This is a genomic window from Gemmiger formicilis (assembly GCF_900167555.1).
Lineage (GTDB): Bacteria > Bacillota > Clostridia > Oscillospirales > Ruminococcaceae > Gemmiger > Gemmiger formicilis.
The window spans coordinates 113,219-170,320 of record NZ_FUYF01000003.1 but is presented as its reverse complement, the minus strand read 5'-3'; the positions used below and the strand labels follow the sequence as shown (position 1 = coordinate 170,320).

54 protein-coding genes and 2 other RNA genes (2 of these 56 only partly in view) are annotated in these 57,102 nt (G+C 60.4%); 6 read left to right on the top strand and 50 right to left on the bottom strand.

The window, feature by feature from the left end:
• Positions 1-683, bottom strand: partial view of a spore germination protein gene (locus B5D32_RS03965; RefSeq protein WP_159446975.1) — the 5' end (the start) only. Its footprint begins 763 nt before the window's first position; only the first 683 of its 1,446 coding nucleotides appear in the window; it begins with the start codon at positions 681-683; the stop codon falls past the left edge of the window.
• A 65-nt stretch (positions 684-748) separates the two neighbouring features.
• On the opposite strand from B5D32_RS03965, the gene B5D32_RS03960 reads away from it, so the two are divergent.
• Together B5D32_RS03960 and B5D32_RS03955 are read left to right on the top strand one after the other, a co-directional pair.
• Positions 749-1,399 (top strand): DUF421 domain-containing protein, encoded by a 651-nt coding sequence (locus B5D32_RS03960; protein WP_078783794.1) that lies wholly within the window; start codon positions 749-751, stop codon positions 1,397-1,399.
• A gap of 12 nt (positions 1,400-1,411) precedes the next feature.
• Complete coding sequence (locus B5D32_RS03955; RefSeq protein WP_078783793.1) at positions 1,412-1,780, top strand: DUF4363 family protein; 369 nt, start codon at positions 1,412-1,414, stop codon at positions 1,778-1,780.
• On the opposite strand, the gene nrdR is transcribed toward B5D32_RS03955, so the two are convergent.
• The 29 genes from nrdR to B5D32_RS03810 all read right to left on the bottom strand — a co-directional run bounded on the left by nrdR (position 1,760) and on the right by B5D32_RS03810 (position 29,769).
• Positions 1,760-2,233 (bottom strand): transcriptional regulator NrdR, encoded by a 474-nt coding sequence (gene nrdR / locus B5D32_RS03950; protein WP_078783792.1) that lies wholly within the window; start codon positions 2,231-2,233, stop codon positions 1,760-1,762. The two genes, B5D32_RS03955 and nrdR, sit on opposite strands and share 21 nt — an antisense overlap.
• A 26-nt stretch (positions 2,234-2,259) precedes the next feature.
• Positions 2,260-4,572, bottom strand: coding sequence for a protein translocase subunit SecF (gene secF, locus B5D32_RS03945; protein ID WP_078783791.1), 2,313 nt, complete (start codon positions 4,570-4,572; stop codon positions 2,260-2,262).
• Positions 4,573-4,618: 46 nt separating this feature from the next.
• Entirely contained in the window at positions 4,619-5,899 is a 1,281-nt protein-coding gene (locus B5D32_RS03940; RefSeq protein WP_078783790.1) for an aspartate aminotransferase type Ic, read from the bottom strand.
• Positions 5,900-6,117: 218 nt separating this feature from the next.
• Positions 6,118-6,456, bottom strand: an RNA gene (gene rnpB, locus B5D32_RS03935) — RNase P RNA component class A.
• 46 nt (positions 6,457-6,502) lie between these two features.
• Entirely contained in the window at positions 6,503-6,757 is a 255-nt protein-coding gene (locus B5D32_RS03930) for a pro-sigmaK processing inhibitor BofA family protein (protein ID WP_078783789.1), read from the bottom strand.
• On the bottom strand, positions 6,754-6,966 hold the full coding sequence (locus tag B5D32_RS03925; RefSeq protein ID WP_078783788.1) for a hypothetical protein: 213 nt from the start codon (positions 6,964-6,966) through the stop codon (positions 6,754-6,756). Before B5D32_RS03925 ends, B5D32_RS03930 begins: the two co-directional genes overlap by 4 nt.
• Before the next feature lie 10 nt (positions 6,967-6,976).
• The gene (spoIVA, locus tag B5D32_RS03920) at positions 6,977-8,452 is read right to left on the bottom strand and encodes a stage IV sporulation protein A (RefSeq protein ID WP_078783787.1); all 1,476 of its coding nucleotides are present in this window, start codon (positions 8,450-8,452) and stop codon (positions 6,977-6,979) included.
• A gap of 15 nt (positions 8,453-8,467) precedes the next feature.
• On the bottom strand, positions 8,468-10,015 hold the full coding sequence (locus B5D32_RS03915) for a DUF3794 domain-containing protein (RefSeq protein ID WP_078783786.1): 1,548 nt from the start codon (positions 10,013-10,015) through the stop codon (positions 8,468-8,470).
• Between the two features lie 224 nt (positions 10,016-10,239).
• The gene (locus B5D32_RS03910; RefSeq protein WP_078783785.1) at positions 10,240-10,872 is read right to left on the bottom strand and encodes a thiamine diphosphokinase; all 633 of its coding nucleotides are present in this window, start codon (positions 10,870-10,872) and stop codon (positions 10,240-10,242) included.
• A complete protein-coding gene (rsgA, locus tag B5D32_RS03905) occupies positions 10,869-11,729 on the bottom strand; it encodes a ribosome small subunit-dependent GTPase A (protein ID WP_078783784.1) in 861 nt (286 codons plus the stop codon). Before rsgA ends, B5D32_RS03910 begins: the two co-directional genes overlap by 4 nt.
• Before the next feature lie 13 nt (positions 11,730-11,742).
• On the bottom strand, positions 11,743-13,662 hold the full coding sequence (gene pknB, locus B5D32_RS03900; protein ID WP_078783783.1) for a Stk1 family PASTA domain-containing Ser/Thr kinase: 1,920 nt from the start codon (positions 13,660-13,662) through the stop codon (positions 11,743-11,745).
• On the bottom strand, positions 13,655-14,404 hold the full coding sequence (locus B5D32_RS03895; RefSeq protein WP_078783781.1) for a Stp1/IreP family PP2C-type Ser/Thr phosphatase: 750 nt from the start codon (positions 14,402-14,404) through the stop codon (positions 13,655-13,657). Before B5D32_RS03895 ends, pknB begins: the two co-directional genes overlap by 8 nt.
• Before the next feature lie 41 nt (positions 14,405-14,445).
• Positions 14,446-15,483, bottom strand: a complete 1,038-nt coding sequence (gene rlmN, locus B5D32_RS03890) for a dual-specificity RNA methyltransferase RlmN (RefSeq protein ID WP_078783780.1) — start codon at positions 15,481-15,483, stop codon at positions 14,446-14,448.
• A 36-nt stretch (positions 15,484-15,519) separates the two neighbouring features.
• Positions 15,520-16,827 (bottom strand): 16S rRNA (cytosine(967)-C(5))-methyltransferase RsmB, encoded by a 1,308-nt coding sequence (gene rsmB / locus B5D32_RS03885; RefSeq protein WP_078783778.1) that lies wholly within the window; start codon positions 16,825-16,827, stop codon positions 15,520-15,522.
• Complete coding sequence (gene fmt / locus B5D32_RS03880; protein ID WP_078783777.1) at positions 16,824-17,744, bottom strand: methionyl-tRNA formyltransferase; 921 nt, start codon at positions 17,742-17,744, stop codon at positions 16,824-16,826. Before fmt ends, rsmB begins: the two co-directional genes overlap by 4 nt.
• A 5-nt stretch (positions 17,745-17,749) precedes the next feature.
• Positions 17,750-18,265, bottom strand: coding sequence for a peptide deformylase (def, locus tag B5D32_RS03875; protein WP_078783776.1), 516 nt, complete (start codon positions 18,263-18,265; stop codon positions 17,750-17,752).
• Positions 18,266-18,283: 18 nt separating this feature from the next.
• Complete coding sequence (priA, locus tag B5D32_RS03870; RefSeq protein ID WP_078783775.1) at positions 18,284-20,551, bottom strand: replication restart helicase PriA; 2,268 nt, start codon at positions 20,549-20,551, stop codon at positions 18,284-18,286.
• Positions 20,548-21,126 carry a guanylate kinase gene (gene gmk / locus B5D32_RS03865; protein WP_078783774.1) on the bottom strand — a complete coding sequence of 193 codons (579 nt, stop codon included), beginning with the start codon at positions 21,124-21,126 and terminating at the stop codon, positions 20,548-20,550. The genes priA and gmk overlap by 4 nt, the downstream gene beginning before the upstream one ends.
• A gap of 2 nt (positions 21,127-21,128) precedes the next feature.
• Positions 21,129-21,383 carry a DUF370 domain-containing protein gene (locus B5D32_RS03860; RefSeq protein WP_078783773.1) on the bottom strand — a complete coding sequence of 85 codons (255 nt, stop codon included), beginning with the start codon at positions 21,381-21,383 and terminating at the stop codon, positions 21,129-21,131.
• A 12-nt stretch (positions 21,384-21,395) separates the two neighbouring features.
• Positions 21,396-22,274: a YicC/YloC family endoribonuclease gene (locus tag B5D32_RS03855; RefSeq protein ID WP_078783772.1), complete on the bottom strand. Its 879-nt coding sequence runs from the start codon at positions 22,272-22,274 to the stop codon at positions 21,396-21,398.
• Between the two features lie 156 nt (positions 22,275-22,430).
• A complete protein-coding gene (locus B5D32_RS03850) occupies positions 22,431-23,834 on the bottom strand; it encodes an oxaloacetate decarboxylase subunit alpha (protein WP_078783770.1) in 1,404 nt (467 codons plus the stop codon).
• Between the two features lie 22 nt (positions 23,835-23,856).
• On the bottom strand, positions 23,857-24,234 hold the full coding sequence (locus tag B5D32_RS03845) for a biotin/lipoyl-containing protein (RefSeq protein ID WP_078783769.1): 378 nt from the start codon (positions 24,232-24,234) through the stop codon (positions 23,857-23,859).
• A gap of 31 nt (positions 24,235-24,265) precedes the next feature.
• Positions 24,266-25,588, bottom strand: a complete 1,323-nt coding sequence (locus tag B5D32_RS03840; protein WP_078783767.1) for a carboxyl transferase domain-containing protein — start codon at positions 25,586-25,588, stop codon at positions 24,266-24,268.
• Between the two features lie 138 nt (positions 25,589-25,726).
• Positions 25,727-26,536, bottom strand: a complete 810-nt coding sequence (locus B5D32_RS03835; RefSeq protein WP_078783766.1) for a pseudouridine synthase — start codon at positions 26,534-26,536, stop codon at positions 25,727-25,729.
• A 15-nt stretch (positions 26,537-26,551) separates the two neighbouring features.
• Positions 26,552-26,941, bottom strand: coding sequence for a GerW family sporulation protein (gene ytfJ, locus B5D32_RS03830; RefSeq protein WP_078783765.1), 390 nt, complete (start codon positions 26,939-26,941; stop codon positions 26,552-26,554).
• A 35-nt stretch (positions 26,942-26,976) separates the two neighbouring features.
• Positions 26,977-27,804 (bottom strand): hypothetical protein, encoded by an 828-nt coding sequence (locus tag B5D32_RS03825; protein ID WP_078783764.1) that lies wholly within the window; start codon positions 27,802-27,804, stop codon positions 26,977-26,979.
• A gap of 6 nt (positions 27,805-27,810) precedes the next feature.
• The gene (gene scpB, locus B5D32_RS03820) at positions 27,811-28,386 is read right to left on the bottom strand and encodes an SMC-Scp complex subunit ScpB (RefSeq protein WP_078783763.1); all 576 of its coding nucleotides are present in this window, start codon (positions 28,384-28,386) and stop codon (positions 27,811-27,813) included.
• Positions 28,383-29,108, bottom strand: a complete 726-nt coding sequence (locus B5D32_RS03815) for a segregation and condensation protein A (protein ID WP_078783762.1) — start codon at positions 29,106-29,108, stop codon at positions 28,383-28,385. The genes scpB and B5D32_RS03815 overlap by 4 nt, the downstream gene beginning before the upstream one ends.
• 4 nt (positions 29,109-29,112) lie before the next feature.
• Positions 29,113-29,769, bottom strand: coding sequence for a site-2 protease family protein (locus B5D32_RS03810; RefSeq protein ID WP_242943393.1), 657 nt, complete (start codon positions 29,767-29,769; stop codon positions 29,113-29,115).
• Between the two features lie 216 nt (positions 29,770-29,985).
• On the opposite strand from B5D32_RS03810, the gene rpmB reads away from it, so the two are divergent.
• From rpmB to B5D32_RS03795, 3 genes are all read left to right on the top strand, one after another.
• Positions 29,986-30,174, top strand: coding sequence for a 50S ribosomal protein L28 (gene rpmB, locus B5D32_RS03805; RefSeq protein ID WP_040917667.1), 189 nt, complete (start codon positions 29,986-29,988; stop codon positions 30,172-30,174).
• Positions 30,175-30,250: 76 nt separating this feature from the next.
• On the top strand, positions 30,251-30,424 hold the full coding sequence (locus tag B5D32_RS03800) for a DUF4250 domain-containing protein (protein ID WP_078783760.1): 174 nt from the start codon (positions 30,251-30,253) through the stop codon (positions 30,422-30,424).
• Between the two features lie 43 nt (positions 30,425-30,467).
• Positions 30,468-31,661 (top strand): ATP-grasp domain-containing protein, encoded by a 1,194-nt coding sequence (locus B5D32_RS03795; protein WP_078783759.1) that lies wholly within the window; start codon positions 30,468-30,470, stop codon positions 31,659-31,661.
• An 80-nt stretch (positions 31,662-31,741) separates the two neighbouring features.
• On the opposite strand, the gene B5D32_RS03790 is transcribed toward B5D32_RS03795, so the two are convergent.
• A complete protein-coding gene (locus tag B5D32_RS03790) occupies positions 31,742-33,073 on the bottom strand; it encodes an MATE family efflux transporter (RefSeq protein WP_078783758.1) in 1,332 nt (443 codons plus the stop codon).
• 211 nt (positions 33,074-33,284) lie between these two features.
• Between B5D32_RS03790 and B5D32_RS03785 the strand changes: the two genes are divergently transcribed.
• On the top strand, positions 33,285-34,127 hold the full coding sequence (locus B5D32_RS03785; protein WP_078783757.1) for an SDR family oxidoreductase: 843 nt from the start codon (positions 33,285-33,287) through the stop codon (positions 34,125-34,127).
• 47 nt (positions 34,128-34,174) lie between these two features.
• Here B5D32_RS03785 and recR read toward each other — a convergent pair whose 3' ends face one another.
• The 19 genes from recR to B5D32_RS03690 form a co-directional block, all read right to left on the bottom strand.
• The gene (gene recR / locus B5D32_RS03780; protein WP_078783756.1) at positions 34,175-34,774 is read right to left on the bottom strand and encodes a recombination mediator RecR; all 600 of its coding nucleotides are present in this window, start codon (positions 34,772-34,774) and stop codon (positions 34,175-34,177) included.
• Positions 34,775-34,784: 10 nt separating this feature from the next.
• Positions 34,785-35,126, bottom strand: a complete 342-nt coding sequence (locus B5D32_RS03775; protein ID WP_078783755.1) for a YbaB/EbfC family nucleoid-associated protein — start codon at positions 35,124-35,126, stop codon at positions 34,785-34,787.
• A gap of 21 nt (positions 35,127-35,147) precedes the next feature.
• The gene (dnaX, locus tag B5D32_RS03770) at positions 35,148-36,869 is read right to left on the bottom strand and encodes a DNA polymerase III subunit gamma/tau (protein ID WP_078783754.1); all 1,722 of its coding nucleotides are present in this window, start codon (positions 36,867-36,869) and stop codon (positions 35,148-35,150) included.
• Positions 36,870-36,934: 65 nt separating this feature from the next.
• An RNA gene (gene ffs, locus B5D32_RS03765) (signal recognition particle sRNA small type) lies at positions 36,935-37,034 on the bottom strand.
• 102 nt (positions 37,035-37,136) lie between these two features.
• Entirely contained in the window at positions 37,137-37,364 is a 228-nt protein-coding gene (locus tag B5D32_RS03760) for an acyl carrier protein (protein ID WP_078783753.1), read from the bottom strand.
• A 25-nt stretch (positions 37,365-37,389) separates the two neighbouring features.
• The gene (locus B5D32_RS03755; protein WP_078783752.1) at positions 37,390-38,559 is read right to left on the bottom strand and encodes a diaminopimelate decarboxylase family protein; all 1,170 of its coding nucleotides are present in this window, start codon (positions 38,557-38,559) and stop codon (positions 37,390-37,392) included.
• Positions 38,556-40,082: an amino acid adenylation domain-containing protein gene (locus B5D32_RS03750; RefSeq protein ID WP_078783751.1), complete on the bottom strand. Its 1,527-nt coding sequence runs from the start codon at positions 40,080-40,082 to the stop codon at positions 38,556-38,558. Before B5D32_RS03750 ends, B5D32_RS03755 begins: the two co-directional genes overlap by 4 nt.
• A 14-nt stretch (positions 40,083-40,096) precedes the next feature.
• Positions 40,097-41,674 carry an MBOAT family O-acyltransferase gene (locus tag B5D32_RS03745; protein WP_078783750.1) on the bottom strand — a complete coding sequence of 526 codons (1,578 nt, stop codon included), beginning with the start codon at positions 41,672-41,674 and terminating at the stop codon, positions 40,097-40,099.
• Positions 41,675-41,692: 18 nt separating this feature from the next.
• Positions 41,693-42,997 (bottom strand): SGNH/GDSL hydrolase family protein, encoded by a 1,305-nt coding sequence (locus B5D32_RS03740; RefSeq protein WP_078783749.1) that lies wholly within the window; start codon positions 42,995-42,997, stop codon positions 41,693-41,695.
• Between the two features lie 166 nt (positions 42,998-43,163).
• Complete coding sequence (locus tag B5D32_RS03735; protein ID WP_078783748.1) at positions 43,164-45,569, bottom strand: homocysteine S-methyltransferase family protein; 2,406 nt, start codon at positions 45,567-45,569, stop codon at positions 43,164-43,166.
• Between the two features lie 14 nt (positions 45,570-45,583).
• Entirely contained in the window at positions 45,584-46,249 is a 666-nt protein-coding gene (locus tag B5D32_RS03730; RefSeq protein ID WP_078783747.1) for a hypothetical protein, read from the bottom strand.
• On the bottom strand, positions 46,249-47,109 hold the full coding sequence (locus B5D32_RS03725; RefSeq protein ID WP_078783746.1) for a methylenetetrahydrofolate reductase: 861 nt from the start codon (positions 47,107-47,109) through the stop codon (positions 46,249-46,251). Before B5D32_RS03725 ends, B5D32_RS03730 begins: the two co-directional genes overlap by 1 nt.
• Positions 47,110-47,125: 16 nt before the next feature.
• Positions 47,126-48,094 (bottom strand): ComEC/Rec2 family competence protein, encoded by a 969-nt coding sequence (locus B5D32_RS03720; protein ID WP_078783745.1) that lies wholly within the window; start codon positions 48,092-48,094, stop codon positions 47,126-47,128.
• Positions 48,084-51,533 carry an FtsK/SpoIIIE family DNA translocase gene (locus B5D32_RS03715; protein ID WP_242943392.1) on the bottom strand — a complete coding sequence of 1,150 codons (3,450 nt, stop codon included), beginning with the start codon at positions 51,531-51,533 and terminating at the stop codon, positions 48,084-48,086. Before B5D32_RS03715 ends, B5D32_RS03720 begins: the two co-directional genes overlap by 11 nt.
• Before the next feature lie 487 nt (positions 51,534-52,020).
• Entirely contained in the window at positions 52,021-53,385 is a 1,365-nt protein-coding gene (locus tag B5D32_RS15170) for a sensor histidine kinase (protein ID WP_159446974.1), read from the bottom strand.
• A complete protein-coding gene (locus B5D32_RS03705) occupies positions 53,367-54,038 on the bottom strand; it encodes a response regulator transcription factor (RefSeq protein WP_078783744.1) in 672 nt (223 codons plus the stop codon). Before B5D32_RS03705 ends, B5D32_RS15170 begins: the two co-directional genes overlap by 19 nt.
• Positions 54,039-54,049: 11 nt before the next feature.
• Positions 54,050-54,910: a TraX family protein gene (locus B5D32_RS03700; protein ID WP_078783743.1), complete on the bottom strand. Its 861-nt coding sequence runs from the start codon at positions 54,908-54,910 to the stop codon at positions 54,050-54,052.
• Between the two features lie 56 nt (positions 54,911-54,966).
• Positions 54,967-55,710, bottom strand: a complete 744-nt coding sequence (locus B5D32_RS03695; RefSeq protein ID WP_078783742.1) for an acyl-[acyl-carrier-protein] thioesterase — start codon at positions 55,708-55,710, stop codon at positions 54,967-54,969.
• A gap of 260 nt (positions 55,711-55,970) precedes the next feature.
• A protein-coding gene (locus B5D32_RS03690) for an ABC transporter substrate-binding protein (RefSeq protein WP_078783741.1) crosses the window boundary here: on the bottom strand, positions 55,971-57,102 show its 3' portion. It continues 110 nt past the right edge of the window; the window shows 1,132 of its 1,242 coding nt (coding positions 111-1,242); its start codon lies beyond the right edge, outside the window — the gene reads right to left on this strand; it ends in the stop codon at positions 55,971-55,973.

The following is a 57,102-nucleotide window of genomic DNA, read 5'->3' as shown; positions in this document are numbered from 1 at the left end:
GGGAAAAGATTCAGCTTGTCCTGCTTGAGGAACGACGCAAAGTAGGCACTGTCCAGCAGAACGGGAATCTCCACCCGTTTCAGCCGCTCCCGCAGAGCGTCGATGGTTTCCTTTGGTGCCAGGGTACTGTCGTAGCACAGACAGTATTCGGTCTTGGCACGGGTCCTGGCGGTGGAGATTTCTGCCACAAGCGTTCCGGTGCGGAACTGCCGCCGCAGCAGCGAAATGTTATTGCGCAGCAGCTCGGTGAATGCCTCCTGCGGGCCGCGCAGGTTGCCCTCGCTCATCGGCGTCGAGATCGAGCGCTGGGGCATCTCCTGCGTCGAAAACGCGACGCCGCGCCGCACGCCGTCGATGAGCAAAACGGACAGTCCGTTGGAGAGCAGCTCCACCAGCGCGGTGTGATCCTCCACCGCGTCAGGCTCGGCGGGGACGCGGCTCTGGGTCAGCAGATAGTCGCACAGCCCCTCCCCGCCGCCCAGCATGGCGGGGTCGCGGTCCAGCATATCCAACGCCATGCGGCAGAGCTTTTCCGGCGAGGACAGCCCTGTGAACATGACGATAGCGCACGGGATACCGGCAAGCATCAGGCGCTTGGTATAAAAATCGTCGGAACGGCCAAACATTTCCTCCAGAAGCGCAAGGTTGGCATCCAGCGAGCGGTACAGCGGTTTCTGCGTCATGGTTCTCCCCCTCTCACGCAGGATAGTGTGGCCGCCTTTGCGGGAATTTATGAGGAGGTGCCGGGATGATTTCTTCGGTTGTGCGCACGGTGCTGGTGTATCTGGCTGTGGTGGTGGCCATGCGGCTGATGGGCAAGCGCCAGCTGGGAGAACTGCAGCCCGCCGAGCTGGTGACGACGCTGCTGATTTCCAACGTCGCATCCATCTGCATCGACGAGCCGGATCTACCGCTCTCGGCCAGCCTGGTGCCGATTTTCTTAATCACGGCTCTTGAAATTCTGAATTCCACGCTGGTTTGGTTTTGCCCGAAATATGCCCAGCTGCTTTTGGGAAAGCCGGTGACGATCATCCGCAACGGGGAAATTTTGCAGGACGAGCTGGCACAGCTGCGCATCACGGCATCCGACCTGGCCGAGGCCCTGCGCGGCAAGGACATCTTTTCACCCAAGGATGTTTACTGGGGCGTGATCGAGCCGAACGGCAGCATCACAGCGGCCCCAATGCCGCAGGACGGCGGCGAGCCGCCTATGCTGCCGCTGCTCATCGATAAGGCAGTTTACAAGGAAAATCTTGCGTTCTTCGGCATGGATACGGCAGCGCTGGATGCACTGCTGCGCCGTGAGCAGACGACCCGCGAGGCGGTTCTGCTGCTGCTCTACAACGGCAAAAAATCCATCCTGATACAGAAAAAGGCCGCCCCGAAAGGGGCGGCCTGAAAAGGTGTGCGTATGAAGCGAAATTGGTATGCCGCAATCATTCTGCTGGCTCTGTGCGTGCTGCTGTTCCGGGCGGGGCAGTATGTGGACCGCACCACAGCCGGAATGCAGCGGCAGCTTGAAGCAGCCTACGCTCTGGCGGAGCAAGGCGACTACCCTGCCGCACGCCGCGCGTACAGCCGTGCGGCCAACCGGGCACTGCGCAGCACTCAGATTCTGGGCCTGCTTGTGCGCCGCAATATTCTGGATCAGCTCAACCAGACGCTGGCCGTGCTGCCGCCCTGTGCCGAGGCCGACAGCCTGGCAGACCTCGAGATGGAGACGCAGCGCGCCTGCACCCAGATCGAGCAGGTGCGGCAATCATTTTTCAGCGGTTTTTGAGCGGCTGTCCAGCATATCCTTCAGTTCTTCCATAAAGGTGTTGACATCGCTGAACTGACGGTAGACGGAGGCAAAGCGCACGTAGGCGACATCGTCCATCTGCTTGAGCTCCTGCATGGCCAGATCGCCGATATGGATGGAGGAAACCTCGCGGTCATAGGAGTTGAGCAGCTGCTGCTCAATGCGGTCCACGGCGGCATCCAGCTGGGTGTAGCTGACGGGGCGCTTCTCGCAGGCGCGCAGCATGCCGTTCAGCAGCTTCTGGCGGTCAAAGACCTCGCGGGAGCGATCCTTCTTCACGACCATCAGCGGGACCGTCTCAACGATCTCGTAGGTGGTAAAGCGCTTTTTGCAGTTCAGGCACTCGCGGCGGCGGCGGATCTTTTCACCGTCCTCCGTCGGGCGGGAGTCGATGACTTTAGAGTCAACTTCACCGCAATAGGGGCATTTCATATCGGGTTCCCTCCTTTTCTACAAGCTCAGGCCTTCTTGGCAGCCTTCTTCTTGTTCTTCCAGTCGACCCACAGCGGCGTGGCGATGCAGATCGTGCTGTAGACGCCGCTGACCATGCCGAACAGCAGCGGGAACGCGAAGGAATAGATGCTGTCCAGACGGTAGATGACCGAGACCACGCAGACAACGCCCAGGGCGAGGCAGGTCGTGATGGAGGTCATCAGAGAACGGGCAAAGCTCTGGTTGACGGACAGGTTGACCAGCTCGGCCAGGCTCATCTGCTTCTTGCCGTACAGGGCGCTGTTCTCGCGGATACGGTCATAGATAACGACGGTATCGTTGATGGAGTAGCCCAGGATGGTCAGCAGGGCAGCAATAAAGTTGCCGTTCAGGGGAATGCGCAGGAGGACAAAGACGCCGAAGACGACGAACATGTCGTGCAGCAAAGCCACAATGGCGGTAGAACCGGCCTTGAGGCCGCCGATCTTGCGGAAGCGGTAGGCCACGTAGAGCAGGATCAGCACGCAGGCCGCAACCAGCGCGACGACGCTCTTGAGCAGGAACTCCTTACCGATGGTGGCATCGACGTTGCTGACCTCATTCTGGACGAACTTGTTGTCGGGGTACTGCTCATTCAGGGCAGCCAGCAGGTTGTCGAGCTGCTCGGTGGTCAGCGTGTCACTGCCGGGCAGGGTGACAGTCAGGGTCTGGTTGCCGGAAATATCAGAGCCGGTCTGCAGGGTCAGATTGGACTTGCCCAGCTCGGTGCCGATGGTGGACTTCAGGTCGTTCAGGTCAGCGTCGCCCTCATAGGCCAGCGTGATCATGGAACCGCCCTTGAACTCGACGTCCATCTTGACGCCGAAGATGCCGCAGAACACAAGCACGACAGCGATCAGCGCACAGGAGAAGGTATAGAACTTCTTGCGGTTGCCGATGAAGTTGATGGACGGGGTCTTGAAGTCGGCACCGCCCTCCTTCTTGCCGCCGAACAGCCATGCCTTGCGCAGAGGCTTGAAGTGGACAGCGCCGCGAATCATAACGCGGGTCGCCCAGACGCCAAAGACAAAGTTCAGCAGAACGCTGGTCAGCAGGGTGAAGCCAAAGGAATAGATCGTACCGGCAGTGGAAGGTCCGAACCAGTAGAAGATCGGGTTAAAGACCTTGGCCCAGAAACCGTCCGTCGGGCCAAAGGCGCCCATCAGGATGGCGGCGACGATGACGATGGTCACGTTGCCGTCGATGATGGGGGTCAGGCCCATCTTGAAGCCGCTGTTGACAGCGCCCTCGAGGGTCTTGTTCTTGGACAGCTCCTCCTTGATGCGCTCGGCGGTGATAACGTTGGCGTCAACACCCATGCCGATGCCGAGGATAATACCGGCAATGCCGGGCAGCGTCAGCGTGGAGCCGGGGAAAACCGTGAAATAGCCGGACACAACAGCCAGCGTGGCGGCGGCCTGGCCCATCAGGGAGATGACCGCGATGGTGCCGGGCAGACGGTAGCGCACGATCATCAGGATCGCAACCAGAATGAAGGCAATGATACCGGCCTGCACCATGACGTTCAGGCTCTTGGCACCCAGAGACGGGCTGATGGTGGAGTAGCTCTCAGCGGACAGGGCAAACGGCAGAGAGCCGGAGTTGATCTGGTTCGCCAGCGTGGAGGCGCTGTCCTGATCAAAGTTGCCCTTGATGATGGCCTCACCGCCGGTGATGGCCTCGTTGACCGTGGCGGTGGAGATGTTATTGTCATCCAGCCAGATGGAGATCGTGCCGTTGCTGGCTGCCAGCTCGGTGGTGGCCGTGGCAAAGGCAGATGCGCCCGCAGAGTTGAACTTCAGCTGGACGACCCAGCCTTCGGTCTCGTTGTAGGCAGCGCTTGCGGAAGCCACGTCGTCACCGCTCAGGATCTCCTCACCCGTGGCGGACGAGCCCTTGCGGAACACCATCTTGGCGGTGGTGCCGATCTCGTCGATTGCGGTCTGCGGGTTGAAGTCCGCCTCGTCATTCTTCCACGGGAAACGCACGATGATACGATTCTTGTTGTTGTCAACGTAGCTCTCGTAGTCGGTGATGCCGAGGCCGACAAGGCGGTCCTCGATAACCGTTTTGGCTGCGGTCATCTGGGCATCGGTGGCCTCCACATCGTCGGCAGGCATGAACGTAACGTCCACGCCGCCGCGGATGTCGATGCCGAAGCGGATGTCAGATGCGCCCTTGACGTAGACATTCTTGGTGTCGCCGTAGGTATAGCTCACACCAAAGATGGCCGTCAGGGAGAACAGCACGATCAAAATTGCCACGACGAACAACGGCCATGACTTCCCTTTTCTGTTCATAGAAACCTCCAAAAAACTTGCCCGCACCGGCGGGCGGGATTATATTTTACTGCTGGTCGGCCAGCAGCTTTTCAACAACTGCCAGGCGCACACAGACGCAGAGCAGTGCAGAAGCAGTTTCGACCTCGGTCAGGCTCGGGTAGGTCGGCGCAATGCGCAGATGCGAGTCATCGGGATCCTTGTGGTAGGGGTAGGCAGAGCCGGCACCCGTCAGGGTCAGGCCGCAGTCCTTGCACAGCTGGGCTACGCGCTTGGCGCAGCCGGGCATGACGTACAGGCTGATGAAGTAACCGCCCTTCGGGTTCGTCCAGTGGGCGATGTTGCCGCAGGGGGTCAGCTCCTCGGCAAAGGTGGTTTTGACGGCGTCAAAGCAGGGCACCAGGCGGCGGCGATGCTTGGCCATGTGGGCCAGGACACCGGCCTTATTCTTGAGAAAACGGACATGGCGCAGCTGGTTCATCTTGTCGTAGCTGATGATCATCGTCGAGAAGCGCTTGCACATGTACTTCATCGAGTTCTCGCTGCAGGCGATGGCGGAGATGCCCGCGCCCGGGAAGGTGATCTTGCTCGTGGAGGTGAACATAAAGACACGGTCCTCATTGCCGTACTTCTTGGCCTCGTTCAGCAAAACCGGCGTCTCGATGATCTCATCGGTCAGGTGGTGGACGATGTACGCCTCATCCCAGAAGATCTTGAAATCGGGGGCGGCGGTCTTGAGCGCGGCAAAGCGGCGGATCGTCTCGTCGCTGTAGGTGTAGCCGTCGGGGTTGGAGTACTGCGGCACGCACCAGATTCCCTTGATGGTGTCATCCTCGGCGACGAGCTTTTCAATCATGTCCATGTCAGGGCCGTCGGGGCTCATGGGCACGGAGATCAGCTCAAAGCCCATCTCCTCGGTGATGCCAAAGTGGCGGTCATAGCCGGGCACGGGGCAGAGGAACTTGCGGTGCTCGACCTGGCCCCAGGGCTTCGGGGAATCCTGGAAACCGAACATCATGCCGATGGCGACCAGGTTGTACATCAGCTGCAGGCTGGAGTTGCCGCCCACGAAAACCTCGCCGGGCTGCACGCCGAACACATCGGCAAACAGTGCGCGGGCCTCGGGCAGACCCTCCAGCTCACCGTAGTTGCGGGCGTCAAAGCCGTTGTCGGTGATGTAGTTGTCCATCTTGAGCAGGTCCATGGCCAGATCCATCTGGTGAGGGCCGGGCTTGCCGCGGGCCATATTCAGCTTCAGGTTCATGCCCTGAAACTTCTTGTACTGGGCCTCCAGCGCGGTCTTTTCAGCGGTGAGTTCGTCGTGATCCATTGCAAAGTAATCAGCCATAAGTACGATCCCCCTAAATAAAATATATACGTTTCCCTTCATAATCCTGTGCGCGCCACCCTCTATCTTGGCACAACCACAGGCGTACACTACATTATATACGATTTATCTGAAATAAACAAGCACTTTTTGCCAGATAGTGCGCTTTTTTATGCAGAAAAATACAAAAAAGCACATCTGCACAAAAAAACAGATGTGCTTTTGCAAAAAACAAAGAAAAAACGACTGGACCGTAAGCCGGGTTCTGTATCAAACGACGATCTATCTTGTCCTTGCGTCGCCGCAAGGCTCACGCCATCACCGGGACGCGCGAGACTCCGCATAATGTCCCATACGGATGTTGCTTCGAGCAGGGTTTACATAGCCGCAAAGTCGCCAGTGCGCTGGTGAGCTCTTACCTCGCCTTTCCATCCTTACCGCTTTCGCGGCGGTTTCTTTCTGTTGCACTATCCCTGGGGTCACCCCCGGCTGCCGTTAGCAGTTACTCTGTCTCTGTGAAGCCCGGACTTTCCTCAGGCAGCCCTTGCGGGCTGTCCCGCCGCCGTATGTTCCACTCGTTTTCTAAAAGAGTATAGCATACTTCCGCCCTGTTGGCAAGGCATTTTATAAAAGCAGCCGCAAAATCAGCAGGGCCGTCACGCCGGGCAATCCCAAAACGCCCGCGCAGAACGCCGTAAAGCGATTCAGCGGCAGCGCAATGCCGGTCACCGGCTCCAACAGGCCCAGCAGGGCCAGCGCGCCCAGACCGCAGACGGCCCCTGCCAGCAGACTGCGCATTCCGTGCCGCTGGCGGGCGGCACAGCGCAGTACGGCGATGGCGCACACAGCTGCGAGCAGACAGGGCCAATATTCGGTCATGGCTCCTCCCCTTCCGCCCGCAGTGTGCGAAGCAGCGCCCGGCAGCGGCACATCAGCGCGGCGTGCTGGTAGGTCAGCTGGTCAATATAAAATGGGTCCTGCGCCTCCGTGAAGGCGCGCTCGTTCGAGCGCAGTGCCTGCAAGGTCGTTTCCAGCTCGGCCCTAGCGGCGCGGCGCTCACGCTCCTGCCTGGAAATGCGTCTGAACATAACTCCTCCGTCACAGCAGAATGCAGATCAGCCCGTCGCAGCCCTCGTTGATGATGCGCTCAAGTGTCTGCTGCAGGCGGCTGCGTGCCTCCTGCGGCATGTGCAGCAGCTTTGCCTGCACGCCCTCGCTGACCAGCTCGTTCAGGCTCTTGCCGAAAATATTTGTGCTCCACAGCTTGCCGGGGTCGGTCTCAAAGTCTGCCAGCAGGCTTTTGATGAGCTCCTCCCCCTGCTGCTCACTGCCGACGGTAGGCGAAAGCTCGGTGTGGATGTTGGCGCGCATGATGTGCAGGCTGGGGGCGCTGGCCGACAGCCGCACGCCGTACTGCCCGCCCTGCCTGACGATTTCGGGTTCTTCCAATGTCAATTCATCAATGCCCGGCATGACGATGCCGTAGCCCGTGGCCTCGACCTGGTCAAGGGCGGATTTGATCTTGTCATAGGCGCGCTTGGCCCGGGCCAGGCTGACGACGCAGGGCAAAAGGCTTGCCTCGTCCACGATGTCCAGCCCGGTCTGTTCACCGAGGATCTTATAGAAAATATCCGGGGCGACGGCAGCGGTGATGCTGACACTGCCGCTGGCCAAATCCATGCCGGTCAGGCTGGCGGCGGTGATGTATTCACACCCCAGCTGAGGGCGCTTGCCTGCAAGGTCGGCCATCCGGTGCACCGAGGCAGCAAAATCCAGCATGGACGTGTAGACCGCGCTTTGCAGCCAGTGCCCGCTTTCGAGCATCGTGACCCAGGCGGGCATCTGCACGGCGATCTCGCGAATCGGGAACTCGTACAAAAGCGTTTGCAGCAGCTTGTCGAGGGTCTCGACGGTCATCGTCGTGCAGTTCAGCGGAAGGACCGCGTGGCCGTAGGTCTCGGCCAGCTCGGCGGCAAGGCGCTGTGCATCGTCGCTGTCCGGCTCGGCGCAGTTCAGCAGGATGATATACGGCTTGCCGATACCATCCAGCTCTGCGATGATACGGCGCTCGGCGTCGAGATACGCCTCCCGCGGCAGGTCGGCAACGGAGCCGTCCGTCGTTACGACGAGGCCCACCGTGGCGTGTTCCCGGATGACGCAGCGGGTGCCGGTCTCGGCGGCCAGGTCAAACGGGACCTCGTGGTCGAACCAGGGACTCTTGACCAGGCGCGGAGCCTCGTTTTCCTCATGGCCGAGCGCGCCGTCCACCATGTAGCCGACGCAGTCGATGAGCCGCGCCTTGAAGCTGCCGCCGCCCGAAAGCTCGAGCTTTACGGCTTTCTCGGGGATGAACTTCGGCTCCGTTGTCATGATGGTGCGCCCGGCGGCGGATTGGGGCAGCTCGTCATGGGCGCGGGCACGACGGGCTTCGTTCTTGATGCGCGGCAGCAGCATCAGCTCGGCAAACCGCTTGATAAAGGTGCTTTTGCCGCTGCGCACCGGGCCGACGACGCCGAGATAGATGTCCCCGCCGGTGCGCTGTGCAATGTTTTGGTAGATTTGATCCTGTGTCACGGATGTGTCCCTCCTTTACAGCGCTGCGGGGATCAGCAGACAGGCAGTGTCCGTCGTAAGCTCCTGCGGCGGGTCACCGTTGGTGTCCAGATGGTTGGCGGCGGCCAGGTCACGGGCGCGGGCATGGTAGCGCCTGGCAATGTCAAAGATACGCTCCCCCTGCCGGGCGTAGTAAATATAGAGGGCCGGGCCGTCGCTGTCGTCGTATTCCTCGCCCAGCTCCACGCCGCAAAGCGCGTCAAAGCTCTGCGCCTGGAACAGGGCGCCGCTGATCTCAATCTCTAAATCGACCCGCAGCCGTGCACCGTTTTTGCTGCTGGCGACCCGCGCGACGGAGGCCCCGACACTTGGCCACGCACCGTCAGTGCTGCCGGGCCAGAGGCCGTCAGGCTGCCAGGTAAACGCCTTGTCGTAGCAGGTCAGCTCACCGCGGGCATCGCTGATGAACACATGCGCAGTCCCCTTGCCCAGTAGTTTTAAATGTGTTTCAGCCTTGTTGCCGTCAGCCTGTGCGGCGCACAGGGCGCCCAGCGTTACAAAGCAGCCGAGAACAGTGCCCTCGGCGTCTGGCAGGTCGTCGTCAAGCGTGACCGGGATACGCCCGGTCAAATCCGCGGTTTTCTGCAAAAGGCGGCAGACCGTCTGCACGGTCTGGGTCTTACAGAGCGTGGAGTAGGCGTCGGCCACGACGGTGTGCTGCACGCTGCGCCAGACCTCGACGCGCAGTTTCCAGGTCACCGAGAGGGACGCTTCCCCTGCGCCGTCGACTGCGCTCAGTGTGCAGGCCAGCACCTCGCCGCGCACAAGGGCTGTGTCGTCCTCGGTCACGCCGGGCAGCTCCAGCGTCTGCTGCACGGCAAGATCCTTGCTGCGCACGGTCAGCTCGCCGGTGCCGGTGTTCTGGCTGCATATTTGAATTTGCAGCGTCCCCTGCACACTGACCTGCCCGGTGGCCGGCGCTGCGCTGCCGACGGCAAAGCTGCCGGTGATGTCCAGCACGCTTTCCCCGGTGCCGGGCAGCGCCGCAGCGGTCTCGGCAGTCAACGTTTTTTCCTCGGTCACGGCGCATTGCAGGCCCTGCATCGTGCGGGTGTACTGCTCAATGCCGCAGTCGGCCAGTGCGGTCAGCAGCTCGGACTCCCGCCGCACGGCCACTGCGGCGCAGAGGATGTACGCGCCGCGCAGGTCGATGCGGTGCTCACTGACGGCGCGGCAGTTGCAGTATTCCGGCTCGCCCCAGACCTGGGCCGGGCCGTCGGCGTACTGCCCGGCGGGCAGCTCGACCAGTTTTTCAAAGGCAAATTTCTGCTCGGTGCGCAAAAGGCGCGTGCCGGGCTCCTCGCTCTGGTAATAGACGGTGCAGCGCAGATAGCCCTCGCTCTGCCAGCGCCCGCCGGATACACGGTTCTGCAGCACGACGGGCGTGATCAGGCACTTGACGATTTTGAATACGGCGGGCAGGTAGTCGGGAATCAGAATCTCCGTTTCCACGGGAAGCTCCAGCCGTGTTTCCCAGCGTCCGCCGTAGGATGCGATGGTGTCTTTGAACACCTTGAGTTCCATATTGCTTGCCCCTTTCCGGTTATGTTCTGGGGCATTATATGCGGCAAGGCAAAAAAATAGCCCCTGCCCGGAACAGGCAGGGGAAAAATTTGGATTCAGACCTTGAAGGCTGCGCGTAAGATCCAACGGAAGGCGCGCGGGCAGCGAACTACGACCACATGCATGGCATACACCTCACTTTCCGTGTTTGTGTACGCCATACTATGCCGGGCAGTGCTGCGGTGTTACGCATCGTCGCGGGTCAGCACAACGAGACCGCAGCCGCCGGAGCATTGCAGCTGTGCGGTGTCCGCGGTAAACTCATTGCTGACGCCGAGCGGATAGTCCGCGGTCAGCACGGCGTTTTCCAGCGGGTAGAACGCGCCGCGGATGCAGACGCCGGTCAGCCGGCCCTCCATCGGGAAAAGGGAGAGATACTTCCAGTCCCTGCGCTGCAAAATAAGCTCGCGGTCCGGCACAAGATACCGCAGCTCGCTGCGCTCGTTGGCCAGCAGGACGTTCACGCCGTTTTTGGCAAGATACAGCCCGGTGGCAAGGTTGGCCAGCGTGTGCTCCAGCCGTGCCCCGCCCAGAGCGCCTAGCAGGGCGATCTCGTCATAGCCGTGCTCCAGCAGCCAATGGGCGGCGTACTGGGTATCGGTATCGTCCTTCACATGGGGCAGCACAATGGTCTCGTGCTCGGTTTTGGGCTGCGGGGCGGAGTCAAAGTCACCGACGATGAGGTCGGGGCGCAGGTCAAGCCGTTCGGCATTGCGGTAGCCCGCATCGCAGGCCACAACAAAATCACCGGGCTGCACATAGCGGCACAGTGCGGTGGAAACCGGCACGGCGGAAAGAATCACGGCACGCCTGCTCATTTCTCCCACTCCTTCCGTGCGCTGGCTTCCTCATACATGGCAAGGTAGCTTGCATAGCGCGTTTTGCTGATGGTCCCGGCCTCGACAGCCTCACGCACAGCACAACCGGTCTCACTGCGGTGGGAGCAGCCCGTAAAGCGGCACTGCCCGAAATAGGGTCCGAACTCCGGGAAGGTGTGCTGCAGATCATCCTTCGGGATGCGGCAGAGCTTCTGCGCCTCCAGGCTGGCAAAGCCCGGCGTATCAGCCAGACGCCCTCCGCAAATCTCAAAAATTTCAACCTCGCGAGTCGTGTGCCGCCCGCGGCCCAGCTTTTGGCTGATCTGCCCGGTCTCGCGGTGCAGCGCGGGGGCCAGCGTGTTGAGCAGCGTCGATTTACCGACGCCGGAGTTGCCGCAGAAGGCGCAGAGATGCCCTTCAATATAGCCCTTGACCTCGTCAAGGCCCTCGCCGGTCTCGTAATTTAGCTGCACCAGCGGGATGCCGCTGCCCGCGTAGGCGGTGCGCAGCATATCGGCAGCGGCCAAATCAGATTTTGTCACAACAAGCACGGGCTGCACATCCTTGTAGATGGCAGCGGCGGCCAGCTGGTCCAGCACCAACGTGCTGGGTACAGGCTGGGTCGTGCTGGTAACGATGAACAGAATATCCAGATTGGCAATCGGTGGACGAATAAAGACGTTTTTGCGCGGTAAAATCTCATCGATCATTGTGCCGTCGTCGGACAGGGTGACGTTGTCTCCCGCCACCGGCGTGATGCCGCGCTTGCGGAAGATGCCGCGCGCCTTGCACTCGACGATGCCGTCCGGCGTCTTTACATAGTAGAAGCCGCCGATGCCCTTTGTAATATACGCCATGACTTCCCCCACATCAGGCAATGGGGTTGCCCTGTGCGTCGCACCGCTGGCCGTTCTCGTTCCACATGGTACCGTCGGTCAGCTGATGGATCTGGTGACTGCCGTCAGCACTCGGCCACCAGCTCTCCTGCACGGTGATGGTACCGTCCTCGTTCACAGTGGGTTCGACTGGCTCGGGGGTGGCGACGACCTCGGGCACGCCGGTGGACACCACGAGTGTGATGACGCTCGACTTACGGACCGTGGAACCGGCATCGGGGCTCTGGCTCAGTACCGTGCCCGCGGGCTGTTCGCTGGCCTGCTCGATTGTGCGGATGGACAGGTTCAGCCCCTTGACCTCATTGCGGGCTTCCTCGATGGTCTTGCCGGTCAGGCTCGGGACCTGGCTCTCCTTGCTGACCTCGGAGCGGCTGACGTACAGGATGACCGTGGAGTCACCCTCGACGGTCTCCCCGGCGGCGGGCTGGGTGTAGACAACAGCGCCGTTGGCCACGGAGTTGTCGGACATGGGCTTCTTGGTCACGCGCAGACCCATATCCTTCAGGGTCTGCTCGGCATCCTCGGCCACCATGTTCTTCGTCTCGGGGATCGTGACGTATTGGGTGCCCAGGCTGACGGTCAGCACGATGCGCTGCTTTTCCTTGACGGTACGCCCGGCCTTGGGGGTCTGGCGGATGATCGTGCCCGCGGGTTCACTGGAATACTCCTCCGGGAATTCGGCGCGCAGCAGGTTGTTGTAGTCGGTGGCGAGAAACTCGTCCTTTGTCATGCCCACAAAGCTGATGACCTGCACATCGGCACGGTTAGAGAACAGCAGGTTGCTGGAATTGGTGAAGATCAGATAGATCAGGATGGCAGCGCCGATGACAAACGCCACGGCCATGCCGAAGAAGATCGGCAGCAGGGAAAAGCCCTTGGATGCCTTTTTCTTCTTCTTTTGGGCAGATTTGCTGCGGCCCGGGTTCGAGGTGCCGACACGACGGGCGTCACCTGTGTGGATGCTGGTGGATTTCGGGCTGGGCTTTGTGTTGCTTACCACGCGGTTGATGTTCCTTTCCGGGTTGTCCTCGGCACTGCGGTACTCATACGCAAACTGGATGGACGGGTTGCGCTTGAATTCCTCGATAGCGGCCAGCATCTCCTGGGCGCTCTGGTAGCGCTTGTCGGGGTCCTTTTCCATGGCTTTCTCGGTAATCTGGCGCAGTCCTGCCGGGGTCTGGGGTGCGATTTCGGCCAGCGGCTTCGGCTTCTCCGAAATCTGCATGATGGCGATGGACACTGCACCGTCGCCGTCAAACGGCAGGCGACCCGACAGCATCTCGTACAGCATAACGCCGACAGAGTAGATGTCGGTGCGGGCGTCGGTGCGCTCACCCTTGGCCTGCTCGGGGCTGATGTAGTGCACTGAGCCGATGGCCTTGTCGCTGACGGTCTGGCTCTGTGCGCGGGAGAAGCGTGCGATGCCGAAGTCCATCATCTTGATGGAGCCATCTGCCAGCAGCATGATGTTCTGCGGCTTGACGTCGCGGTGAATGATGCCCTTGGAGTGGGCGTGCTGCAGAGCACTCAAAATCTGGGTGGCAAAGTGCACGGTCTCCTTCCAGGTCAGGGCACCGCCGCGCTGCTTGAGATATTCCTTTAAAGTGATGCCGTCCACATATTCCATGACGATGTATTGCAATTTGTCGGTGACAGAGACGTCATAGACCTTGACGATGTTGGGATGGCTCAGAATGGAGATCGCCTTCGATTCGTTCTTGAAGCGGCGGACCAGTTCCTCATTGTCCAGAAATTCGTCTTTTAATACCTTGACGGCGATCTGGTTGCCCGTTTTTAAATCAGTGCCGCGGTAGACATTGGCCATGCCGCCGACACCCACGAGACTTTCAATTGAGTAGCGGCCATCCAGCCGTTTGCCAATCAGATTATCCATTGTTGACCTCCGTAGCTTCCACGCCCATGAGCAGGACCGTAATGTTATCCTGACCGCCCGCCTGCAGGGCGCGGTCTACCAAAATGCTGGTTGCATCAAAAAAAGGAACCTCGCGCAGTACCTGCGCAATGTCATCGTCCGCGACCATGTTCGTCAGGCCGTCGGTGCACAGCAGCAGGATGTCCCCCTCCTCGATTTCGCAGCGGTTGTACTCCGGCACAATGTTGGCCGAGACGCCGAGCGCGCGGGTGATGAGGTTCTTCTGCGGGTGGACGGCAGCCTGCTCCCGCGTGATCTGGCCGCTGTCAACGAGCTGCTGCACCATCGAGTGGTCGCGGGTGATCTGCCGCAGCCCGCCCGCGTGGAACAGGTAGGCGCGGGAATCCCCGGCGTGCACCACATGGGCCATGCCGCGGCTGGCGTAGGCGCAGACGCCGGTGGTACCCATGCCCTGCATCTCGGGGTCAGAGGTGGACTTTTCATACACGGCGCGGTTCGTGATGTCGAACCCGCGCATGATGAAAGTCTTTTCCATGCCAGGCTGCAGGGCCTTCATGTGGCGGGCAAAATACTGCTGCATGGTGTCGGTGGCAATGCGTGCAGCAATGCGCCCGCCGTTGACACCGCCCATGCCGTCGCAGACGATGCCCCAGGCGGTGCCGCCTGCCAGCTGCTGCGCACAGTAATTGTCCTGGTTTTCCTGTCGGCAGCTGCCGATGTCCGTGATCGCGGCAATCTTCATTCGGGTTGGTTCCTTTCCGCTGCTCCGTTGCGGAGCAAGACTCATTTTCCCTGCGCGTCCTCGCGGCGCAGCTGGCCGCAGGCGGCGCTGATGTCGGTACCCAGACGGCGGCGCACCGTGGCGTTGACGCCCAGTGCCTCCAGCTCCTTCTGGAAGCGGTGCACATTGGCATCGTCGGTGGCAGAATAGGGGCTGCCGTCCACGGGGTTGATGGGAATCAGGTTGACGTGCGCGCCCATGCCCTTGATGAGGTTGGCGAGCTTCTGCGCCATCTCACTGCTGTCATTGACACCGCGCACCATCGAATACTCAAAGCTGATGCGGCGGCCCGTCTCCTTCTGGTAGCGGCGGCAGGCCGGGATCAGCTGCTCCAGCGGGAACGCATCGTTGACCGGCATCATGCCGGAACGGGTCTTATTGTCCGGCGCATGGAGCGAGACAGACAGTGTCAGCTGCAGATGGCGCTTCGCCAGCTCGTCGATCTTAGGCACAAGGCCGCAGGTCGACAGGCTGATGTTGCGCATACCGATGTTGACGCCCTCCGGGCAGGAGATGATCTCCAGAAAGTCCATCACATTATTAAAATTGTGCAGCGGCTCACCGATGCCCATCAAAACAATGTGGGAGACGCGCTCGCCGGTGTCCTTCTGTGCGGTGTAAATTTCCGCCGCGATCTCCCCTGCCGTCAGGTCGCGCACGCGGCCCGCCTGGGTGGAAGCGCAGAACCGGCAGCCCATCGCGCAGCCCACCTGGGTGGACACACAGACAGTATTGCCGTATTTGTAGCGCATGAGCACGGTCTCGATGCAGTTGCCGTCGGCCAGCTGCAAAAGATACTTGACCGTACCGTCCCTGGACTGCTGGCGGCGGCGGATGACGGGGGCTGCAATCGTGCACTGCTCCTCCAGCTGGGCCAACAGCGCCTTGGGCTGGTCGGTCATCTGGGAGAACTCCGTCACAAGCTTCTGGTGCAGCCATTTAAAAATCTGCTTGGCGCGGAATTTTGGCTGACCCAGTCCCACGATGTAGGCCGTCAGCGCGTCCAGCGTCAGGTCGGAAATACAGATTTTTTCGCCCATGCGGGGTCACCTCCTTTTATAAGAACGAGTTTACAGTCAGTTTCGTTCCAGGATGGCGGCAAAAAAACCGTCCGTCCCGGTTCTGTGGGGCAAAAACAGCGTGCCCAGCGGCGTGATGTCCGCCCCCGGCAGCGCCGTCTTTGGCAGTACAACGTGAAAATCAGGATTGGCGGAGAGAAATTTCTCCACCTGGGCCTGATTCTCCTTATCGTTCACTGTACAGGTAGAATACACCAAACGGCCATTTTCGGCAAGTGAATCTGCGCCGTTTTGCAGGATTTTTTGCTGGGCAGCGAGCAGATTCTCTATCCCGTCCAAATCCTTGTAACGAATGTCCGGCTTTTTGGCGATAACGCCCAAACCCGAGCAGGGCACATCGCAGAGCACACGGTCAAATGTTGGCCAGTCGGAATTGTGCTGTGTGGCGTCATTTTCAACCGCTACGGCACAGGTGATGCCGCAGCGGTCAAACGCCTGCTGCAAAAGCGGCACGCGGCTGGGCACGAACTCGCCGCTGACAAGCTGGCCTTTGTCCTGCATGGCCTCAGCCAACGTCAGGCTTTTGCCGCCCGGCGCGGCGCAGAAATCGAGCACCTGCTGCCCCGGCAGTGCGTCAACGCAGAGCGCGGCAAACTGGCTGGCAAGCCCCTGCACATGGAAAAGCCCTTTTTTGAATGCCGCGCTCGCGGCGGGCGAACCGGCAAACTCCACGACCAGCGCCCCCGGCCAGGGGCCGGGCGTCACGGTATGGCCCTCCTGCTGCAAAAGCGCGGTCAGGGCGGTATCGTTCGTGCGCAGTGTGTTGACGCGGATCGTCGTCTTAGGCTTTTCATAAAATGCAGCGGCCAGGGGGAACGCCTCCGCCCCGAACTGCGCATAGAAAAGCTCGGCCACCGGGCGGGACAGGCAGTAGTAGATCGAGAGCCGGTCCAGAGGGTCGGCAAAATCGGCTTCGGAGACATCGGCGGCAGCGGCGCGGCGCAGCACGGCGTTGACCATGCCTGCGGCGCTGGATTTTCCCAGTGCCCGCGTCAGCTTGACCGATTCATTCACAGCGGCGGGCAGCGGGACATTCATGTACAGTGCCTGTGCCAGTCCCGCCCGCAGCACGGCGCGCACCGGCGCGTCCAGCTTGGCGATGGGCTTTTTCGTAAACTGATTTATACGATAGTCCAGCAGCGGCAGACGCTCGAGCGTTGTGTAAAAAATGCGCGCGGCAAAGGCGGCGTCGCGGCTGTCCAGCGGCGGCGTGCACTTTTTCAGCTCGGCGTCCAGCACAAGGTTGGCGTAGCCTGCCTGCTCCTGATGAATCAGGGCCTTGACGGCGAGACGGCGCGGCGTCACAGGCTGTCCCCCACTTTCAGGCGGCGGCCCGCGGCCCAGGCTGTGCCCGCCATCGGCTTGCCGCCCTCGGGCGTGACAGTCAGCAGCGCGACAGCGCCGTTTTCAGCGGCAATCGTCAGCGGCTTCAGGGCCAGCACGGTGCCGGGGGCTGCGTGCTGCGGGTTTTCGGCCAGGCGGCTTTCCAACACCTTGATGCGCTTGCCGTCCTGCGCGAACCACGCCACGGGCCACGGGTTCATGCCACGCACCCAGTTGTGGATGTGGGCGGCATCCTGCGTAAAGACGAACTGTGCCATGTCCTTCGTCAGCGGCGGGGCCATGGTGGCGGCAGCGTTATCCTGCTTGCGCGGGGTCAACTCCCCTGCCTCGATTTTTTCCAGCGCGGTGACCAGCGTTCCGGCACCCACGGCGCTGACGCGGTCAAACAATTCACCGCTTGTCTCCTCGGGGCCAATGGTGACCGGCTCCACCATCAGGATGTCGCCGGTGTCCAGCCCTTCGTCCAGCTGCATGATGGTCACACCGGTGCCCTCGTCACCGTTGAGCACGGCCCACTGGATGGGCGCGGAGCCGCGGTATTTGGGCAGCAGCGAAACATGCAGATTGATGCAGCCGTACTTCGCCGCATGCAGAAGCTGCGGCGGGATGATGCAACCGTAGGCCACAACGACGATGATGTCGGGCGCCAACTCTTTGATAAGCTCATCGGACGAGCCGTCCCGCAGCGTGCGGGGCTGGTAGACCGAAAGACCGTGCTCAACAGCCAGCTGCTTGACCGGCGGCGCGGTCAGGATCTGCTTGCGGCCCACGGGCTTGTCGCGGCGGGTAAAGACACCGCAGACCTCGTGCCCGGCGTCCAGCAGGGCGGCCAGGCTTTCGGCGGCGATGTCAGGAGTTCCCATAAACAGGATGCGCATAAATTTTAGTCCTCGTTTTCCTCGGGGTAGTCGTCCTCATAGAAATGCTCGGCCAGGTCCATGATGGTGATGCCGTCCAGATGGTTGTTCTCATGCTGGATGCAACGGGCGAGCATGTCATCAGCCTCCAGTTCAAACCACTCGCCGTGGCGGTCCTGTGCTTTGACCTTGACGTGCTTCGAGCGCTTGATCGCACCGTTATGTCCCGGGAAGGACAGGCAGCCTTCGTACAGTTCGACCTGCTCGTCGCTCAGCTCGAGGATCTCGGGGTTGATGAACTCAATGAACTTGTACTCGTAGTTCGCGGGAACCTCCTCGGGCAGGTCGCGGTCATCCAGGCAGATGAACAGGCGGCGCATCATGCCCACCTGCGGGCCGGCCAGACCCAGGCCGTTCGCGGCCAGCAGGGTCTCCTTCATATCGTCGAGCAGAGTGCCCAGACGATCATCAAACTTGGTAACGGGGCGGCAGACTTTCTTCAGGATCGGGTCGCCGTCCTGCACAATGGTACGCAGTGCCATAAAAATAACCTCCAAATGTTATAAATCGCCATCAGAATTGAAATCGAGGATCACGGATGCCTTCTGCGGCAGCTTTTCGGCATCGTAGGCGTCCAGTGTCTCGTGCAAAAGCGCGCGGAACGCCGCGTCATTGCGGCATTTCAGCGTCAGCTTGTAGCGAAATTTGTTGTTGAGCATCGTAATGTTCATCGGCGCGGGGCCTAAAATGCGCAGCGGGATATTGGGCTTTTGTGCGGCGTGCTGACCCAGCAGTGCGCCAAACCGCTGGGCTGCGATGAACACGGCCCCCTCCTGGTCACCGATGAAGCCGACGACCACGAACGAGCAGAACGGCGGGTACAGACTGAACCGGCGGAAGGTGATTTCTTCCCGGTAGAAGCCCTTGTAGTCCTGCGCGGCGGCCAGCTGCAAAACGGGGTGGTCAGGCACGGATGTCTGGATCAGCGCCCGCCCGGGCAGTGCGGCGCGCCCGCCGCGGCCCACGACCTGGGTGATAAGGCTGAACACGCTCTCGTATGCGCGGAAGCCCTGCCCGAACAGCAGCGAGTCAATGCCTAAAACGCCGACGAGCGTGACCTTTTCAAAGTCAAGGCCCTTGGCGACCATCTGGGTTCCCAGCAGAATATCATATTCGTGCCGCGCAAACTGTGCAAGCATCGTCTCATGCGCGTCCTTGCGGGAGGTGGAATCCTGATCCATACGCAGGATGCGCGCACCGGGCAGCAGCTCGGCCAGCTCCTCCTCCACCCGCTGGGTGCCGAAGCCGCTGTAGCTGATTTTGCCGCCGCACTCGGGGCAGGTCTGCGGCAGCGGGTGTACCGTGTGGCCGCAATGGTGGCACAACAGTGCCTGCTGCGGCTTGTGGTAGACGAGCGGCACGCTGCAATTCGGACATTTCAGCACATGGCCGCAGGTGGTGCACATGCCGATGGTGCGGTAGCCGCGGCGGTTGAGCAGCAGAATGCTCTGCTCGCCGTTGTCGAGGTTTTCCTGCAGTTCCCGCGCCAGCCGCACGCTGACCTCGCGCGGGTTGCCTGCGGCCAGTTCGGCGCGCATGTCGATGAAATCGACGCTGGGCAGAGGCCGCCCGCCGTAGCGGTGGGTCAGCTGCACCAGCTGCAGCTTGCCGCTCTCGGCGGCGTGGTAGGTCTCGGTCAGTGGTGTGGCCGAGGCAAACAGCAGCAGGGCGTTTTCCATGACCGCACGCTTTTTGGCAACATCGTGGGCGTCAAAGCGCGGGGCGGACTCGCTCTGGTAGGTGTGCTCCTGTTCCTCATCCATGATGATAAGGCCAAGGTTTTGCAGCGGCGCAAACACTGCACTGCGCGTACCTACGACAATATCGGCGTTTCCCTGCTGGATCATCCGCCACTGCAAAAGGCGCTCGGTATTGTTGAGCGCCGAATGCTGCACGGCCAGACGACTGCCGAAGGTGGACTTGAGCCGTCGTATCATCTGTGGTGTCAGGCTGATCTCCGGCACCAGGACCAGTGCGCGGCGGCCCAGCTCCAGCGTGCGCTGGATAAGCCGCAGAAACACAATGGTCTTGCCGCTGCCGGTTACGCCGTGCAGCAGTGCCGCGTGGGGTCTGGCATCCTCCAGATTCGGCAGCAGATCGTTAAAAACCTGCTGCTGTTCAGGGGACAGCTCCAGCGGCTGCGGGTCAAACGGGATGGCCGCAAACAGGTCGATGGCCTTGTCCTGCTCGGCGGCGGTCAGCACGCCCTTTTTGACAAGGCCGTCCAGCGTTGCCCGGGAAATACCGACCTCGTCGAGCTGCCGCGCGGTCAGCGGGCCGTTTTGCAGGGCGGCGACAGCGGCCAGTTGGCGCGGGCCGGGCTTTGGCTTTTCCGGCAGCGCCCCCGCCAGCGTGTACAGGCGCTCTGTAGAGCGGGTCAGGCGGCCTTGCATGACGTGCCTGCCGTCCACGACAGCGGGCCGGTACTGTGCGCCATACGGGATGACTGCCTTGACGGCCTCGAACCAGGTGCAGAAGGTGCGCTCTTTTAGAAAGCGCACAAGCTCCAGAAGGTCCGGCGTCAGGCGGGCATCCTCGGGGGCGGCGTCGTAGAGCGTTTTCAGCCCCTTGGGGGCGTCGCTCTCGTCCACCTCCCCGACAGCCAGCACAACAGCCATCCGGGCCTTGCTGCCCCGGCCAAACGGCACCAGCACCATACTGCCGGGAAAGACCCTCCCGGCCAGCTCCGCGGGGATGCGGTAGGAGTACAGCTTGTCAAAGTGGATGTTCGCGTCGTTGACGGCAGCCTGGGCCAGCAGCAGGCTCATTCGTCGCTGCCGTGCTGCAGCTTGAACTGGATGATGGAATAAATGCTCTCGGCGCAGGAGTCGACCTCAATGTTGACGACATGCTCGTCGTAGTTGACGGAGTTTGCAATCTCTGCCTCGGCACGCTTCAGGCGGCGCTGGATGGTCTCCTCATCCTCGGTGCCGCGGCAGCGCAGACGGCGCTCGAGCTCCTGCATATCCGGGGGCAGCACAAAGATGGTCGTTGCACCGGGGTACATCTTCTTGATGTTGCCTGCGCCCTCGACCTCGATGACGAGGATGACCGGGATGCCCAGCTTCATGCGGCCCTCGATCTCGCTGCGCAGCGTGCCGTAGTAGTTCTCGCAGTATTTTGTGTGCTCGACGATCTGGTCATGGGCCAGATTATCCTCAAAATCGGCTACAGACATGAAGTGGTAGTTGATGCCGTCCTTTTCACCCTCACGCGGGGTGCGGGTCGTGGCGGAGACGGTGTGCTGAATTTCAGGGTGCTTTTTCAGCAGAGCGGCAACAACGGTATCCTTGCCGGTGCCGGAAGGGCCGGAGACAACAAACAGATATTTTTCACCTTTCATCGTTACTTCCTCTTTTCTTCAGTTTCTTCGTTGGCACGCCCGGTCAGGCTTTCCAGCGGGATGCCGGACAAAATCACATGGTCAGAGTCCATGATGAGCACGGCCTGGGTGCGCCGCCCGTAGCTGGCATCGATCAGTGCGCCCTTCTCGCGGGCATCCTGCACCAGACGCTTGATAGGCGCAGAATCCGGGCTGACGATGCCGATGATGCGGTCAGCATTGACCATGTTGCCAAAGCCAATGTTCAGCAGCTTCATGGCGGACCTCCGTTACTCGATGTTCTGAATCTGCTCGCGAATTTTTTCGATTTCGGATTTCAACTCGACGACCAGCCGCGTGATGGCTACGTCCTGGCACTTGGAGCCAATCGTGTTGGACTCGCGGTTCAACTCCTGCGTCAAAAAGTCGAGCTTGCGGCCAATCGGCTCGTCCAGCTCGAGGATCTCGCGGTACTGCGCCACATGGCTGTGCAGACGGACGGTTTCCTCGTCGATGGCGGTCTTGTCCGCAAAAATCGCGGCCTCGGTCACAAGGCGTCCCTCGTCGATGCTGCGATCCCCCAGCAGCTCCTGCAGGCGGGCGTAGAGCTTATCGCTGTAGGCCTGCACGCGGCCCGCGCTGTTCTCCTCGATTTTGGCGACGAGCGTTTCAATCGTGGTCAGGCGGCCTGCAACATCGGCCTTCATCTTCTCGCCTTCGACGGCGCGCATTGCGACAAAGGCGTCCACGGCCTGCTCGGCCACTGTCCTGACATCCTCCCACAGCTCGTCCTCATTCGTCGGGGCGGCAGTCTGGGTCAGCACGTCCGGGAAGCGGGACAGCATCCCGACGGAGACGTCGTTTTTCAGATCCATCCGCTCGGCCATCGCATTCAGTGCGGCGCGGTAGCCCTCGGCCAGCTGCCAGTTGACGGTGACGACGGTATCCGCCGCCGTGACGGTCTGGATGGAAAGGCTCAGTTCTACCTTGCCGCGGCTGACCTTGGAGGCGACGAGCTTTTTCAGCTTGTCCTCCAGAAATGCGCAGGAGCGCGGCAGGCGCGAGGAGTATTCAAAAAAGCGCGCGTTGACGCTGCGAAGTTCAACCTTGATGTCACGGCCATGCAGCAGCGCACCGGCACGGCCATATCCTGTCATGCTCAAAACCATAACCTACACCTCATAAACACATATATTTTATATTTTACTATTTTTGGGCGCAAGATGCAAGGCTGACGCCGGGATTTTGCAATATTTCACGCAGTTTTTGTGGCGCGGTAAACAAAAACCGCCCCCGCGGCAGAGCGGGAGCGGCAATTTTTTTACTTAGACGGGGTGAGACTTGTTTTCGTAGTCGGCGTGCAGAGCATCGACACCCTGCAGACGGGCGTTGCGCTTCTCAAAGAACTTGGGCGCGACCTGCGGGAACATGGCGTAGGTCAGAACGTCCTCCTCCTGGATGGCGTACTTGGAGGCCTCGGCCTTCAGCTTCTCCATCTCGGGCTCAAGGGTGTCGGCAAAGCGGCAGGTGATCGGCTGCTCGCCCTTCAGGATGAAATCACTGAACTCCTTCTTAATGGGCGCGGGGGTCTTGCCGTAATCGCCGTGGACCAGGCCCTTGAACTCCTTGGTGACCATCTTGTAGCGCTCACCCATGATGACGTTAAAGACGGCCTGGGTACCAACGATCTGGCTGGTCGGGGTGACCAGCGGCGGATAACCGGCATCCTCACGGACGCGGGGAATCTCCTCCAGAACGTCCTGGAGCTTGTCCTCCTTACCGGCGTCCTTCAGCTGCTTGAGCATATTGGAGAACATGCCGCCCGGAACCTGATACAGCAGGGTGTTGGCATCAACGCCCAAAGACTTCTGGTTGATCTGGCCGTTGGCGATGTACTTCTCGCGCAGCTTGTTGAAGTAAGCACGGACGACATTCAGCTGGTTCAGATCCAGACCGGTGTCGTAGTCGGTGCCCTGCAGGGCGGCGACCAGGCTTTCGGTGGGCATGTGAGAAGTGCCCAGAGCCAGAGGGCTCATAGCGGTATCGACGATGTCGGCACCAGCCTCGATGCCCTTCAGGATGGACATGGAAGCCAGACCTGCGGTGTAGTGGCTGTGGATGTCCACGGGGATCTTGACGGTCTTTTTCAGCTCGGAGACCAGCTCATAGCAGGTGTAGGGCTTGAGCAGGCCGGCCATATCCTTGATGCAGATGGAGTCAGCGCCCATCTCCTCGAGAGTCTTGGCATAGTTGGCGAAGTACTCGTTGTTATGTACCGGGCTCAGGGTGTAGCTGATGCAGGCCTGAACATGGGCACCCTCCTTGTTGGCTGCCTTGATGGCAGTCTGCAGGTTGCGGGGGTCGTTCAGCGCGTCAAAGATACGGATGACGTCGATGCCGTTGGCAACGGACTTCTGGACGAAGTACTCGACGGCGTCATCAGCGTAGGGACGGTAGCCCAGCATGTTCTGGCCGCGGAACAGCATCTGCAGCTTCTGGTGGGGCAACTCCTTGCGCAGAATGCGCAGACGCTCCCAGGGGTCCTCGTCCAGGAAGCGGATGCAGGAGTCGAACGTAGCGCCGCCCCAGCACTCAACGGAGAAATACGGGATCTTGTCCATTTCGGGCAGGATGGGGCGCATCTCGTCCATGGTCATACGGGTGGCCAGCAGAGACTGATGGGCGTCACGCAGGACGACCTCAGTAATCTTAATGGGTTTCTTAGCCAATGTGATTCACCCGGCCTTTCTATTAGTTCATGGTGATGAGCAGGTCGCCGGAGTTGACAACGTCGCCCTTGCGCACATTGACGCTGGCAATGGTGCCGTCCTGCGGAGCGCTGATCTCGTTCTCCATCTTCATGGCCTCGAGGATCAGCAGGGTGTCGCCAGCCTTGACGGAGTCACCGGCCTTGACCTTGACATCCAGGATATTGCCGGGCATGGGAGCGGTGACGGAGACAGCACCGGCGGCACCGGCAGGAGCGGCAGCAGGTGCAGGAGCAGCGGCGGGAGCCGGAGCGGCTGCGGGGGCAGCAACAGGAGCAGCAGCGGCAACGGGAGCGCCGGTGCCTTCCTCAACGGTGACATTATAAGCAACGCCGTTAACGGTAACGATCAGGTTTTTCATGGAAAAGTCCTCCCTATTTCAAGGTTGATGATTACAGCGTGATATTGCCGTGCTTCTTAGCCAGGCGCACAGTACGCTTGCTGGCCAGCATATCCAGAGCCTGAGCGACAGCGCCGCGGGCGGTGGCAGCATCGGCAATGGCGTCAGCAGCACCGTTGGCCACAGCGGCATTGGCGCTGCAGACCTCCTTGGCGTAGGCGGCAGCCTTGGCCTTGGTGGCGTTGACGATGTTATCGGAAGCAAAGATCTCGTCCTTGTACAGAACGGTGACAGCGGCCTCGGGAGCCAGCGGGGCTACGGTGCAGCCCTGCACAGCGACACGCCAGTCGGCGCAGGCGGCAAAGACCGTGTAGGCAGGGCCGACGGCCTCACCGGCCAGTACGGCGACCTTGACGGTGGTAGCCTCGGCGTAGACACCGGCCATACGGGCAGCCTGACGGATGCCGCCAGCCTGATCGTCGCCCTCGCTCTTGCCGAAGCCCTCGGTGTTGACGACGGTCACAACGGGGATGCTATAGGCATCGCACAGACGAACGAAGCGGGCAGCCTTGGCGGTGCACTTGTGGCACAGGGCGGCCTTCTCGGTGGCCAGGATACCAACGGCGCTGCCGTTGATGGTAGCCAGCGCGGTGACGATGTTCTTGCCGTAGCCTGCGTACAGCTCCACAGTGCTGCCCTCATCGGCCAGAGCAGAGATCGCGTCAGCCGCGGAGTACTTGACGAGGTCAAGAGCCTTGGAGGGAGCGGCAAAGTCGAACAGCGCAGGACCGGCCAGATTGTTGGCGGGCAGCAGGGCGACGATGGAGGCAGCCTGCTTGGCGGCGGCAACGGCGTCCGCAGCGGTAACGGCGGCGACACCGGCCTTGGCGGCAAACGCGGCAGAGCCGGCGTTTGCAACCTTGTCCTCAGCGTTGAACGGAGCGTTCAGGAACAGCTCGGCATCCTCTGCCATGACACAGACGTCCGCGGCAGCGGCGTTGATGGCGTTGGTGCCGGCGCAGGTACCGGTGACAACGGCGACCTGAGGCACAACGCCGGAAACGCGCGCAATCTCTGCGGTCAGGCGGGCGTTGGCGTTGAGCAGATCAAGACCGCCCTCAAGCTTGGCACCCGTGGAATCATAGAACGTAACAACCGGTGCGCCGGTCTCGGCGGCCATCTCCAGCACGCGGATATTCTTTTCAATATCCTGCACGCCGACGGGAGAACCGTCCTCAAACACGACGTAGGCGTTCTGGCCGTTTGCACAGCCGTAAGCAGCACTCACTGCGCCGTCGGTAAACAGCGGCGAGTAGGTGCCGTCATCAAAAAATGCTGCAAGGATCTCTGCCTTGCCGGGCTTATTTGCTGCCATACAGTTTCCTCCTATGGTAAAGCTGACTGTTTTTTATAAAAATACTTTACAAAAAATCCGCCATTTAATTGAATTATACTACGTTCGCGACGTTTCCACAAGTGGAATATTGCACATTTTTCAGAATTTTCTGCAATTTTAGTCAGAATTTGTGCGCTTTTTAAGGGGACCGGGACGGCGGGCCGGGCTGGCAGCACGGCTCTCCCCTTTGCCGGCAGATTTCATGGCTGCGTTGCGCAGGGCATTGATCTCACTCTTTTTCAGCTCACGGTACTCGCCGGGCTGCAGCATACCGAGCTTGACGGGACCCTCGGCGCTGCGGCGCAGGCGCACGACCTGCAGGCCGACAGCGGAGCACATGCGGCGGATCTGGCGGTTGCGGCCCTCGTGCAGGGTGATCTCCAGCACACTGCGGCCCGGCTCATCGACCACGACGTGGATGACGCAGGGCTTGGTCTTGACGCCGTCATCCAGCACAACGCCGGACGACATCTCGATGATCTGCTGCTCAGTGGCGCGGGGATTGACCGTGACGCGGTACAGCTTGCCGACACCGCCGGACGGGTGGGTCAGCATATTGATGAACGCGCCGTCATCGGTCATGAGCAGCAGACCCTCGCTGTCCTTGTCCAGGCGGCCCACCGGGCGCAGCATGGCGGGCACATCGGAAACAAGATCCATGACGGTCTTGCGGCCACGGTCGTCAGAGCGGGTCGTCAGATAGCCGCGGGGCTTGTGCAGCATGATATAGGTGTACTGGCGCTTGCGCACGATGCGCTGTGTCTGCCCGTCGATCATGACCTTGTCATAGTCGGGGTCCATCTTGTCGCCCAGGGTGACCGGGTGGCCGTTGACCTTGACTTTGCCCGCAGCGATCAGGCGCTCGGCCTCGCGGCGGGAGCAGATGCCCTGGTCGGCCAGTACCTTTTGAATACGTTGTTCTGCCATTAAAATTTATACTCCTTATTCGGCGGGTGCGTCAGCACCCGGCTTTTCTTTCTTGATGAGCGCAGCGACCTTGTCCACCAGCTCCGGCAGCGAGGCTATAACATTGTCAACGGCGGAGACCTTCTCCACCAGCTGGACGGTGCGCACATTGCCGTTGGAAACTACGAGAAATGCCACCGGCGTGACCGAGACGCCTGCGCCGCTGCCGCCGCCGAACATCTGCTTGTTGGAGCTGGGGCCGACGTCGGAGCCGCCGGACACAAACCCGAAGGTGACGCGGGAGACCGGGATGATGGTGGTGTCATCCACATGGATCGGGTCGCCGATGATGGTCTCGGCGTTGACCATGTCGCGGATTTTCTCGATGGTGACGCCCATCAGACCTTGAATAGGATGTTCAGCCATTGTAAGTTCCTCCTTTTATCGAAAAAAGAAATCGTTTATGCCTTTGCGGCGGGCTGCAGCTGCGGGTCCTTCCACAGACGGTGCAGCAGCCGGATGACGAGCCAGAGCAGCACGGCGGCGCAGGACGTCAGACGGAACGAGACGATACGCTCCCCTGCGCGCTCGCCGGTGAAATCCGGCTCGAGCCAGAGGCGGTCACTCTGTACGCGGATGTACTGCTGGACCAGAGCCAGCAGATTGTTGGCAAGCGCCATTTCGGCGCCGAACAGCTCGGCGGTGGCGCTGGCCTCGTCGGCGGTCACGGTCCAGAAGATGTCCAGCCCGGACATCCGCACCGAACGCAGCAGATGACGCCCCAGCCAGCCTGTGTGGCCCAGCATGCACCGGGCAAATGCCATCGGGTCATTGGACAGCAGCTGCATAGCGGCGTCGATGCGCGCCGAGATGCCGAACGGCAGACCGATCTTTTTCGCGCTGCCCTCAGCATCGGCGTCTTCAGCGGGGACACTGTCAGCAGGGTTCGGCGCTTCGGGCTTCCCCTGCGCCGCGGGCTGCCGGGCGACGGTCTGTGCGGGCTTGTCCGGCTTGACCGCCACGGTGACGGAAGCCTGTTCGCCGTCCGCCGTCTTGCGCACGGTCTGCCCGGGCGGTGCGGCGGAGGCGGGCTTGTTCAGTGCTTCCGGCTGGCCCTTGCGCGGCCAGAGCGTGAAGTGCAGCGGTCCGTAGCAGGCCGTGGCCCGCACGCTGCCCGGACGGTACGCAAACCGAACGCCCAGCGGTATCAGCAGGGCGACGAGCAGCAGCAAGAGCACCGCCAGCAGCACCCAGCCGATCAGTCGGAGAAGGAACAACAGAATGGCCATAAGCAATCACTTCCATTCCAGCTGACCGTCGTCGCCTTCCGTCTCCTCCGGCTCGGCGCTCTCGGCAGCCTCGCCGTGAAGCGGTGGCAGGTCGGCCAGACTGCCGAGGCCAAAGACGCGTAGAAATGTGTCCGTGACCTGGAAAGCTACCGGCTTGCCGGGCAGGTCCAGGCGGCCCGCCTCCTCGATCAGTCCCTTGTCCAACAGCTTGGTGACGGTGGACGACGAGTCAACGCCGCGTACCTGCTCGATAAAGCTGCGGGAGACGGGCTGATTGTAGGCGATGACGGCCAGTACCTCCAGTGCGGCAGGCGAAAGCGGCGCGTTGCGGCGGGTGTCCAGAATGCGCTTGACCATCTCGCCGTAGTACGGGCGGGTCGTCATCTGCCAGCGGTCAGGCTCGAAGTACAGGATGACCATGCCGCTCTCCTGCTCATCGTAGTGTTTTTGCAGCTTTTGCAAAAGCGTGGTGACCTCGTCGGCGTCCAGCCGCAGGGCGTCGGCCAGGCGGGCGGTCTCCACAGGCTCGGCGTGGGCAAACAGCATGGCTTCAAGAGAGCCGAGCTCCTGTCGTTCTGTCATGGCGTTTTGTCCTTTCTTCTGCGGTGTGTGCGGTCCAGCTGCAAGGTGCCGCTGTCGTCGACCTTGACGCGTCCCGCGCGGATGAGCTCGAGCAGCGCCAGGAAGGTCGCTACGTTTGTGCTGCGGCTTTCCTCATGGCTGAACAGCTGGCCTATTTTTTGCAGGCTGCCCTTGAGCAAGCCGCGCAGCATGTGGGAGACGCGGCTGGCGACGGAGACAAACGGCGCGGTGACGAGCGGCTCAAACTTTTCCTGCGTGGGCTTTTTCTTGCGGGTGCTGCGGCCCATCAGATTAAACCACGCCTGCACGAGCCAGTTCGGGTCATGGCGGCGGGTGTATTCGGCAGCGCCGACCAGCGGCATCGGCTCACGGGCTACGGTGTACAGGTCACGGGCACGGCTGCCCAGCTGGGCGGCCACCTCCTTGCAGGCGCTGTACTCGATCAAACGCCCCGTCAGCTCGGCCTTCATGCGCTCAGCCTCGGGGCTGCGCGGCAGCAGCAGGGCGCTTTTCATCTGCACCAGATGCGCCGCCATGTCGATGAACTCGCTGGAAATCTCCATCCGGTCCTGCTGCATCTCCCGGATGGCAGCGGTGTACTGCTCGATCAGCTCCATGATGTTGACATCATAGAGGTTCATTTTATTTTTGCCCACCAGGTACAGCAGCAAATCCAGTGGGCCCTCAAAATCTTCTATTTTAAATGTCAGAACTTCCGGCAAAAACTCAATACCCCCAAAGCAGCTCCACAAAGCCTGTCAGGTGCAGCATCAGCCGCCACATACCGTTGACAAGCCAAGACAGCGGCGCGTCCAGCAGACCCAAAAACACCAGTGCCAGCACGGCCAGCATAATATATCGCTCATATTTCATCGCTCTGAAATAGAGCCGCTGCGGCAAAAACAAAAGCGCAATGCGGCTGCCGTCAAACGGCGGCACCGGCAGCAGATTGAAAACCGCCAGGCTCAGATTCATGGCTACCATATAATATAGGAACATCGTCAGCACGGGCACGGCGTCCCCCAGCCCGCTGTACCAGCACAGCTTGTACAGGATCATCGACACCCACGCCAGCAGCAGATTGCTGGCAGGGCCCGCGGCGGCGGACAGCGCCATGCCGACCTTGGGGTTCTTATAGTTGTACGGGTTGATCGAGACGGGCTTGGCCCAGCCGACGCCTCCCACCAGCATGCACAGGGCACCCAGCGGGTCGAAGTGGCGCAGCGGATTCATCGAGAGACGCCCGGCGCGCACGGCAGTGTCATCACCCAGCAGATGGCTGGCCAGCGCGTGGGCCGACTCGTGAAACGGGATGGTGATGAGCACGACAACAGCGCGCAGCAGATACTGCACGATCACCGCGGGAGACAACAATCCGTTCAAAAGATAACACCACCCCATTAAAAGCTTAGTCTATTATATCGTAGAAATGGCGGCAAGACAAGCCCTGTGGGCACCGAAAACACAATATTTAGCGCCTGAATCAAACAAAAACGCAAAATTATGAAAAAAATCAAAATTTTTTCTGTCAAAACACTTGCATTTTCGCGCAGTATACGCTATACTATTAAAGCTATTGAAAAGGAGGTGCAAGCAATTATGGCCAAATGTTCTTGCTGTGGCAAGGGTGTCACGTTCGGTATCAAGGTTTCTCACTCTCATCGTCGGAGCAACCGTACCTGGAACCCCAATGTCAAGCGCGTGAAGGCGATCGTGGACGGTTCCCCGAAGTATATCTACGCCTGCACCCGCTGCCTGCGCTCTGGTAAAGTTACCCGCGCGGTCTGATTGGAAGGAAAAAATGCCGGTCACATCGTGTGACCGGCTTTTTCTCTTTTACGCTTGCTTTTTAGGAGGTGGGTCTATGCTCCCCCGTGACCCTGTAATGCTGTTGAGCTATGTAAACACCCAACTGCGGGACCGCGACGCCAGTTTGGACGCGCTGTGTGACCGTGAGGAGACTGACCGTGACGCGCTGTGTGCGGCCCTGCGCGAGATCGGCTATGAGTATGACGCTGCACAGAATCGCTTTGTGTGACGCCGGTTTGTGTGAAGTTTGAGAGAGGAAGTTGAAGTACCCGATGAATTTTATCTTTGTCAGCCCGCATTTTCCCAAGACCTACTGGAATTTCTGTGACCGTCTGCACCGCAACGGCGTCAATGTGCTGGGCATCGGTGATGCTCCGTTTGACGAGATTCCCTGGGAATTGAAGCAGTGCCTGACTGAGTATTACCGCGTGAATGATCTTGGCAATTACGACGAGATGCTCCGCGCTGTCGCGTACTTTACCTTCCACTATGGCAAGATCGACTGGATCGAGTCCAACAACGAGTATTGGCTGGAGATGGACGCCCAGCTGCGCACGGATTTCAACATCAATACCGGTGCGAAGAATGACTTCATCGAGCGCATCAAGTACAAGAGCAAAATGAAGGAAAGCTACATCGCTGCGGGTGTACCGGTGGCGCGCTACCATATTGTCAGCACACTGGCCGAGGCCCGCGCCTTCATCAAAGAGGTCGGCTATCCGGTCATCGTCAAGCCGGACAACGGCTGCGGTGCCGAGGCAACCTACAAGCTACGCAATTTTACCGAGCTGAAAGAATTCTACGCCGAGCCGCATAACGTCCGGTACATTATGGAGGAGTACATCAACGGCACCATCGTCAGCTTTGACGGTGTGGCCGACAGCCATTGCGTGCCGCTGTTCTACACCTCCAACGTGTTCCCCACCCCGCTGCTGGACATCGTCAGTCAGAACGGCGATCTCTCCTACTGGACGCAGAAGTCCGTGCCCGCTGCGCTGAAGGACGTGGGCTTCCGCACCATCAAGGCGTTCGGCGCAAAGAGCCGCTTCTTCCACTGTGAGTTCTTCCAGTTGAATGAGGACAAGCCGGGTCTTGGCAAAAAGGGCGACTACGTCGCGCTGGAGGTCAACATGCGCCCCGCAGGCGGCTACACGCCCGACATGATCAACTATGCGAACTCGGTGGACTGCTACCAGATCTGGGCGGACATGGTCTGCTACGACGAGGTACGCAACGCCGAACTGGACGGCCCGAAGTATTTCTGCGTCTACGTAGGCCGCCGCGACTGCCATGAGTACAAGCACACCCATGCGCAGATCATGGCCAAGTACGGCTCCCGTATGCGGATGTGTGAGCGCATTCCCCAGGCGCTGCGCCTGGACATGGGCGACTGGATGTACACGGCCGTTGTGCGCTCCACCGCGGAGCGCGATGCGTTTATTCGGTACGTGCAGGAGCAGGCGTAACGAAAAGGCTTCCCCCCCGGGGAAGCCTTTTACTTATATAAAACAGGAGCCTGACCGGCTGTGGTCAGGCTCCTGTTGGTTTATTTCAGCTTCACGCTCTTGTGGTATACGACCATTGAAATGCCCGCCGTGATGACCTCGGTCACCCAGAAGGCGTTCCAGATGCCGTCGGCACCCAGCAGGCGGCAGAACAGCCAGGCCAGCGGCATGATGACAACGATGTAACGGCACAGCGAGATGACCAGTGACTGCACGCCCATGCCGAGACCCTCCAGCGAGCCGGAGGCGACGACTGAAATCGTCGAGACGATGAAACCTACGCAGATGATGCGCAGGGCCGACGTGCCGATGGCGATGGTCTCGGCGTTCGAGCTGAAAAGCCCGATCAGCTGGCCGGACAGCGCCAGACAGAGCACCGTGCCCGCGGCCATGATGGCGGCACACATGCCCATGGACGTGCGGTAGAGCTTTTTGACGCGGTCATACTCCCCCGCGCCGTAGTTGTAGCCGATGATGGGGCGCAGACCCTGCACAATGCCGTTGGCGGGCAGGTACAGGAAGGTCTGCAATTTATAGTAGATACCCAGCACGACGACATAGCTTTGAGAGTAGACGGCCAGCAGCGAGTTCAGGAAGGTGATGAGCACCGAGGGCAGCGCCAGATTCAGGATGGCCGGTACGCCGATGGAATAGAGCTGCAGGGCCATTTTGGCGTCCGGCTTTAGGCAGCCGGAGCGCAGTCTGACCGGGATAGGGCTGACGAAGTAGACGATCAGATAGAAGATGACAGGGACCATCTGGCCGATGCCGGTAGCCAGCGCCGCACCGGCAATGCCCATTTTGGGGAACGGGCCGATGCCGAAAATCAACAGCGGGTCCAGAATGATGTTGCAGACCGAGCCGCCCATCAGGCCGATCATCGTAATGTTCATCCGGCCCACCGCCTGAAAGATCTTCTCAAACGCCATAGCGGCCATGATGACGACGGCGAACATAAAGGCAACGCGGGAGTAGGTCACGCCCATGGCAATGACGGTCTCGTCGCTGGTGAAGGAGCGCAGGAACCGCGGCATGATGGCGGTGCAGACGATGGAAATCACGACGCCGTGGATCAGCGAAAGCACCATGCCGTGGGTGGCGGCCATGTCAGCCTTTTCTTTGTTGCCTGCACCGAGATGCAGCGAGATCAGCGCGGCAATGCCGATGCTGAAGCCGATGGCAATCGCGTTGATGAGGTTCTGCACCGGGTAGACGAGGGAAAGCGCAGTCATGGCTTCCTCACTGATGCGGGCGACAAAGAGGCTGTCCACGATGTTGTACAGTGCATTGACCAGCATCGAGACGACCATGGGCAGGGCCATTGAGGTCAGCAGTGGAAAAATCGGCTTTTCTTTCATGAAGGTATCGTTCATGGGCTTCTCCTTTTGACACAACAAAAACCACACAACGCTTTCCCGGAAAGAAAGCGCTGTGTGGCGAAAAGTAGTATCAGAACTGTAAAAATCCACACCTTATTTTAGGTGTTTCTATTATACAAACCAGCGCGGAATTTGTCAAGCCGCTTGCAACAGCTGCGCAAAAACGGTACAATAAAGACAAAAATCGTATTGCGAGGGAAAAGACATGAAAAAGCTATTGGTCTCCGGCGCGGGCGGCTTTGTGGGGGCACGCATCATGACCCAGCTGGCGGGGCGGTACGAGCTGTGCGCCTTCCCCAAAGGAATGCTGGCCGCAGCGGATGAGCAGACCGTGGCCGACTGGGTGCGGCGCGAGCAGCCAGATGTGATCGTACACACGGCGGCGCTCTCTGACACGGGCTACAGCGAAAAGCACCCGGACGAGTCCTACCGCGCCAACGTTCTGCTGCCGTGCTGGATGGCGGCTGCAGCGCAAAAAAGCGGCGCAAGGCTGGTTGCGTTCAGCTCTGACCAGGTCTACACGGGCCTTACTGAGCACGGGCCGTTTGACGAGGATATACCGCTCTCCCCCGCCAACGTCTATGGCCGCCACAAGCAGGAGATGGAGCAGCGCGTGCTGGATATTTTGCCCGATGCCGTGCTGCTGCGGGCGGCCTGGATGTACGACCTGCCCGGGTACGGCCTGCCGATCCGCGGTAACTTCCTGCTGAACCTGCTGACCGCTGCTATGCGGCAGGAGACGCTGCGGTTTTCGGCGCGGGACTACCGCGGCATCACCTATGTGCGGGAGGCCGTGGAGCGGCTGACCCAGGCCATGGAACTGCCGGGCGGTGTGTACAACTTTGGCAGCGAGAACGACTGCGACATGGTCACGACGGCCCGGCGCGCCTGTGCGCTGCTGGACATCCACCCCGTCATAGAGACGGCAGACTGGCCGCGCAGCCTGCTGATGGACGGCGGCAGGTTCCGTGCGGCAGCGGGTGTCGGCTTTGACGATACCCTGACGGGTGTACAGCGCTGTCTGCGGGATTACGGTCTGCTGAAATAAAGCTGCAATAAAAAACCTGTACCGGCAAAAGCGGTACAGGAATTTTTTTACATCTCGCCGCGTCCGGCCATGGCACGGTACAGCGTCGTCTCATCGGCGTATTCCAGACTCGAGCCGACGGGCAGGCCATAGGCCAGGCGGGTCGTTTTGATGCCCAGCGGTTTGATGAGTTTGGCGATATACATCGCCGTGGCCTCGCCCTCCACCGTCGGGCTGGTGGCCATGATGACCTCCTTGACGGTATCATTCAGACGGGCCAGCAGCTCCTTGATGCAGAGCTGATCAGCACCGATGCCATCCATCGGCGAAATCAGGCCGTGCAGCACATGGTACAGGCCGTTGTACTCGTGGGTGCGCTCAATCGACTTGATGTCGCGCGGGCCCTCGACCACGCAGATAATGCTGCGGTCACGCTTCTGGGAGGCACAGATCTTGCAGACATCGCCGGTGGTGTAGTCCTGGCAGATGCGGCAGCGGTGCAGGTCGCTTTTGGCGTGCTCAATCGCCTTGGCCAGCTCCATGGCCTGCTTGGGCGGCATCGACATGACCTGATAGGCCATACGCACCGCACTTTTGCGGCCAATGCCGGGAAACTGGGCAAACTGGTCGATCAGATTCTCCAGCGGCTCAACATTGTTGTTGAACATAGGCAGCCTCTTAGCCCAGACCGGGGATGTTCAGACCGCCGGTCATCTTGGACATCTCCTCCTCGGAGTCCTTGTCAACGGCAGCGGAAGCGCTGTTGACGGCGGCGGCAATCAGATCCTCAAGCATTTCAATATCATCGGGGTCGACGGCCTCGGGCTTGATCTTGACGGCGGTGATCTCATGCTTGCCGTTCATCGTGACAGTGACCATCTCACCGCTGGCGGTGCCGGTGTACTCCTTGGCTTCGAGCTCCTCCTGCTTGGCGCGGATGTCGTCCTGCATCTTCTGGACCTGACGCATCATGGCGTTGGGATCGGGTCGGCCATAGCCCTTGGGCAGTCTTGCTTTCATGGTTGTATCCTCCAAAAATAATTATTTATCAACGATTTTCAAATCGACACCAAGCGCCTGCATCGTGTGCAGGGTCTCATCCAAGCTGACGGCAGCGGTGGTGTCGTCGGTCTTCGGCTCCACATAGGGGCCGATACTGTACTTGGTGCGCGATACACGGTAAATAGCTTCCTTAAGACGCTTGCTGACCTCCCGGTTATTGCGGATATAATCGCGGAAGGCGTCGCTGCACTCAAACAGCACGCGCTTGCCGTCACAGTAGGCCCGGGTGCCGCGCAAAAAGGAGATGAGCATCGCATCATTCTCCTCCAAATCGGCCAGCACGGCGGGCCAGAAGGCGAACGGCTCCAACGGGCCTGCCTGCCGCGGCGGCTCGGCCTTACGCGGGGCCGGGGCAGCGGGTGCTGGCGGTACCGACGCGGGAGTTTGCTGCGGGGCGGGCTTCAGCTCCGGCTGCAGGAACGGCGGGTCATCGTCAATGGGCGGCGGTACATCATCCGGTGCAGCGGCGGGAACGCTCTGCGGCTGTACCACGGGCGGCACTACAGAGGGCGCAGCCTGTACCGGCGGCGCTGCCGTGTAGGCGCGCGGCGTGCTGGCGAACGCCTGGGGCGCGGCGGGTGCTGCCGGGGCGGGTTGCCGGATGATAACAGGTGCGGCGGCAGTCTCGGGCTGAGTCAGCGAGAAAATCGCCAGCTCCAGCTCAATGCGCTGGTCAGTGCCGCGGCTCATTTTCTCAAGCGCCGAGCCGAACGCATTGACAGCACGGATGGCTTCCAGCTGCGGGAAGTCCCTGCGCTGGGTGTAGGCGGCCTCCTCCTCCGGCGAGATGCCGGTCAGAAGTGACGTGCCGCCCGGCAGCGCGCAGAGCATCAAATTGCGGTAATGCCCGGCGAGCTCCATGCAGAGGCGGCGCATATCGACGCTCTGCTGGCGCAGCTCGGCGATCTTTTCCAGTGCAGTGACGGAGTCTCCTGCCGCGATGGCGTCGCTGATCTCAAACAGGTAGCCCCTGTCCGTGACACCGGCCATACGGCGGACGAGCGCCTCGTCCACGTGGTTGTCGACACCGGCGCAGGTGTCCAGAATGGACAGCGCGTCACGCATGGCACCGTCTGCCAGACGGCCAATCAACTGTGCGGCGTTCTCGTCCAGCTCGATCTTCTCCTGCCCGGCCACGTAGAGCAGCCGCCCGGCAATGTCATCCGCCGTGATGCGGGTGAAGTCATACCGCTGGCAGCGGCTCAAAATCGTGACGGGAACCTTCTGCACCTCGGTGGTGGCTAAGATAAAGATGACGTGCTCTGGCGGTTCCTCCATCGTTTTGAGCAGCGCGTTGAACGCCGCGGTGGAGAGCATGTGCACCTCGTCGATGATGTAGACCTTGTACTTGCAGACCGACGGCAGATAGGCCACCTCGTCGCGCAGGTCGCGGATGTCGTCAACGCCGTTGTTCGACGCGGCATCCATCTCGATGATGTCCATGACGGAGCCGGAGTCAATGCCCTTACAAATTTCACACTCGCCGCAGGGGTCAGGGCTGGAGGTGTCCAGACAGTTGACCGCCTTGGCAAAGATCTTGGCGCAGGTCGTCTTGCCGGTGCCGCGGGTACCGGTGAACAGATACGCATGGCCGATGCGCCCGGCAGAAATCTGGTTCTGCAGGGCCGTGACGATGGCCGTTTGGCCAACCACGTCCGCAAAGCGCTGGGGACGCCATTTTCGATACAGGGCACGGTACATCGGCTCACCTCCTGCAAAGCTACAAAAAACAGCGGGCAGAGCACGCGGCTGCGCTGCTTTGCGTACAGATGCAGGCTTGACCGCGGCACTAGGCAAGCGCCGCTTAATGCTGCTCGGTTCCCCGCCTGACATGGTTCACAGGCTGCCCACGCGCGGGACCTGCATCTGTACGCGAAACAGCGCAATTCAGCCCTGTCCGCTTTTAGTATTATACAATAAGTTTGGAATAAATGCAAGCGTTATCTTATATTTCGGGCATCTCGGACATCAATCTTCCTGCAGGCGCTGGACCATCTTGTAAAGGGCCTCGGCGCTGTTGAAGTTCTGCGGCATGATTTCGGATGCGGGGATCGAAATGTCGTATTCCTCATTCAGGGCCGAGATGATCTGCAGAATGTCGAAAGAGTCCAGGATGGCGTCATCGATCAGCGTTGTACAGGTGGAAAAGTCCACGTCCTCTTTGATTTCGCTTAAAATTTCCAGTAAACGTTCCATTGGTATTTCTCCTTTTCAAATTATCTTACACAGCGGGTGTATTGATGGGATAGGTCGGCGTTTCACTGCGTACCGGGTGCGGCGTGCCGTTCTGCCACAGAATGACCTGCGGCAGGTCGCGGCTCAAAAACAGACCAAGTCCTTCCGTAACAGAGTAGGCACCGGTGTTTTCAAAAACAAGCAGGTCGCCGGGGCATAGTCCGGCCAGCGGCATACTGCGCACAAGAACATCGTTCGTAGTACAAAGGCTGCCGCAAAGTGTCCAGTCCTGTACGGAAGCTGCCCGGGCAGCAAAATGGCGCAGATGCGGGCGTTTCATACCCATGATCTGGCCAAGATAATTCAGGTGGTTCATTCCACCGTCCACAATGCAGTAGTGCTGCCCGCCGTGGTCCTTGCAGTCCATGGCGGTGGTCAGGTAATAACCGCATTCGGCGGTGTAAAAGCGGCCCATCTCAACGGTCAGATGGACCCAGCTGCTGACTTCGCGCAGTGCTGGCGCAAGGTCTTTGGCCGGGGACAGTGTGTCGGTAAAATCGTCGCCGTCAAAATACGGCACCGCCAGCCCTGGGCCGTATTCCAGTTCCGGCAGACGCAGGCCGAAGGTCTGCTCAATTTCAGCGTACAGTTCCCGCAGCATGGCCAGCTCTTTTTGCTGATTGACCAGCTTTTTGCGCTGGGTCCCGACAAAGTAGTGAATGCCGATAAACTCCAGATCAGGTGTTTCCCTGCGATGCGCCAATGCGGTGAAAAGATCCTCCTTTGACATGCCGAACTGACTGCCCGCGTTCAGCCGCAGCAGCACAGGCAGCCGCTTGGCGGCCTTGCGTGCAGCATCCTGCAGATAGCGGACCTGCAGCAGAGATTCCGCTGTGCAGGTGCCGACGCCGTCGGCCAAGGCGCGGGCAATATCCACGGGCGTCTTATTAACACCCGAATAGATAACACGTGCATCCGCAGCATGCAGGCTCTCGCAGAGCGAAAGCTCTCCGGGACTGCATACTTCCAGCCGCGCAGTGACCTGCATCATGGCAGGCAGCAGAAATGGGTTGGCTTTGATGGAATAGCAAAGGTCGATTTCCCTGCCCCAGATCGTCTGAATAGCGCGCACGCGGGCCTGCAAAGCGTCAGTGTCAAAGACAAACGTCGGTGTGCCGTAGGTGGCAGCAATTTTTTGTAAAGAAGCGTCGGTCATTTATGGGCTCCTTTTTTCGTCAGGGCAGCCAGTGCCGTGCGGTCAATTTTGCCGTTTTTATTCAGCGGCATCTCGTCCAGCTGCACAGCAGTATTCGGCTGCATAAAAGGCGGCAGACTTTCTTTCAGCGCAGCCAGCAGGGCAGCTTTCTCACAGCTGCCCGTGTAAAACAGGTGGAGCCGCTGGCGTTCGGCATCAAACGTGCAGCAGGCACGGGTCACAGCGTCGCAGCGCATAGCGGCAGCTTCAATTTCGCCAAGCTCTACGCGGTGTCCCATGTGCTTGATCTGGAAATCCCGGCGGCCAATATAATACAGGCTGCCGCTTTCGTCGTAGCGGGCCAGGTCGCCGGTGCGGTAAATACGCTCATACCAGTTGGTGTTCAGCGGATTCTGGGTAAAGGCCTGCGCTGTGCGCACAGGGTCAGCATAGTAGCCGAGGGCAAGCGCCGTACCGGAAACGCAGATCTCCCCTGCCTGCCCGGGCACGGTGACAAGGGCGTCATTCTCGTCCAGCAGAAAGACCTTCTCGTTGGGAAACGCGCATCCGATGGGCAGCGCCTCATCCGGGGCAAAATCGCGGTCCGGCAAAATGGCGTAGGTGCAGTTGCAGGTAATCTCTGTCGGGCCGTAGAGGTTCACAAACCGGGCGTGCGGCAGAGCGGACTTCCACTTCATCAGGTGCTTGATGGGCATGACTTCGCCGCTGAACAATACCTGCCGTATGTGGGAAGGGATACGGTAGCTAAAGCCGTTCATGATGGAGACAAAGCACATGGCACTGACGGCCCAGACAAGTATGGTGACCTCATGGTCTGCCAGATAGTCCATGAGTTTTGTGGGCTGACTGAAATAAGCGCGCGGGATGATCTGCACCTTAGCCCCCGTGTACAGTGCCGTGTACAGGTCTTTGACCGAAACGTCAAAGTCAAAGGGAGCCTGATTGCCCAGAATATCGTTTTGTGTGATGCCGAAAATTTCGGCAAACTGCGGGATAAAATCCAGCACCGAGCGGTGGCTGACGGTGACGCCTTTTGGCACACCGGTGCTTCCGCTTGTGAAGTTGATATACAGAGGGTCAACGTCCACAGCCTGACGGCGGCGATTTACCAGCAGGGCAGCGTCCGCGGGTGCGGCCAGCAGATCGTCAAGCCGGATGATTTGCCCGCTGTACCCCAGCGCGGCGGCTGCGGCAGCGTGGGCCTCGTCCGTAACAAGAAGTGCAGGGGTCAAAGTATCCAATACCTGCAAAGTGCGGGCAGCGGGCTGGCGGGTGTCAAGCACCGAGTAGCAGCAGCCCGCGTAGACTGTGCCAAGCATGGCAGCAAAGGCGGAAACGGATTTTTCCAGGTAAAATGCCACCGGGCGGCGCGGCATCGTGCGGGACGCCAGAAAGCTGCCGGCGCGGCGGGCCGTGTCGGCCAGCTGTGCCCAGGTACAGTCTGTCTTGTCATCCCCCACAGCGGGGGCATCCGGGCAGCGGGCGGACGTGGCTTCAAGCCAGTCCAGAATGTTTGTTTGCATAGAAAGCTCTTTTCTTAAAAGTTGGCATAGAGGAAACCAACGGTTTCATTGACGCAGATAAAGCTGAGGAGTACCATGAAAATAACAAGATAGTATAAAACCCAGCGCAGCGCAAGCGGCAGCCGCTGTACCTCTGCGTAAGGGTCGCGGCCTTGTTCCTTCAGCACACTATGGGCAAAGACCAGAAGGGTACTGATGATGACAAGCCCCCAGGCCGGGCCGGAGACTGCCTTGAAAGCGCCGGGTGCATTCGCGGCCAATGCGGACAAATTGAAATCCGTAAAGGTGCTGCGCAGGTAGATGCACCCCTGCACAAACTCATTGCGGTCAAAGTACCAGCCGATGTTGACGATGATAAAGGTCCGCACGATGCGAAAAACGTGCCAGCCGCGGCTTTCGGTAGGAATGTGCAGCGCCGTGTTGAGCTTTTTGAAAGCGGGTTCCAGCAGGTCAGCCAGCGCAATGACAAGACCGTTATACAGACCCCAGACAAGGTAGTGCGCTTGCGGGCCGTGCCAGATGCCGACCACAGCAAACACAAGCAGGTTGGCGACTGCAGCGGGCAGCACACGGCCAAAATGCTTGCCACAATGCGATGTGGCCCACTTGCCGAAGCGCTGCATCGGCTTGGTCAGTGCAAAGGGATAGAACAGGTAATCACGCATCCACGCACCCAGCGAAATATGCCAGCGCCGCCAGAAATCCCCCAGCGAGGTAGAAAAATACGGTTGCCGGAAGTTGGGCATCATCTCAATGCCGTACAGCTGCGCAACACCCAATACCATATCAATGCCGCCGGAAAAATCTGCATACTGCTGCAGCGAGTACAGCAAAATGGCCAGCAGTGCCATAGAACCGGCCAGCTTGGGGTCATTGCCGTCGAGGATGGCGGCAATCGTCGGGGCGGTCAGGTTTGCGATGGCATATTTCTTCATTGCGCCGAACAGAAACAGGAACAGTGCACGTTTGGTACGCTCCCAGTTCCAGATGTGACGGGCGGTGAGCTGCGGGGCCATCTCTCCGTAGCGGTTGATGGGGCCCTGGATCAGCTGCGGGAAAAAGCTGATGAAAAGCAGAAAGCGGACGTAGTTTTTCTCTGCCGGGTGCCGACCACGGTAGCAGTCAATCAGATAACCGACGGCCTGAAACGTGTAAAAGCTGATGCCAAGCGGCATGACCAGCCCCAGTGAGGACGGCGCTGTGGCCGAAAATGCACCGGAGAGCAGCTCCGCAAAATAGGACCAGTATTTGAAGTAGCCAAGCACAAGAAAGTTGGCAGTCAGCACAGCAGCAACAAGACATTTTTTGCGGCGCACCGACTGTGCTTTGATGGCCTTTTTTTCGTCCTTGGTTATGCCCGGAGCCTTTCGCCGCGCGGCGGAATCGGCATCCAGCTTTGCCAGCTGCAAGCCGCCGAGCCAGATCGTCAACGCAGTGAAAAGCAGAAAAACAAGGCCCTTCCAGCCGCTGGCGGTAAAAAACAGCAGGCTCAACCCCAGCAGGCAGATCCATTGGCAGCGGCTGAAAACAGTATAATATAAAATGAGTCCAACGCTGACCAGCAGGAAGAAACTCAGGGAATAGATTTCCACACTACACCATCCACAAAATCAAAAATCGACAGAACATTCATAATATCGCTCAAAATCGGCGGAAGAACCAACAATACGGGCATTCACGCGGAACTGGTAGGTGCCGTGCTCCGCCGCTGGGTACTCGGTCCAGGAGCGGGTAGAATACGCGGAAACCCGGCTGTATTCGCTCTCCCCCGGCGCTTTGACCCAGAACTCGTATTCAGCCTGTACGGACGGACCGTGGTAGGAACCGGCCAGCAGCAAAATCTTGTCCGGGTGAACCTCCGGCGTCAGGTAGACGTTGGTGATATAGTTTACGGCGGCCAGATATTCTGACGGTGTCTCGAACAACGATTCCACATCCTGCCCGGCGTCCAGCATGGCCAGAAACTTTGCCATGCTCAGGCTGAACGCATGCCCGCCGGCAGCATTCATGTGGGTGAAATCCTTGTGATAGTCAGGCTCTTTGTTCTCAAACAGCTCTGGCTTTGCAAGGTTAAAGTCATAATAGGAAGCCCCATACTCTGCTGCCAGCTGCTTGAAGTAGGCGTAGTCGTCAAAATACGTCTCGTAGCTCACGACATCCAGCGTGGTCTTGGGCGCACTGATGAGCAAAAGGCGTGTGCCGTTCTCCTGACAGAGCTGCAGCATGGAGGTCAGCTCCTCAATGTGCTGCGCGCTAAAATCGTGGGCGTTCTGGTTCCAGGTGTTCACCGCGCCGACAGTGTCAAAGTTGATGACTGCGGTATCCTCCGGCTGGGCATGGGCCGCACCGCGCCGATGCGGCAGACGATTCAGTACGGCATTCCATTTCTGTTGGATCGTAGCGGGCCAGTCGGTGGGCCAGCTGCCGCTCTGCCAGGGAAAAAGCGCATTCAGGGAATCTGCACCTGTAAAGTTATCACGGCTGGTCATGTAGCGCAGCAGGTCAGCGGGCTTATCCTTCCAGGAATCCGTCTGCAGCTCTGCATATAAAAAAGCCTTTTGGGCTTTGGCATAGGGTTTGCCTGTCATGTTGGTCAGATCCATGACAAGGATCACATACCGGGGAGAATGCTCCCGAAGCAGGGTCTCCAGCGCGATCTGCGACATATCCAAGCTTTGGGCGTTTGTTGCCATCAGTGCAACGGTCTCCCCTGTTGCGGCGGCGAGTTCTTCTTCGGGCAGGGCGCAGGAAGCCAGCGAAGAGCCAATGACGGCAATGTCAATGGACTGCTTTTGGTGGTAGCTGCGCCACATGTCAAGGCTGGAACCATTATCAGGCGGCATAAAGCCGCAGAGAATCAGATTTATAATCAGAAAAATCGCGGTGAACGCTGCGATTTTGGCTATGTGCTTCAAAAGATACGCTCCTAAAACAGACAAAGAAAGGAAAATGTCCAAAAACAATAAACACGACTATTATACATCAATTGGAACTTCCCTGCAATGGTGATTTGCTGACAAAGGTAAGATTTTACAATTGTGCAAAAAACCGCGTTTCTTCGTGAAACGCGGCTCTATACAATCAGCCTAAAAGCTGCTTGGCCAAATCAGCGCTGGCCTTGGCATCCTTGCAGTAGTAGTCGGCACCGATGTCCCGGGCGTAGTCGGGCGTCAGCACCGCGCCGCCGACCATGACCTTGCAGTCAAGGTGCGCGGCATGCAGGGCCTCGATCGTGGCCTGCATATTGGGAACGGTGGTCGTCATCAGGGCCGACAAGCCGACGAGCTTTGCACCGGTCTGGCGCACGGCCTCTACGACACGCTCGGGGTCAACGTCGCGCCCGAGGTCGAGTACGTCATAGCCGTAGTTTTCGAGGATGACACGGACAATGTTCTTGCCGATGTCATGCACGTCGCCCTTGACTGTGGCAATGACGATCTTGCCCTTGCTGCCCTGCGCCTGGCCGGAGGCGGCAATTTTGGCCTTGATGGCCTCGAACGCAGCCTGCGCGGCGGTGGCGGCCTGCAAAAGCTGCGGCAGGAATACCGTGCCTTTCTCAAAACCGTCGCCCACGGCGTCCAGTGCGGGAATCAGCGAGACATTCACTACGTCCAGCGGTTCGCGCATTGTCAGCGCGGCGTCCGCGGCGGCGCGGGCTTCGGCCTTCAGGCCGCGGCGCACAGCCTCAAACAGGGCGTCCCCGCCCGGTGCGGCGGCGCCGACCTCGGCCACGGTGGCGGCGGACTTGCTCGTCTGCGTCGTCTGGATCTGCACATCGGCATAGGCGGCAACGTAGTCGGTGCTCTGTAAATCCTGCGAGGTCAGCACGCGGTAGGCGCGCACGGCAGCCATCATTTCCGGCGTGTTGGGATTCATGATGGCAAGGTCGAGCCCGGCAGACATGGCCATCGTCAAAAACGTTGTGTTCAGGTAGCCGCGGCACGGCAGGCCGAAGCTGATGTTCGACACGCCCAGCACAGTGCGCACGCCCAGCTCACGCTTGCAGCGGGACAGAGCCTCCAGCGTCTGGACGGCACCCTCCTGCTGGGCACTGGCGGTCAGCGTCAGGCAGTCAATGTAGATGTCCTCATTCGGGATACCGGCGGCGTTGGCAGCGGCGACAATGCGTTGAGCAATCGCAAAGCGGCCCTCGGCTGTCGGCGGGATACCGCCCTTGTCCAGCGCCAGGCCGACGACGGCGGCGCCGTACTTTTTGCAGAGCGGCAGAATCTTTTCCAACGTCTCCGGCTCACCGTTGACCGAGTTAACGATGGGCTTGCCGTTGTAGATGCGCAGCGCACGGGACAAGGCCTCGGGATTCGAGGAGTCGAGCTGCAGCGGCAGGTCGGTGACGGCCTGCAAATCCTTGACAAGCTGCTCCAGCGTGGCGGCCTCGTCGATGCCGGGCAGGCCCGCATTGACGTCGAGCACCTGCGCACCGGCCTCGGCCTGGGCCACAGCCTGAGTGCAGGGGTAGGCGCTGTCGCCGTCCCGCAGGGCCTGCTGCAGCCGTTTTTTGCCGGTGGGATTGATGCGCTCCCCCACCACAGTGATGCCGTTGACCTCCACAAAGCGGACCGGCGTGCACAGACAGCTGCGGCGGATGGGAATCTTGTCAGCCGGGGTCAGCGGGCTGAAGGTCTCATGCAGCCTGGCGATAAACGCGGGCGTCGTGCCGCAGCAGCCGCCGACCATTGAAACGCCGATGGCGGCGTACTCCTTCATCTCGGCGGCAAATTCATCCGGGTCGAGATTGTAGCTGCCGTCGGGGTTCGGCAGACCGGCGTTCGGCTTGACAAAGACCGGAACACCTGCGGGCACGCTGCGGCAGAGGCGCTGCGCGAAGGGCAGAATCTCCTTGGGGCCGAGTGAGCAGTTGATGCCCACGGCGTCCGCGCCGAGACCCGCTGCCGTGACGGCGTAGCTTTCGACGGTGCAGCCCGTGAAGGTGCGCCCGCGGCTCTCAAAGCTCATTGAGGTGAAAACAGGCAGATTGCAGTTTTCCCTGGCGGCGAGGATGGCGGCCTTCAGCTCATACAGGTCGGTCATCGTCTCCAAAAAGACGAGGTCAGCCCCTGCCGCCGCACCGGCGCGGATGACCTGTGCAAACTCATTGTAGGCATCCTCAAACGCCAGCGTGCCCGCGGGGACGAGCAGCTCACCCAGAGGGCCGATGTCCAGCGCGACACACGCGCCGGTGGTCTCGGCGGCCTTGCGCGCACAGGCGATGGAAGCGGAAACGACCTCCTCCACCGTGTGGCCGCAGCCGGTCAGCTTCTTGGCGTTGGCACCAAAGGTATTTGCCAGCAGAATATCCGCGCCCGCGTTGGCGTAGTCAGTGTGGATGGCCGTTAAAACCTCCGGCATTTCCAGCGCGGCAAGCTCGGGCTTCTGCCCGGGCTGCAGACCGCGTGCCTGCAGCTGGGTGCCCATGCCGCCGTCCAGAAAAACAAACCGCTTGCGGTCAAAAACTTCACGAATCTGCATACGCTTCTCCCCTATCAGTCTTGTGTGAAACAGGTCGTGCCGCGCTTGCGGAACGAGCAGGTCTCCTTTAAATGGCAGGTCGCACAGCCTGCGCGGGTGCCGGTCACGGGATGGTCGGCAATGCCTAAAATGGCGGTGGTACTCTTGCGGGGGGTCAAAAGGTGCTGGGGCGTCACGGCCAGGCCGCAGCCGCGCACCGTGTCCGCCGCAAGGCAGAGCGCGTCGTTCAGCTCCAGCGGGCAGTCACCGTAGCCCGGCGCGTAGCGCCCGGTCATAAAGACACCCTGCGCCTCGATTTGAGCGCGTATTTCGTTCTCCAGTTCGTCACAGACCTGTTCCAAAAGCACCGAGGCCAGCGCGTCTGCCGCGGCGGCCAGGGCAATGTCAGTCAGCTCCATGCGGCGCAAAAGCTTGTCAACCTCGGCCCCGAGGGTCGCTGCCAGCAGAAGGACCTCGTCACAGCCCTGCAGATGGCGCGTCAGGTCGCTGCCGCAGTTTTCCAGCGGCAGGGCGGTACGCGGCAGACGGCGGTACACCGCACGCGGCGCAGCAGCGGTCAGCACGGTCTGCTCGGCCTTGTCCAGCAGGACCGCGGTGGCGGCATCGGGCGTCCAGCCGGACGCACCCATGTAGCGCAGCGCCGTGGCGCGGTCAATGGCGGCGGGCTTGCGGCGCTCCATTACAGCAGATCCCTGATGCCGTCGTAGACCTTCGCGGCCACGGCGGCGTCATTCATTGCGTACAGGTGGATGCCGTCTGCGCCGCCCTCAATGAGGTCGCGCAGCTGCCTGACGGCGTAGTCGATACCGGCGTCGTACAGGCTGGCCGGGTCGTCCTGATAGCGGGAGATCATACGGGTGAACTCAGACGGCAGGCTGGCCGAAGAAAGCGAAACGGTGCGTTCGATCTGGCTGCGCTTGACGATGGGCATGACACCGGCAGAGACCGGCAGCGTGATGCCTGCGCGGCGTGCCAGATTCAGAAAGCGGTAAAAGTGCATGTTGTCAAAGAAAAGCTGGGTCAGCAGGTGCTCGGCACCGGCGGCCTGCTTGATGCGCAGGTTCTCAACGTCATGCAGTAGGCTGTCGGCCTCGGGGTGGCCCTCCGGGTAGCAGGCACCGTGAACGGAAAATTCCGGCTTCTTCCATTTAAAGGACGTCAGGTCGCTGGCGTGTTTGAAGTCGGGGCTCTCCGGGCGGGACGGGCTGCGGTCCCCGCGCAGGGCCAGCACATCCCGGACGCCGACAGATTCCAGCTGATCCAAAATCTCCGCTGCACGGGTCTCGTCGTTGCCCATGCAGATCAGGTGCGCCAGCGTGGGGATATGCAGCTCGTTCTGAATGTAGTCGGCCACCTCCGCGGTGGAGACGCCGCCCGCAGAGCCGCCCGCACCGAAGGTGACGCTGATGAAGCCGGGGTCCATGGCCTGCATCTGGCGCAGGGTGTCCTTGAGCTTATCCATCTGGGTTGTCTGTTTCGGCGGGAAGCATTCGATAGAGAAAACGCAGCGTTTGGCTTTGAACTGTTCCGTAATCGTCATTTTCTACTCCTTATTTTTACGCCGCAAAATCGGCGGAGTCCGCGGAAGTTTCCACGTTGAGGGTATTGTTCTGCCAGATGAAGGTGAGGCTGCCCTCCAGGTCAGTGCGCCATACCTCGGCACCGACCTCTGCGTAATTTTGCAGGGCAGCGCGGTGCGGATGGCCGTAATCGTTGTGCAGCCCGCAGCTGACGGCCACGGCCTCGGGCCGGACTGCCTGCATAAAGGTCGGGCTGTTGGAGGTGTAGGACCCGTGATGCCCCGCCTTGAAAAGAGTGGCATGCAGGGTCGGGCCGTAGGTATCGACCAGGCGCTGCTCGGCGTCTGCCTCTGCGTCGCCGGTATCGAGAAAGCGGAAATCGCCCGCCGTGAACAGCGTGCAGAGCGAGGCATCGTTGACGCTGTCGGCATCCTCGCTGCCGCCCTGCAAAATTTGCAGCTTGCCGCTGCCAAGCGGGAATTCCTCCCCGGCTTCTGCTGTGAGAATTTCTGCTCCGCTGTCGGCGGCCAGCTCTGCGAGATGGCGCGGCCAGTCGGCGGTCTCATCCGCCGTGGGCTGCCACAGCGGCAGCAGCAGGGTCTTGACCGGGAGGGTGCGCAGCACCGCGCGGGCGTTGCCGGTGTGGTCTGCGTGGGGATGGGTCAGCACAAGATAGTCAAGCGACGGCACACCCAGCACGTCCAGGTCATAGAGCAGCGTGTCCTCAGCCTCTGCAGGACCGGTGTCGATCAGGCAGTACGCGCCGTCCTGACAAAGCAGTACGGCATCGCCCTGCCCGACATCCAGCACATACACGACAGTGCTGCCGTCCGCAGTCTGCGGAGCGCTTTCCTCGGTTTGGAGCGGTACGCCAAGCGCAGCGCGCAGCTGCTGCCAGCCGGGAACGCTGCCCCTGCCGCCCAAAAGCTGGACGACAAATGCGGCAACCACCAGCAGGCAGACGGCAACCGCCGCGGCCAGACGGGCAAATCGCTTACCCGTCATACTGGTCGTTCAGCTTGCGCTCTTCCCACTCGGCCTTGGTCACAAGCACGGCGCGGGGCTTGGCACCCTCATAGGGGCCGATGATCTTTTCCTGCTCCATCTGGTCCATGATGCGGGCGGCGCGGGCGTAGCCCAGCTTGCAGCGGCGCTGCAAAAGGCTGGTGCTGGCCTGTCCGGCCTCAATAACACACTCAACGGCCTGCTCAAACATAGCATCCAGTGCACCGCCGCCGTCTCCGTCATCGTCGCCGCCCTTCTTGCTGCCCTTTTCGGCAACGGCGCGGCGCTCCATTTCGGCAATCATTTCTTCATCGTACTGGGCGGTGGAGGTGGACTTGATAAAGCTCAGCACCGCGCCGATCTCCTCATCGGTCACGAAGGTACCCTGCACACGCACGGGCTTGGACGCGCCGACGGGCAGGAAGAGCATATCACCGTTGCCCAGCAGCTTCTCGGCACCGCCGCTGTCCAGAATGGTGCGGCTGTCGATCTGGCTGGAAACGGCAAAGGCGATACGGCTGGGGATGTTGGCCTTGATAAGGCCGGTGATGACGTCCACGCTGGGGCGCTGGGTCGCAACGATCAGGTGGATGCCGGCGGCGCGGGCCTTCTGCGCGATGCGGCAGATATAGTCCTCGACCTCCTTGCCCGCGACCATCATCAGGTCAGCCAACTCGTCAATGACGATGGCGATATAGGGAAGGTGCTCCATGCCGGTCTGGGCGGCCAGCTTGTTGTAGGCCTTGATCTCGCGGACGTTGTTCTCGGCAAAGAGCTTGTAGCGGCGCTCCATCTCGGCCACGCTGGCACCCAGCGCACCGGCAGCCTTGCGCGGCTCGGTGACGACGGGCATCAGCAGGTGCGGAATGCCGTTGTACTCGGCCAGCTCGACGACCTTCGGGTCAATCAGAATGAGCTTGACATCCTCGGGGCCGGAGCGGAACAGGAAGCTGATGATAATGGAGTTGACGCAGACGGATTTACCGCTGCCGGTGGAACCGGCAATCAGCAGGTGGGGCATCTTGCAGAGATCCGCGACCTGCGCCGTACCGGCAATGTCCTTGCCGAGGGCCATCGTCAGCGGGCTGCGCATGTTGATATAATTCTGGGATTCAAAGACTGCGCGGATGTTGACGGTGGAGCGGATCTTGTTCGGGACCTCGATGCCGACGGCGGGCTTGCCGGGGATGGGCGCTTCAATGCGCACACCCGCGGTGGCCAGGTTCAGGGCGATGTCGTCGGCCAGGCTTGTGATGCGGCTGACCTTGATACCGGCCTGGGGCTGCAGCTCATACCGGGTGACGGACGGGCCGCGGCAGATGTCGAGCATCGTCGTCTTGACGCCGAAGCTGTCCAGCGTGTTGACCAGAATGTCCGCGTTTTTCTTCATTTCGCGGGCGGCCCCGGCCTCGTCGTCGGGGCGCGTGGCGTTAAAGAGATTCAGCGACGGATAGCAGTAGGGCTCCGGCGGCTGCTCCTCCGAGGTGGGCAGACGCATGGCGTTGGGGTCGGCCTTGGCCGCACAGGGCGGCGTATGGATGGGCGCACCGGCAGAGTTGCCGACAGCGGTGCTGACCTGCACGCGGGCAGCCTCCCCCTGCCGGGGCACAGTGAAGCTGCTCTGGGTCGTCTCCGCCGCAGGGCGGGTCATGGCAGGAGCAGACTGGTACGGCTGTGGGGGTGCTGCCGGGGCCGGAGCCTCGACAACAGGCTGGGCAGGGGCAGCGGGTGTCTCGGCCAGCATATCATCCAGCATTTCGGAGACAGAGCGCCCGGACTGCCAGGCAGCGCTGACCGCACTGCCGGTATCGCTGAAGCTGCCGCCCAGTGTCGGGATCGGTGCGGAAACAGCGGGGGCCTCCGGTGCGGCGGGCACAGCTGCGGGGGCGGGCGTACCCAGGGGCGCAGCGTCTGCGGCCATCTGTGCAGCAAGATCAGCCGGAGAAAGGACCATTGTATCGCCCTGCACACGGCCTGTCATATCCAGCTGCGGCAGCTCGACAGGGATCGGCTCGGGCTCGTCATCCACGGGAATGAGAGGCGTGTCAAATTTGGGTTCCTGCGGGACAGGCGTCAGCGGGGTCTCAAACTCGGTAGGCTGCGGCAGGTCCAGCGTCGTCTCGGCACTGACCTCCTGCGGCGTATAGTAAGGCGCGTGGCCGCTGACAGCGCGGTTGATGAGCGCATCCAGCTCGTCCTGCGGCGCGGTGGACGCCTGTGCGGCGGGCGCGGGCGTGACCGGGGTCAGCGGGGTGCTGTACACCGGCGCGGCAGGCTCTGAGGCAGGCTGCAATTGCAGCTCAAAATCCTCCTTCGGTGCGGGAGCAGGCTGGGGCTGGGTGTGGCGCAGTGTGCTGTTGGCCCGGTTGGACAGCGGATCCATGCCGAACGTGCCGCCCGGGCCGATGCTGACCGGCTTCAGTGGGTCATCGCTGACGGCCTTTTGGCGGGCATTTTCCCCTGCACTGGGGCCAAGATCCACGTCAAACGACGCATGGGTCTGGGCGGCGGGCTTGGCGGCAAACGGTGCCTCGGGCACAGCAGGTGTCACGGGGGGCGTGTAGGCGGCCTGCCGCTGCGGGGCGGGCGGGGTCTGCTTCGGGAAACGGCTCGTGTCCGCGATGACGTCGTAAACCGGATGGTGCGGGCGGCTGCTGTCCGGCAGCGCACCGGTCAGATTCTCGACGCTCTCCTCCTCGGGCTCCTGGTCAAACAGGCGGGTGTCGTAGGCGTGCTCGGCTGCGGCGCGCTCCTCGCGCTTGGCCTGCAGGATCTTGTACTGGCCGTCTACAAACAGAACGACGTCCGCGGGGGTGATGGCAAAGAAGAACATCAGCCCCAGCAGGAAGATGAGCAGCATGATAATGTTGGAGGCAGGACGCCCGAACAGCGCCAGCAGCGTGGCACCGATGGGCGCACCGAGGACGCCGCCCTCCCAGAAGTAGGTGCCGCCGCGGGTAAAGAGCATCTTGACGATCTCCCCGACCTTGAGGTTCTCAATATTGAGCTTGGAGAAGATGACTGGCACGCTGGCGCAGAGCACGCCCATCAGCGATACCTTGCCCGCAAACAGTGCGACGCGGTAGCCGGTGGCCAGCAGGTAGGCCAGGTACAGCAGGAACGGTCCGACCAGATAGGTCGTGATACCGAAAACGCCAAAGTACCAGCTGCGCAGCGTGCGCCAAAGATTCTGCCCGGGCACAAGCACGAGCGCAACGCAAAGCAGACCCAGCCCCACCAGCAGGATGCTGCGGGCCAGGTTCGGGGTCTCGGCGCGGCGCTGGGCACGGCGGGACGGCTGACGGCTGCGGGAGGCCGCACTGCTGCGCGCAGATGCGGAGCGCCCGGTGCTGCTGCGGCCCGTGCCCCGGGAGGAGGCGGTGCTCTTTTTGCCGGAGGAGCTCTTTGTTGATTTTTTACCGGAACGAGATTGTGCCATGTTACAGTGTTTCCCTCTCTTATTTCTCTGAACGCTTCTTTAGGCAATACCGCATAATTCCCGCCTTACGGCTTAAGCACCGCTCCGGCGGCTGCGGCACGGCACCTGCGTTGCCAAAATGCTCGATAATACACAAAGTATTATCTGCGCTTTTGGCTTAGCAGCTGCCGCACCTCGCTCGCCGTATCGGCGCTTAGAATTATGCGATATTGCCTTTATATATAAGTAGTCTGTACAGGTACAGAACGGTAAGGACATACGACTTTTATTTTAGCACGATTTCCGGGGATTGTAAAGAAAAATGCCCGCGGTGCCGGATTACAAAAAAATAAATCCCCGCCCTGAGGGATGGGCGGGGATTTACAAGAAAGGAGGAGAAGAACACATGAAAATGTGATAAAGCTATTTGACTTGGGGTTCATTTAGCTTGCAACTAAATTGTAACTGTTTTGTCACCAAATGTCAATAGCAAATTGTAAATCTTTTGTCATTTTTCAATTTGTTCACAAATTGGCAGGCGCAGCTCCGCACAGCCGCCGGGCGTGTTGGACAGGCGCAGCGTGCCGCTGTGTGAAAGCGCGACCCTGCGTGCAAAATACAGCCCAAAGCCCTGGTGGGCTGTGTCACTGCGGGCAGCTTCTGTATAAAGCAACTCCCCCGCTCTGGCGAGAGCCTCGGCAGTGAAGCCGGGGCCGGTATCGGTCACACGCAGGATGAAATCCTGTTTTTCTTTTGTAACCAACAGTGTGACAGTGCCGCCGCGGGGCGTATAGCGCACGGCGTTGTCCAGCAGGTTTTCGGCAGCCCGGAGCAGGTCGCACTGTGCCGCGCACAGTGTCCCCTGCCACTGCTCGTTCAGTATAAGCTGCACCCCGGCAGGTGCGCAGAGGGCGCGGGCTGTTTCCGCCAATTCACTGACAAGGGTGTGACTGGGAAAGGTTTCCCCTGCGGCGGACGGTGCACAGGCGGTGCGCAGGGCGGCCAGATATTGCTGGGCACGGTCCGTGCCACGCAGGATGGCTTCGACCTGTGTCTGCTGGTCGGCGGACAGAGCATCCTCGGCCAGCAGGTCTGCGTTGCCCTGAATGATGGACAGCGGCGTTTTCAAGTCATGCGTCAGCGCGGCAATCTGCTCGGCGCGCTGCTGCTCCATCCGCCATTGGCTTTGCAGGCTGTCGGTCAGCTCCCGGCCCATCGTCTGCATGGCCTGCAGCGTGGCGGAAAACTCTCGCAGACGTGCGCCGTCTGCGTCAATGTGCTCGGGCTGCTGCGCAGCGATGGCGTCCACCGCGCGGTGCAGACGGGCAGTCTCGGCGGCAAAGACCCGCACGGTGCAGTGGGTCTGCCAGCCCAGCCAAACGAGGATGAGCGCCGCCAGAAGCACAAAATAGCAGGTCTGGAAATCCGGCAGCGTGTCCCGCAGGGCCGGGTCGGCGTAGGGCGTAGCATAGTCGTACTGCAAAAGGCAAAAGCTTCCGTCAGCCATTTTGACATCGTACTGGTACTGCGTATACCCCAGATTGCCGCTGCCGCCGTGAAAGGCGTTGAGGGCAATTTTCAGCTGACGGGCGGTCATGTTGGTCTGCAAGACTGTGTCATTCTGCACCACAGCCCAGCGGCACAGGTCACTGATTTGGTTGGAATCAAATGTTTCTGCGGTCACGGCGGCTACGGCCTCCCGGGCCTCGGCACAGGCCTGGGCGGACGCCACGGCAGGCAGCAGAAAACCGATGTTTATCAGCTGCATAAAAATGACCCACCAGAGTACCAGAATCAGCGCACACCCGCCGCCGCACAGAAGAAGATACCGCAGCAGCACGGTGCGCAGACTGGTCAGCTTTCGTTTTGCCATTGGTAGCCTACTCCCCATATCGTTTGCAGCACCTCCCCTGCCCCGACTGCGCGCAGCTTGGCACGAATGTTTTTAATGTGCTGGGTGATGGCCGTGTCATCCGCTGTACCGTCATAACCGAACACGGCTTCATAGATTTGTTCTTTGGAAAAGGTCTGCCCTGCATGGAGGGCCAGCAGCTCACAGATGGCGTACTCAGATTTTGTCAGGTGTAAAGGCGTGCTGCCAACGCTGGCTTCTTTGGCAGAAAGGTCCAGCGTCACCCCGCCGCGGGTGATTTTATGGGAGGGTGCGCGGTTCTGCCGCCGCAGGTGGGCGGCGACCCGGGCACGCAGCTCGGCCACGCGGAACGGCTTGGTCAGGTAATCGTCCGCACCAAGACCGAGACCGGTCAGCACTGACGGTTCATCGGTGCGGGCTGTCAGAAACAGGATCGGCGCGTCCGTCTCGGTGCGGATGCGGCGGCAGACGGCAAAGCCGTCCTCACCGGGCATCATCACATCCAGCAGGATGCAGTCTGCCCAGCGGCAGAGCGTATCGGTCAGCTGTGTGCCGGAGGTGCGCGTTTCTACGGTGTGGCCGTCGCGCTCCAGCGCGGTTTTCAGCAGTGCGCAGAGGTCGTGGTCGTCGTCAACTGCCAGAATGTGTGCCATAATAGCCCCTTTTATTGCAGTAAGCTGTAAACAAGACAGGATGCGCCGTAAAGCAGATAGACATGTGCCGGGTAGAACCAGTAGAACAGCTGCTTGTGGCCGCTGCCGCGCTGGCCGTTGTACAGCGCCATGCCGATAACGGCAAAGACGCCGAGCCACTCATAGTTGGCTGTGAACATCTGGGAAAAGGCAAAATCCGGCAGACCGCGAACCTGCAGAAAGACCAGAACAAAATCACACAGGAAGGTCATAGCCGCCCAAACGACCAGCCGCAGGCGCTTGTGGCCGTACAGTGCATACAACACAACGCCCCCGGCCAGAAAAGACCAGCCGCCGTCGGTGATGGATGTCCACAAAGGCAGCGGCGCGGTGATGACCCACGCCAGCACGGCAGAGCCGATCGGTGCGTCCTGAATTTTGGGAAAAAGCATCAGCAGCGCTACGATGCAAAACGGCCATACAATCGGCATGGCAGCAGCCAGTGCGCCCCGTACAAACCGGCGCTGACGCAGCCAGTCGATGCCCTGCCAGATGATGCAGAGCAGCATCAGATCCTGAAAAATGGCATTCAGCGGGTAGAAGCCGTCCCCGCGGCGGAAGGCCCCTGTATAGATCATGAAAAATTCCACCGTGCCCATCGCAGTACCGATGGCCCAGATGCGCAGAAAGTAGCGCCTGCGGTCATGGGTGTGGGCGAAGCCCTCCACAGTGCAGAACAAAAACAGCGGTGCAGACAGCCGCGCCAGCATACTGAACCATTCCGGCACAACGCCCGTAAATTCAAAAAAGTAGTGAATGTGGTCCATCACCATGAGGACGAGCGCAATGGTTTTGAGCGCTGTGCCGGTCAGACCGAATTTTTGCTTTGTCATAATAATAACCCCTTTCATTGTTGCTGTAAACAGTGTAACAGGGGTTTATGTAGGAATTATAAGGATTTGAAGGTCAGCAGCGCCTCAAACGCGGATTTTCCCTCCCGCTCGCCGTCAAAATAGAGCTCGTTGTCGGCAAGGGCGGCACGGCGCAGGGTGAAGCTCTCGCCGCGGGGCACCTCGCGGTGGTAGCTGATGATGAAATCCGAAATCTGCGCACTGTCCCAGACCTGCCACGGTACGGCATCGCAGACAATGTCGGCATAGCGGGTGTTGTTGAGATGCCCGTTCATGTCGCAGCGGGAGTAGGCAGCGGTCTGCGTGCCCAGCGTCTCGCAGTCCTCGGGCGCAACGCGGGGCAGGCGCATCGGCAGCTCAAGGGGCACATCCTCGGCCCACTGGTCGGCAAACTGCTCCGGGTGCTTGCGCAGGATCATCCGCTTTTCGGTATCAATGAGCACCCAGCGGCTGTCCATTGTGACGACCTCTGCCTCGTCGGCATCGTAAAAATGGGTGATGCGCTTGTTGACGGCGCGCTTGCAGCGCTCGGGCTGGGTGACAAGGGTCAGCTCCTCGTCCACACGGGGCAGCCGTGTGACGTGCAGGGCCAGCTTGGCCAGTACGTAGGCGGTGTGGGTCTCGCGGTAAAGGGCGTCGTTCAGCCCCACGGCCTCGGCGTGGGTCGTGGCGATCTGCTGGGCATAGCGCAGCAGGGCCCCGAGCTTGGCATGGCCGAGATGGTCGCCATCCGCGCGGTAGACGGTGAATTTTTGGGTGTAGGTTATGAGTTTTTCGGGCATAGGGACGCCCTCCTTGATGGATTTTGAATTGATTTGTCAAGGAGAGTATAGCACAAATGTTGGAAAAATGCAAAGGCGGGGGCTTTTGGGACTGGCCGTAGGGGCCGATGCTTGCATCGGCCCGCGGAGGGGTCAGGACCCCCTGCAAATCGAACTATAAAGGGGCGCTGACATCAAGCCGCGGGCCGGGCATGCCCGGCCCCTACAGGGCGGCATACAAAAAGGCTGCACACGCAAAACGGTGTGCAGCCGGAAGCTGTTTAATAGTTATCGCGGGATTTTTTGCGGAGCTTGCGCCAGATATTGAACGCAGAGATAGCGATGGCCAGAAGCAGCAGGGCAACGACCATCCAGCCGCTGCCGCCCTCCTCGTAGCTCTTCATCTCGCTCCACTGGGCATCCATGGCGGCGTTGATGTCGTCGGGCAGGGTCTCAAAGACCTCCGCCTTGTCCAGAACCTCCGCGCTCGGGTAGGCAATTTCGCTGTACTTCAAATCGTCGTCCAGCATCTCCCACACGGCGGTGATGGGAGTGGAATAGCCGATGAAGTCCGCGTTGGCCAGGCCGACGTCCGGCTCGCACAGGTAGTTGATGAACATTTCGGCGGCCTCCTGGTGCTTGGCGTTGGCCGGAATGCACATGCTGTCGATGAAGAAGTTGACACCTTCCTCCGGATGGACGAAAGCCAGGTCGGGGTTTTCGTCGATCATCGTGATGGCATCGCCCGCATAGTAGGGTGCCATGGCGGCTTCGCCGCCCTCCATCTTGTCAAAGACCTCGTCCATGACGTAGGCCTGCACGATGTTCTTTTGGGCCTTCAGCGCATCGGTGATGGCGGTGATCTCATCAACGGACTGCGGATTCATCGACAGACCGATCGTCTTGGCCGCAATCGCGTAAGCGTCGCGGGAGTTGTTGAACATCAGCACATTGTTTGTGTACTCAACATCCCACATGTCCGCCCATTTTGTGGGCGGCTCCTCGACCATCGTCGTGTTGTAGATCAGGCCCGTTGTGCCCCACATGTAGGGCACGCTGTACTTGTTGCCGGGGTCGAAGCTGCGGTCCAGATACGTTTCGCCGATGCCGGCAAAGTTCGGAATGTTGTCCATGTTCAGCTCGGACAGCATGCCCTCCTTGGCCATCTTGCCCACCATGTAATCCGACGGGAAGATGACGTCATAGGATACGCCGCCGGATTTCAGCTTGGCGTAGAGGCTCTCGTTGGAGTCGTAGGTCGTGTAGTTGACCTTGATGCCGGTCAGCTCCTCGAATGCGGACAGAACGTTGATGCTCTCGTCCGAGCCGTCGGAGATGTACAGGCCGTTGTTGTAGACGTTCAGCGTGATATGGTCGTTGGCAAAGCGCTTCCAATCGTAGTCGCCGGAGACG

Excerpts from the sequence above, each read along its gene's own strand:
- B5D32_RS03955 (WP_078783793.1), top strand. The coding sequence starts at position 1,412 with ATGAAGCGAAATTGGTATGCCGCAATCATTCTGCTGGCTCTGTGCGTG.
- B5D32_RS03700 (WP_078783743.1), bottom strand. The coding sequence starts at position 54,910 with ATGACAAAGCAAAAATTCGGTCTGACCGGCACAGCGCTCAAAACCATT.
- priA (WP_078783775.1), bottom strand. The coding sequence starts at position 20,551 with ATGAGCCTGCTGCTGGCCCAGGCTGCCGTCAACGACGCGAACATCCAC.
- scpB (WP_078783763.1), bottom strand. The coding sequence starts at position 28,386 with ATGACAGAACGACAGGAGCTCGGCTCTCTTGAAGCCATGCTGTTTGCC.
- B5D32_RS03925 (WP_078783788.1), bottom strand. The coding sequence starts at position 6,966 with ATGTTCAGACGCATTTCCAGGCAGGAGCGTGAGCGCCGCGCCGCTAGG.
- B5D32_RS03760 (WP_078783753.1), bottom strand. The coding sequence starts at position 37,364 with ATGGAACGTTTACTGGAAATTTTAAGCGAAATCAAAGAGGACGTGGAC.
- B5D32_RS03840 (WP_078783767.1), bottom strand. The coding sequence starts at position 25,588 with ATGGCAGCAAATAAGCCCGGCAAGGCAGAGATCCTTGCAGCATTTTTT.
- def (WP_078783776.1), bottom strand. The coding sequence starts at position 18,265 with ATGGCACTGCGTACCATTGTGCAGGACGGCGACCCGATCCTGAAGAAA.
- B5D32_RS03835 (WP_078783766.1), bottom strand. The coding sequence starts at position 26,536 with ATGGCAGAACAACGTATTCAAAAGGTACTGGCCGACCAGGGCATCTGC.
- B5D32_RS03795 (WP_078783759.1), top strand. The coding sequence starts at position 30,468 with ATGAATTTTATCTTTGTCAGCCCGCATTTTCCCAAGACCTACTGGAAT.
- B5D32_RS15170 (WP_159446974.1), bottom strand. The coding sequence starts at position 53,385 with ATGGCAAAACGAAAGCTGACCAGTCTGCGCACCGTGCTGCTGCGGTAT.
- B5D32_RS03715 (WP_242943392.1), bottom strand. The coding sequence starts at position 51,533 with ATGGCACAATCTCGTTCCGGTAAAAAATCAACAAAGAGCTCCTCCGGC.
- B5D32_RS03730 (WP_078783747.1), bottom strand. The coding sequence starts at position 46,249 with ATGGAGCGCCGCAAGCCCGCCGCCATTGACCGCGCCACGGCGCTGCGC.
- B5D32_RS03750 (WP_078783751.1), bottom strand. The coding sequence starts at position 40,082 with ATGCAAACAAACATTCTGGACTGGCTTGAAGCCACGTCCGCCCGCTGC.
- B5D32_RS03910 (WP_078783785.1), bottom strand. The coding sequence starts at position 10,872 with ATGAGCAGGCGTGCCGTGATTCTTTCCGCCGTGCCGGTTTCCACCGCA.
- B5D32_RS03720 (WP_078783745.1), bottom strand. The coding sequence starts at position 48,094 with ATGACGGGTAAGCGATTTGCCCGTCTGGCCGCGGCGGTTGCCGTCTGC.
- fmt (WP_078783777.1), bottom strand. The coding sequence starts at position 17,744 with ATGCGCATCCTGTTTATGGGAACTCCTGACATCGCCGCCGAAAGCCTG.
- pknB (WP_078783783.1), bottom strand. The coding sequence starts at position 13,662 with ATGGATAATCTGATTGGCAAACGGCTGGATGGCCGCTACTCAATTGAA.
- rlmN (WP_078783780.1), bottom strand. The coding sequence starts at position 15,483 with ATGGGCGAAAAAATCTGTATTTCCGACCTGACGCTGGACGCGCTGACG.
- ytfJ (WP_078783765.1), bottom strand. The coding sequence starts at position 26,941 with ATGGCTGAACATCCTATTCAAGGTCTGATGGGCGTCACCATCGAGAAA.
- B5D32_RS03845 (WP_078783769.1), bottom strand. The coding sequence starts at position 24,234 with ATGAAAAACCTGATCGTTACCGTTAACGGCGTTGCTTATAATGTCACC.
- dnaX (WP_078783754.1), bottom strand. The coding sequence starts at position 36,869 with ATGTACCGTGCCCTGTATCGAAAATGGCGTCCCCAGCGCTTTGCGGAC.
- recR (WP_078783756.1), bottom strand. The coding sequence starts at position 34,774 with ATGTTCAACAACAATGTTGAGCCGCTGGAGAATCTGATCGACCAGTTT.
- B5D32_RS03895 (WP_078783781.1), bottom strand. The coding sequence starts at position 14,404 with ATGAAGATTGCCGCGATCACGGACATCGGCAGCTGCCGACAGGAAAAC.
- B5D32_RS03735 (WP_078783748.1), bottom strand. The coding sequence starts at position 45,569 with ATGCAGATTCGTGAAGTTTTTGACCGCAAGCGGTTTGTTTTTCTGGAC.
- B5D32_RS03860 (WP_078783773.1), bottom strand. The coding sequence starts at position 21,383 with ATGAAGCTGCTGAACATTGGCTTTGGCAACATGGTCAATGCTGACCGC.
- B5D32_RS03800 (WP_078783760.1), top strand. The coding sequence starts at position 30,251 with ATGCTCCCCCGTGACCCTGTAATGCTGTTGAGCTATGTAAACACCCAA.
- B5D32_RS03825 (WP_078783764.1), bottom strand. The coding sequence starts at position 27,804 with ATGGCCATTCTGTTGTTCCTTCTCCGACTGATCGGCTGGGTGCTGCTG.
- B5D32_RS03725 (WP_078783746.1), bottom strand. The coding sequence starts at position 47,109 with ATGACGATTACGGAACAGTTCAAAGCCAAACGCTGCGTTTTCTCTATC.
- B5D32_RS03855 (WP_078783772.1), bottom strand. The coding sequence starts at position 22,274 with ATGGTTTTGAGCATGACAGGATATGGCCGTGCCGGTGCGCTGCTGCAT.
- B5D32_RS03705 (WP_078783744.1), bottom strand. The coding sequence starts at position 54,038 with ATGGCACACATTCTGGCAGTTGACGACGACCACGACCTCTGCGCACTG.
- B5D32_RS03940 (WP_078783790.1), bottom strand. The coding sequence starts at position 5,899 with ATGGCTGATTACTTTGCAATGGATCACGACGAACTCACCGCTGAAAAG.
- secF (WP_078783791.1), bottom strand. The coding sequence starts at position 4,572 with ATGAACAGAAAAGGGAAGTCATGGCCGTTGTTCGTCGTGGCAATTTTG.
- rpmB (WP_040917667.1), top strand. The coding sequence starts at position 29,986 with ATGGCCAAATGTTCTTGCTGTGGCAAGGGTGTCACGTTCGGTATCAAG.
- B5D32_RS03915 (WP_078783786.1), bottom strand. The coding sequence starts at position 10,015 with ATGGAACTCAAGGTGTTCAAAGACACCATCGCATCCTACGGCGGACGC.
- B5D32_RS03785 (WP_078783757.1), top strand. The coding sequence starts at position 33,285 with ATGAAAAAGCTATTGGTCTCCGGCGCGGGCGGCTTTGTGGGGGCACGC.
- rsgA (WP_078783784.1), bottom strand. The coding sequence starts at position 11,729 with ATGGCGTATATTACAAAGGGCATCGGCGGCTTCTACTATGTAAAGACG.
- B5D32_RS03790 (WP_078783758.1), bottom strand. The coding sequence starts at position 33,073 with ATGAACGATACCTTCATGAAAGAAAAGCCGATTTTTCCACTGCTGACC.
- B5D32_RS03755 (WP_078783752.1), bottom strand. The coding sequence starts at position 38,559 with ATGACCGACGCTTCTTTACAAAAAATTGCTGCCACCTACGGCACACCG.
- gmk (WP_078783774.1), bottom strand. The coding sequence starts at position 21,126 with ATGAAAGGTGAAAAATATCTGTTTGTTGTCTCCGGCCCTTCCGGCACC.
- nrdR (WP_078783792.1), bottom strand. The coding sequence starts at position 2,233 with ATGAAATGCCCCTATTGCGGTGAAGTTGACTCTAAAGTCATCGACTCC.
- B5D32_RS03775 (WP_078783755.1), bottom strand. The coding sequence starts at position 35,126 with ATGAAAGCAAGACTGCCCAAGGGCTATGGCCGACCCGATCCCAACGCC.
- B5D32_RS03930 (WP_078783789.1), bottom strand. The coding sequence starts at position 6,757 with ATGACCGAATATTGGCCCTGTCTGCTCGCAGCTGTGTGCGCCATCGCC.
- B5D32_RS03960 (WP_078783794.1), top strand. The coding sequence starts at position 749 with ATGATTTCTTCGGTTGTGCGCACGGTGCTGGTGTATCTGGCTGTGGTG.
- B5D32_RS03695 (WP_078783742.1), bottom strand. The coding sequence starts at position 55,710 with ATGCCCGAAAAACTCATAACCTACACCCAAAAATTCACCGTCTACCGC.